Genomic DNA, 57671 nt, shown 5'->3' with positions numbered 1-57671 from the left:
TGCCCTTGCGGGGTTCATGCGGCAGCAGGCCCCGGAAGCACGCGCGTCCATGGCACAGGTCCTCGCCTTGCAGATCAACATGCTCACCGATGTCATGCCAGGTGCCGACCCTGCCAAGCGGCGCCGGGCGGCAATTGGTAGCTGGTCCGCGATGGTCGGCGCCCTCATCCTCTCGCGGTCGATCGATGACCCCGCGCTGTCGGGCGAACTCTTGTCCGAGACCCGGGAATGGATCGGCGAAAAAACAATTCCCGGGAATGGTGAATGACATTGCGCCTCCCACTTGCCGGAGAGGGGCAGTGACCTGGGAGGTCCAGCGCTAGGTCTCGCATTGGGCGACGCACCCCGGTTCCGTGAACGATCTTGTAGCCCACCGCCTCGAAGCTGACAGCTGACTAATTGATCATTTGTCAGGCTCCTTCTCGCGAAGCCTGAACACGGGTGCGTCCTGAACCGTGGCTTGTGCAAAAGAGATCAAAGCCTTGATCACTGCTTATGGAACGCAGGTCAGCTCCGGGGTGTCGCTGGTTGGCGAAACCAGTCTTGCCCTGAAGGCGGAAGGCGATCGGCGACTTTGTCGTGGTGACCACCAATCCCTTCCAATTATTCGGATCCAAGCCGCAAATTCCGGTAGTTCTTAGTTTCCCAGGATCTTGCGACTGAACATCATTGGGACTGCTCGTTTGCTGAAGGTCGGCGTGTTCCGCGGATCATATGGCCATTCACCGCCAAACTGATACACCTCCACGTCGCGCTGGCCGTTAGTCCAGCAAAGAAAAAGCCCGACCGGTCACTGAAAAGTAACCAGCCGGGCAAAAAGCAGGGCCGGTTGGTTCAAAGCCCTGCGGGGAAATTGCAAGTGCGAAAAACAGGCACTCCAGTCGCGGCGTGCATAACTATCGAAATATCGCCAATGATCCGATGCTCCTGCTTCCTTTATCATCCCGGACCTGCAATCGGTTCTTGTTCTCAGTTGGAGGGCTGCCGCGATTGAATTTCGCACACGGGACAACGCGAGTCTTGAACGCTATAAACCTTCTGCGAAAAGTTCCAGCGCCGCGTATCGCCACACTCATGCTGGATTGCTGATCGTGTCGTCATTATCAGTCGCCCGGATTAGGAAACTTCGGTTATGATAAGGAATGCGGGTGCGCGTACGTGTAGAAAGGTTACCGGATGGTGCGAGTGAAGAAGGATGCGGGAGGTATACGGATCTGGCGTAGCAATGAGGTAGCTGGGGTTGAACTATTGCGCGCATCCGGAACGCAGCACCGCTTTCCGAAACACTTTCATGACGCGTATGCGATCCATCTGCATGAACGCGGGACGATGACCTTCCTCTGTGAAAAGCCGCACGAGACTCTTAGGCCCGGGAAGATAAATGTCCTTGCACCCGGTGTCGTTCACATGTGCTCGCCGGGCGATAAGGAGACGTTGAACTACCGTTGCCTGTTCGTATCTCCGGCGTTTCTGCAGTACGCGGTGCTTGATCCAGGAGAGACGCGCCTACCACCCCTTGAGCATTTGCAATGCCTTGGCGATATCCAGCTATTCCAAAACCTTGGCAACGCTCATCGCTCGCTCGAAATAGATGATGGTGGGTTTGAGGGAGAGACGCTGCTTACAAGCGGTCTTGCGGCCCTTGCTGCCTACTCAAGAGGGAAATGGCACGCGACGATCGATGCAGGAAACGAGCCGCGGCATGTCATAACCGTTCGTGAGTTTCTTGACGCCAACTACGACAAGCGCATTACCCTTTCTGAACTCGCGCGGCTGGTCGATTTGAATCCGGTCTACCTTGTGCGATCCTTCCGATCGTCGGTTGGATTGCCGCCACATGCCTACCAACGGCAATTGCGGCTAATCCAGGCTCGGCAATTGCTTCGGTCAGGCATTCCGCCGGCGGAGGTGGCTGGCGTTGTTGGCTTTGCGGATCAGAGTCATCTTTCGCGCTTGTTTAAGCAAACGACCGGAGTTACCCCCATTTCCTATGCGCGAGGTTTATAGCGTTCAAGACGGTTGAGCGTTCGTATGTTCTTCTGCTTTTGCGGCTTCTTTTGAGAGACCGCCCGCGGCCTAGGTGAGGCATGCGAAAATTAAAGCAATTGGAGGACAATTATGCCAGCGATAGAAAATCTCGGGTTGTTCGTCGGCTCCGCCTTGACACTACTTCTGATTCCAGGTCCTGCAGTTCTGTATATTTTTGCCCGATCGCTCGAGCAGGGCCGCCTCGCAGGCTTTGTTTCGATCCTGGGGATTCATGTTGCAACGCTCGTACATGTCATCATCGCAGCGCTGGGTTTGTCAGCGGTTTTAGCATCGTCGGCTCTGGCGTTTGGCGCCATCCAGTACGCGGGAGCGGCCTACTTGGTCTGGCTTGGGCTGAGGAGGATTTTGGGCCGGAGCCAGATTCCCGACGACAATGTCACAATCAATGCGAATGGTTATTGGCGCCTGCTGCGGGATGGGTTTGTCGTCAATCTGCTCAACCCTAAGACTGCCCTTTTCTTCCTGGCTTTCCTACCTCAATTTGTCGATGTAAGCCTCGGCCAAGTAGCGACGCAAATCGCTTTTCTCGGCTTGGTCTATACTCTGCTTGGTATTATGACCGATGGCGGCTATGCGCTTGCCGCTGGCTTTGGAGGCGATTACCTGAGGCGCAATCGGGACTTTCTCACAGCCGAACGCTATGTTAGTGGGTGCCTCTTGATCGGTCTTGGAATAACGGCTGTCTTTGCGGGAAATCAAGTCCATAGAACCTAGAGAGATCGAGTCAGTGTGAATAGATGGCGTGGTTGCCGCTCTACCCGTGGAGTTTCACTTCGCGATATGCGATCTCTTCTGGATTGCAGGGCGACTGACCAGTTCATCAGCAGCAATTATGCTCTTTTGGCTGGCCGCTACACGTGGCTTGCGACCACCGCTGTGTGGGCATACAGCGTGGAAACAAAACCGACCCGGCTGCGCTGTTCAAGTGCACGACACAAGAGGATATGACCATGGCAACATCCCGACGACCGTCCAATCCCAAAGTCGCAGCCGAGGCGCTGTTCAAACCGGCAACGAAGGTCGCAGCGCCGGCCGTTGAGCGGCCTGCAATCCCTAACACCAAGGAACTTGTATCATTGAAGATCGACAGCGATGTCCTCGCGCATTTTCAGGCAGACGGTCCTGGCTGGCAAGAGCGCATCAACGATACCTTGCGAGCAGCAATGAATGTGTCCAATTAAGCTCTTAATGGGATATTGTGCGACGACCCGGTAGTTGAATGCTTATGGGATCCGTCAAGTGTTCCATGCTTGAAACTAAGAAGTCCAGTCTTCCACTCGTAATCCGGGTAGGCGATCAAATTCACGACGATTATTGGTAACCATAACCAATCCGCGCGAGCGCGCGTGCCCCGCAATCAACTGATCATATGGACCGATCGGAGTGCCACTGCGCGCCAGTTCGGCTCGCAATTGACCCGTATGGCTTGCTGCTAATTCATCGTATGGGAGCACCTCGAGGCGCGCCGCGAAGCCCTCCACAACAGAAAGGTTCTTTTCTGGACTGGCTGACTTTTCCGCTCCGTAAATCAATTCCATTAGGCTGACCGAGCTGATGCAAAGCTGATCATGTGAGCGATTGAATGCATCGCGCACTTGCTGAGGTCGATTCTTGATCGTAAAAATGCAGATGTTGGTATCCAGCATATACTTTAGCATTAGAATGCATCGCGCTCCTGCGGAGCAGCCTGGTCACGCTCAATCATAAAGTCGGATGTCACCTCCGCCCCTTCAAACCAACTGTCCCAGATCTCACCGGCGGGTGCGATGATGCGAGTGCGTCCCACCGCAACGATATCGACACGCTTTACGTCATCAGGCAAAGCGACCGCCTTTGGCAAACGTATTGCCTGGCTCCGATTGCTCTGGAATACTGCACCTTGCTCCATCTACATCCCTCCGGATTGCATCAATAACTGCGTAGCCTATATCGTTCTTCGCTTGGGATATGTCAATGGGATATACATTGTAGGTCTGCTTAGGCACCTGCGATCAGCATTGCAACCAGTCGTCTTTGCCTTGAACCATACGAACCGCTGACCCGGTAGTTTATGACTTGGCGGCCGGTTCGGGCCTGGCGCCAAGTCTTTATGGTTTCCTTCAGCCAGCCTGGGTCTGGTTTACCGACACGGAAGTGAGACCGTGTTTTTTCCGCATCAGATCCGACGCCCGCTCACCGATGACAACACAGGGCGCCATCGTGTTGCCGATGGTGATCCGGGGCATGATCGACGAATCTGCGATGCGAAGTCCCTCAATGCCGTAGACTTTGAGCTCATTGTCGACCACGGACATGCTGTCACGTCCCATCTTGGCGGTGCCAGATTGATGCCAATAGGTGACGGCCGAGCGTCGGATGAATTCGATCATGCCTGATTTGTCGCGTGGGCCCGGCGCGCTCTCGTGTGACACGAGTGGCGTGAAACCGTCACTGTTCCCGAGATCGCGACATAACTCGACTGCCGCCAGAGCCGCCGCCATGTCTTCCGGTTCGCTGAGCGAATTCGGCTCGATCAAGACGGGATCATCAACGTCGGGACCAGAGAGCCGTAGCCAACCGCGGCTTTTCGGCTGGGCAAGACCGTTGAACATCGTCCATCCGTGCTCCGGCGTTTCGAGACCCGTTTCGGCCGGAGAAGGCACTGCGAATTCCAGTTGGCACTGAAGAATGTCCGGGCTGGACAGACGCGCGTCACTCTTCCAGTAGATATTTGCCTCGCAACCGCTACCACCGATTGCTTCTGGCTTCCGGTAGGCCCAGGTGCATCCGAACGCGATATGGTCTTGATGATTGCGACCGACGCCCGGCAGATGTTGCACGACGGGAATGCCATGCGATCGCAGCTCGTCTTCCGGGCCGATACCGGACTGCATCAGGATCTTCGGCGTATTGATCGCTCCAAGGGACAGCACCGTTTCGCAATACGCCATGAACTGGCGCCGCTGACCGTCGATCACAGCTTCGACTCCCCTCACCCGCTTGCCGTCGAGGATGAGACGCGTGACTAGCGCATCGGTGATAACGGTCAGGTTCGGGCGCGCCAGCAGCGGACGGACATAGGAGCCGAAGACAGACTCCCGCTTGCCATCCCGGATGCGAAGTTCAGTGATGGATGCGCCTCCGGACGATTCCATCATCTCGCCGTTGGTTGAATCAAAGATTAGAACGCCCACGGCCGACGAAGCGCTCAGCAAGGCTTGCGCTATCGGCTGGGGAGACAACGGCTGCGCCACATGGACGGGCCCGCCCGTTCCGCGACGAAGTACGTCCCTGGCGCCCTGCCAGTCTTCTATCCGGCGATAGTAGCCGAGGACGGACTCATAGCCCCACGCGTCATCGCCTGCCTCGGCGGCGAAGTGGTCCCAATCCGCCTTGTGACCTCTTGCCCATACCATGACATTGATGCTCGAACCGCCGCCGAGCCCTTTGCCCATGCTTAAGGGAAGCCGCCGGCCATCCAGACCCGCCGTCGGCTGACCGACGAAGCCCCAGTCCCGGCTCGATCCAAGGTTGAGCGGCCATTGTGCAGGATTCGATACGGTTTCAGATTGATCATCGCCACCTGCCTCGAGCAGGAGAACGCTGGCGTTAACATCCTCCGCCAGTCGCGCCGCGACAACCGAGCCGCTGGACCCGGCGCCGCAGACGATGAAGTCAAAGACATCGCAGACGGCATTATGCGAAAAAGATGAATTAGCGGGTACATTCTTGTCATTGATAGGCAGTTTCACGTGGGGACCTCCGTGAATTGGTTCAGTTAGATTTTTTGGCATCCGGGTCGCGAGAGACGAGGAGATGGCAACGCATACCGATCGCGTATCTCTCGCTCTCACAGCAAGTCGCTTCGGCCGCGCGAGCGGCTTAGCGCGCTTGTACCGGCGCTATCGAGACAGTTGTTGACAGTCCCGATAGCCCGAAATCGATCATTTCGTCTTCGCAGAGGCCGCCTTTGCGGCCTGATCGATGGTATCGGCGATGACCGCCGGCTGCGTCATGAACAGGGCGTGGCTTGCCGATACCTTGGTGATCTTGGCACCGATGCGCTCGGCCATATGGATCAGCATGGCCTGGTCGAAGGCCTTGTCCTCGGTGGCAATGACGGCCCAGCTGGGCTTGCTGCGCCAAGCGGCGTTTTCGAGCTTCGTCGCGAACGCCGACATATTGATCGGAACCTGCGCGTCCCTCATGAAGGCAACATCGGCGTCGCTGACGTCATGCGCAAACCCTGCCTTGAACTTTTCCGGGCTGACGTAGCCAAAGCCATCTTTCGTGGTCTCGATGACGAACTCGGATGCCGGCGCAAATCCTTCGTATTGCTGGGCCGTTGACTCGCCGGCATCCGGGGAGAGCGCAGAGACATAGACGAGGCCCGCAACCTTGGCATCGATGCCGGCTTCCGTGATGACCGTACCACCCCAGGAATGTCCGACGAGGATGACCGGGCCATCCTGCCGTTCCAGCGCACGCTTGGTGGCGGCGACATCATCTGCCAGAGAGGTCAGAGGGTTCTGGACGATGGTGACGCGATAGCCGCGCTTCGTCAGATTGTCGTAGACACCCTTCCAGCCAGAACCGTCGGCAAACGCACCGTGAACCAGGACGACGTTTTTAACGGATTGGCCCTGCGGCAACACCTCAGCAGCCTGAGCCGGCAAAGCGGTCGAAAGGGAAGTTGCTGCTGCGATTGCAGACAGAGCGGTGATGAACTTGCGTGTCATGGCTTTCTCCTCTTCTTAATTGCGATAAGTGTTATCGCGATATCTATTTAGTTTCATATCTTGTCATGTGCGTCAACATCTTTCTTATCGCGATACTGGTTTTCGTGATAAGTTCGATTATATGGAGGTCGACAGGAGTTTAGAATGACCCAAGGCCATAACGATCCCCCGCCCCTACGCAACCAGCTCTGCTATGCGATTTACACAGCCGGCATCGCGATCCAACGCGCATACAAACCCTTGCTTGACGAGCTTGGACTGACCTATCCGCAATATCTCGTCCTGAACGTTCTCTGGGCGAAGGACGAGCAGACGGTGGTGTCGATTGCCGACCAACTTGCTCTTGAATCCAGTACGCTGACACCGCTGTTAAAACGCCTGGAGGCCGCCGGGCTCGTGCGTCGGACGCGCAACGCTAACAACGAGCGTCAGGTTCTCGTGGCTTTGACAGATCAGGGCCGTGCCTTGCAGCACAAGGCAGGCTGCCTCAGCGATACCCTGCTTGCAGCCTCGACCCAGACACCGCCGGAACTCGCTGCCTTGAACCGCGATGTTCGGCACCTGCGTGATGCGATCTACTCCCGGATCGGCGGGGGGGGCGCACCCGCCCGACCTGAATTGCCGGTAGATGGCCAATGCTAAGCGGTCGGAACCGTCCCGCCGTCTATCACATGCTCGGTCCCGGTGATGGATGCTGCTCGATCAGATGCCAGGAAAGCGATGAGATCGGCGACTTCTTCCGGCTTTGCCGGTCGTCCGAGCGGTATGCCGCCGAGCGAGTTCATGATCACCTGCACTGCTGCATCGTAATCGATACCAGCTTCCTTGGCGATACGCAGGGCAAGACCGTTGGCACCCGGATCGGCGATCCAGCCGGGAGAGACACGCACCACTCGCACGCCCTTTGGAGAAACCTCCTTGGAGATGCTCTTGCTGTAGGTGTTAAGTGCTCCTTTGGCCGAAGCGTAGCCAGTGGTCGCCTCAGGTAGCGGAAGGTTTCTCTGAATTGAGGTGACGTGGATGACGACACCGCTCCCCTGCGCGATCATTCCGGGAATGAGAGCGCGATCCAATCTGACGGCCGGGAAGAAGTTGAGGTTGAACTCTCTCTCCCATTCATCTTCGGTGAGCGCGGCGAAGCCGCCTGACGGGGCCGAAGAGCCGCCCAGCATGTTCACAAGGATATCGAGGCCGCCGAGGTCTCTCTGCACCGCGTCGACCACGGTCTTAACCCCGGCCGTGGTGGTCAGGTCGGCTTCGACGAATGCCGCTCTGGAGAAGTCGGCAGGCTTCTTACGAGCGGTGGTCAGTACACGTGCTCCAAGCTCTTTGAACAGCGCTACGGTTGCGGCTCCGGCACCCGAGGTGCCGCCGGTGATCAGGGCGCGACGACCCTGCAAGGTGAGGAACTGTGTCATACGGTGATCTCCAGTTCAGCGACCTTGTCGTTCGCGAGAGCGAACAAGAAGCGCAGATCAATGGGGCTACCCGGGAAGTCGCCAACAGCATGGGCGGTGACCTGGGTTTTCCCGTTTTCGATGGCAATCAAGAAGGGTTCTACCGTGTAGCTGTATTGCTGAGCTTCATCAGCCATCCAGGCGCGGATGGCATCACGGCCTCGGTGCATGTGGCCTTTATCTTTAACGATGCCGTCTTCGGTGAATGTGGCAGCGATAGCATCCGGGCTGCCTGTGCGGTCGGCCTCGAAATACGCTTCGATGGCCTTTGGTAGATTGATTGTCATTGGTTCCTCCAATCCTGATCCAGCCTCTGCCAGCTGAGGGCGCGGCCCCCTTAAGAGGTCGATGACGGTAATGTAAGACAACTTGGTTGACACGATAACTAGGATAAAAGAGGATGAGGGATTGCGAAAAGAGGGATAATGACGCGCTCTGTACTTGTCGATCTGGACGCCGTTCTCAGCATCGCGCGCCTTGGCTCGTTTCGGGCTGCCGCGCTCGAGCTCGGCATGTCCACCACAGCATTAAGCAATGCCGTTGCAAAGCTTGAGCAGCGTCTCGGCGTTCGCCTGTTCAACCGCACAACGCGTAGCGTCTCGCTCACCGACGCGGGAAAAACCTTTGCCGAGCGGGTTGGACCGGCAATGATGGACATCCACGATGCTATGCTCACCGTCCAATCTCTTCAGGAAACTCCAGCAGGCACATTGCGCATCAATGCCTTCGCGACGGCAGCCCGAGAGGTGATGGAACCGCTCATATTGTCGTTCATGCAGCGCTACCCTCAGGTGCATATCGATCTGGTCACGGAGGGACGAATCGTTGACATCGTTGCGGCGGGCTTCGACCTGGGCTTGAGGCCGGCCGATCTGGTGCCGACCGACATGATCGCTGTGCCACTCGGTACCAATCGAAGTAATGCCGTTGTCGCATCACCAGACTTCTTGCGCATTCATGGCACGCCAACCGCACCATCCGACCTGTACCGGTTTCGCTGCATCCGCGTGCGTATGCCCAACAACGCCTTGTTTCGGTGGAAATTTGAGAAGGATGGGAACGCTGTCCAGATCGATGTGCAAGGCTCGATCACCCTCGACGAGTCAAGCTTGGTCAGGATAGCCGCTCAGAATGGGGTTGGACTCGGATACGTCATGGAAGCGGATGTGCGCGACGACATAGCGGCGGGCAAACTGGTGCGCGTTCTCGAGGACTGGACACCCTCACTGGCCCCGCTCGCATTGTATTATCCTGGCCGGAAAAATCCGCCGGCTGCCTTCAGTGCGTTCATTCAGGCTGCCCGCGATTTTGCACATGGGGGATAGCCTCGGAATATCGTGCCACCCTGCGCGAGACGGGTGGCGGTACAAAGAATGCGTTACCGGGGCGCGTGCCACCAATTCAATTTTGCGAGCGGCGGAAAACTTTCCTGGATCCTTGGTGCCCCCCCGCCCACTGTGCAGGAGCCTGGCGTGCATCTCACGGATAAGACGCAACGACATGGGCAACGTTTCCAGCCGCTCTAAACCATACATCATAGCGTCAACATAGTTGGATACTTCACGGATATCATCAACCGGCTGCCCGGCTTGAGCTTTGGTCCAGGCGGCGTAGGCGCCGAGTACGATAACTATGCGCCATTAGAAGTGACACGCCCGTTACATCCCTTGTTAAAGCTCGCCCCCTGTTCCCGCTCGCCCTCGGCACTGGTGCCGAAAGAAACGGAATGAGCATGATCAAACACGACCTTTCATCACGACATTTTCAGCGAAAAATTTCGGAATTCTGCGAGCTTCGCATCGCTCCAATCGCATCCAGGCGAGTGTTGGAGAATATACGGCCTTATCTGGCCAGTTTGATCATCTATCGGAAATCGCCCCGCTTCTGAATGGCCATATCGACTGGACGATGATCAGTCAGGCCTGCGGGATCGAAGCCGAGTTGACGGCAGAACTGAAAAAGCAGCTCCGGCCAGGCCTGGATGCAATCATCCGCTGGCTCGGCGCACCACCAGTGGCCGAAGAACGACGGCCGCCAAAACCGACAGTTAGCTCGGGCAAAATGGCGCCCGCCAGGAAGGCAGCTTCCGCACGCTCCGCCCGACAGCCACCACGCGCGGCGCTACGGAGACTCGAAGCTACGCAAAGTTCCCTATTTAAGACTACCGCGAGCACCTGCACAGGTGCTCGCCACTCTATCTTCAATTGTTACCGACTATGCTTCTGTCAAGGCCGCAGCAACGTCGCGGCCGGCCTCGTAAAACTCTTACGCCCGCGCTTGAAACCCATAGCAGGTTCGCGCAGCCCGCCGAAGACCTCGGTCTCATCCTCGCCTTCCATGACGACGATATCGGCTATCGCCCCGACGGCCAGCCCGTAACCTTCGATCCGCATCAACCGGGCTGCATCCTCTGAGACAAGATCCAGACAGGCTGCAAAATCCTCCGGCCCGAGATGCATGACATTGGCGTAGAGATTGGCCATGCGCAGCAGCGAACAGTCGCCGAAGGGTGTGAACGGGTTGAGAATATTGTTGCTGGCGATGGATGCGGTGACGCCCCGATCCCTCAGTATATGCACGGGTGCAATACCTCGAACGGCGCGAAAGCCGGCTTCCCGGCCGTTCAGATAGAGATCGGTCGACGGCAGCGCCGTCACCCCGACGCCCGCCTGGCGCAACCGCGAAACCCGACGTTCGAATGCTGCCTCGTCCATTGCCGCAAGCTTGGTAGCGTGGCCGACAGTCACCCTGCCCCGCCAATCGGCCCCCTCCGTCCGCTCGCAAATCTCCTCCAGATGCCCCCAGCTCGGATCGAGGTCGAAGTCCAGATGAAAATCCAGATCCACGTCATGCCGCGTGGCCATGGTGAAAAGCCGCGCCATTTGGCCGGACGGATCGCTGTCGGTATAGGGGCAGCCACCGAGAAGGTCCGCGCCCTCCCCAAGCGCCTGCTCCAGCAGGTCCTCCGTGCCAAGATCGTTGGTCAGGCCTTCTTGCGGGAAGACGCAGATGGAAAGATCGAGCGCGAAGGCATAATCCTGTCTCAACCGCTTTATCGCCTCGAAGCTGCGCAGACCCGCCCGCGGATCGACCTCCACATGGGTGCGCATATGCATCGTACCTTTGGCAATCGCCATCTCTATCGTCCGCGCCCCGCGGGCATAGACGTCGTCGACCGTATAGTCCCGCTTCAGACGGCCAACCGCGGCAATCGCCCCCTTCCGCCCCCCCCCGGCGTTGCCGCAACGGCAGAGCAGACAGGACTTGTCCAGAGGCACATGAGTGTCGACGAAGCCCGGCAGCCCCAGCCCCCCGCCAATCGGCTCATCCTCGCGGCCCGCCCCGGCGGCGATCCGGCCGATGGCGGCGATGCGGCCATCGATGATGCCTATATCCTGCAGCAGGGCACGCCCCCTCAGGCGCACGTCACGCAGCACGAGATCGAAGGATTCTTGAAATGACATATTGCGACCCGAGGGGAAATTTTTGTAACACTGACTGTATGCACTTTTGATACAAAATTCGCAACACCCGTGGAGATATCGATGCAAGAGACAACAGAACGCGACCTGCAGGCAGTAAAGGACTATCTCGCTGCCTCCATGGCGCCCGATCCGGTTCGCGCCGCGACCTATGTCGCTCCCGGCTTCACCTGCCGCTTCACCGGCAACCGGCTTTTTGACACGCCAAGCGGCCCGACCAGCTTCAATGCCTCCCGCTACAAATGGGTGAAAAAACGCATAGAGCGCTATGACGTCGTGCCGGGCGAAACCGAAACCATCATCTACAGCCTGGGCTATCTCCACGGCGAATGGCCGGACGGCACCCCTTTCGACAACAACCGCTATATCGACCGGTTCACAGTACGCGACGGCCTGATCATCGACACCGACGTCTGGAACGACAGCGCCGAATGGATACTCGACCCGTCCATCGCCCGCTGAATGACCGTTGAAGGGGCCATCAGGCCTTTTCAGTCTGCATAGGGCGCCAGGATATCCATCAAGTCGCGTGGCTTGGCGCCCGAGCTTTGCAGCAATGCCCGCGAGGCAACCGCCTCCAGATGTTCGCCCATCATCGCCTCCGCCTTTTCCGCCGGCCCGGTGCGGATCGCCTCGATCAATTCGAGATGTTCGCTGACTGCGCAGTCGGAGGAATGTGGTCGTCCGAAGACGGCAAGCGACAGGCCTGCGCGATAGCAGATTTCCGTGACATAGCGGATCAGGATCGGCTTGCCGGTCATCTCCGCCAGAAGCACATGAAACTCGGTGGCGAGCCGGATCGAAGCACCTTCAGGCCCGTGCCGCGCGCCGTGCTCGGCCTCCACGATTGCTTTCAGCTGCTTCGCCTGCGCATCCGTCAGCTTGCCCGCGAGACGCCTCACCACCTGCTTTTCCAGATCAAGACGGATGTCGAAAATATCCCGCGCATCCTCGAAGGACGGCGTGGCGACCACAGCGATGCGGTTGCGCCGCAGATCGACAAGACCTTCCGCCGCAAGCTGGCCGAGCGCATGGCGGGCAATAGTGCGACTGACACCGAACCGCTCACCGAGCGAATCCTCCGGCAGCCGGTCACCCGGGTGCAGCGCCCGCTCGATGATGGCACGGCGCAAGCCCGTACAGATCGCCGCGACGCGATCCCCTTCACTTCTTGCCGAACCCTTGCTGCCCGCCATCACCGACCCTCTTCTTCCGGTCAATCGATAAGCGAGGCGACGGCAAAGATCAACTCGGCACGCTGCCGCATTTAAATGCAAATGAAATCGAAAATGCACAAAACAATTGCATACAGTTATTGCATTCACTTTTACAGATAATGAATCCATCCTGGAACGCAACAATTCCGCACTTCTAGAAACTGGCACGCTCATTGCATGCACTTTTCGGAAACGCTTTCAATGGTGATCTGATGCTGACTGTTCCTCAACCGACGACATACGCCCCTCCCGCCGTGGAGCTCTCCCAGGCAGCCGTCTGCTTCGGCCGGCAGGAAAAAGCCGTCGTTGCGCTGCAGGAGACCAGTCTGCGCATTGCCGATGGGGAATTCGTGGCACTCGTCGGCCCGTCCGGCTGTGGCAAGTCGACGATCATGCGGCTCGCCGCCGGCCTGCTGCAGCCGACCAGGGGCGCGGTCATCGTCGGCGGCCGCGAAGTCGACGCCAAGGCGCTGCGCATCGGCATGGCTTTCCAGAACCCTACCATGCTCCCCTGGCTGACGATCGAGCGCAATGTCATGTTGCCGCTCAAGATCGTAAAGCCGTTCCGTTCCGAATACCGGGCGAAGAAGAACGGTGACTACCGCGATCGGGTGCGTGCGCTGCTTACCGATGTCGGGCTCGACAAATTTGCCAACCACTACCCGTGGCAGCTTTCCGGCGGCATGCTCCAGCGCGCCAATCTCTGCCGCGCGCTCGTCCACGAGCCGAACCTGCTCCTGCTCGACGAACCTTTTGGCGCGCTCGATCAATTTACCCGCGAAGAACTATGGGGCACGATGCAGTCGCTCTGGATGAAGCGCAAGCCGACCGTCCTGCTCATCACTCATGACCTGAAGGAAGCGGGCTTCCTCGCTTCACGTATCTGCGTCATGAGCGCAAGGCCCGGTCGCATCATTGATGACAGCACGGTCGATTTCCACCGCCCCCGCACCATTGAGATGACGTTCGAGCACGATTTCGTCGCGCTCAACCAGCGCCTGCGTGAACTCATCATCAATGCCCGCTCCGACACCGCAATCCAGGGAGCCTGATCCATGAGCTATGCATTGCGCCGCCGCTTCTGGGCAGCCGCCCTCATCGTCGCCTTCTTTGGCCTGTGGGAAATCCTATGCCTCGTACTGCAGGTGTCCGATCTCGTCCTGCCTCGTCCGAGTCAGGTCTTCGATACGCTCATCGACCGCTTGCCCATCCTCATGCCGCATATCATCCAGACGCTCTGGACGACGATGGTCGGCTTTGTCCTCGGCGTAGCCGTCGGCGTCGTCATCGGCGCTGCGATCGGCGTGTCGCGCACGGCCTATGATACGGCCTATCCGCTGCTGATCGGTTTCTCGTCGATCCCCAAGGTCGCGGTGGTGCCGATCTTCGTTCTGTGGTTCGGCTCCGGCTCGGTGCCTGCAATCCTGACCGCGCTCGCCATGTGCTTCTTCCCGATCGTCGTCAACATCGCCACCGGCCTTGCGACAACCGAGCCGGAACTGGAGGATGTCCTGAAATCGCTGGGCGCCAGCAAACTCGACATCCTGTGGAATGTCGGCCTGCCACGCACCATGCCCTTCTTTTTCGCCTCGCTGAAGATTGCCGTCACCTTCGCTTTCGTCGGTTCCGTCCTGTCGGAAACCGTCGCCTCGAACCGCGGCATCGGCAATGTCATGATGTCGGCCTCGTCCAATTTCGATGTGCCGCTGGTCTTTGCCGGCCTCTTCATCCTCGCCCTTCTGGGTGTGCTTCTCTACGTCGCCTTCTCGCTCATCGAGGTGCGCGTCACGGGCTGGGCCGTCCGCGGCCAGGATTTCACTGCCGCCTGAATATCTACTTAAAACAAATGGAGCCAGACATGCTGAAGAAACTGATCTCGACTCTTGCGCTTGGCCTTTGCCTCGGCGGTGTCGCCCGGGCTGACACGGATATCAAGTTCACCCTCGGCTGGAAGACGCAAGGCTCGGACGCCCCCTTCCTGCTCGCCATGCAGAAGGGCTACTTCAAGGACGAAGGCCTCAATGTCACGATCGACCAGGGCGAGGGTTCGGCCGCCACGGTCACCCGCATCATGTCGGGCGCCTACGATGCCGGCTTCGGCGATATCAATGCCATCATCCAGAATGCCGCCACCCGGCCGAACGAAGTGCCGGTCATGGTCTACCAGCTCTGGAGCAAGCCGCCCTTCGCCATCGTCAGCAAGAAGGAAAGCAACATCACCAAGCCGGCCGATCTGGAAGGCAAGAAGCTCGGCGGCGCACAGGGCACGCCCACCACCCGCCTCGTCAACGTGCTCGGTTCGATCAACAAGGTCGACATGACCAAGGTCGCAATCGAGAACATGGGCCCCAACCTGCAGGAGCCGATGCTGATCAAGGGTGATATCGACGGCGCGCTCGTCTTCAATATCACCAGTTGGTTCAACCTCATCAACAACCGCCAGGACCCGGCAAAGGACTATAACTGGCTATCCTTCGGCGATTATGGCCTGGATCTCTATGCCAACGGCATGATGGTGTCGCAGAAACTCGTCAAGGAAAACCCGAAGGCCGTGGAAGGACTGGTGCGCGCGGTCAACAAGGCCACCAGGGAAATCGCCGGCAATTCCAGGGCAGGCATCGAGGCCATCATGGCCTATGACAATCTCGCCAAGGAAGAGCTCGAATTGGCGCGCATGAAATTCTCCTACGAGAACCTGATCATCTCGCCTGAAGTCGACAGGCTCGGTCTCGGCGATGTCGATGACGCCCGCCTGGCCCGCTCGATCGATATCGTTGCCGAAGGCTACCAGCTACCGTCGAAGCCGAAGCCGGAGAATGTCTTCTCGCGTCAGTTCCTGCCGTCGTTGGCCGAGCGCAAGCTCGTCTACAAGGTCGATTGATTGACGGAAACACGCCTCCCTGGCCGGAAATGTCCGGCCAGGCTATGAAGAGAGGAAATTTCATGTCGCTAAATGTGCCGCTAGCAGCCCGGCCGGGAATGGTCACCAGCCCGCATCCCCTGGCAAGCGAAGCCGGCGCAGCGGTGCTGAGGCGCGGCGGCAACGCCATCGAGGCCGCCGTTGCGATCGCCGCGACACTTGCGGTGGTGATGCCGCATTTTTGCGGTCTGGGCGGCGATGCTGTATGGCTGGTTGCAGACAGACAAGGCCTCCGCCGGTCGTTTCTCGGGATAGGTCAGGCCGCGGCGGTCCTTCCTGATTATCATACGCCGGTCCCGTTGCGTGGCTCCGCTTCCATGATCACAACCGCCTGCGCGGTGGATAGCTGGGGGCATGCCCTGACATTTGGGCAGCAGCATTGGCAAGGGCGCGAACAGCTTTCAGATCTCCTGACGCCGGCTATCGCTTTTGCGGAAAACGGCTACCGGCCGAGTCACTCGCAAGATTTCTGGCTCGAATTCAGACGCGCCGAGATAGCCGGCTGGCCGGGTTTCGCGGCCGCATTTGATCATCCCGGGAGCAGGGGTATTTTCACGCAAAGTTCACTCGCTCGGACGCTTCGCCATGTCGCCGAGCATGGCCACCGTTCCTTCTATGAGGGAGAGTTGGCGGCACGCTTCGGAGAGGCGATGGCTTCGCTAGGGTCGCCGATCACTGCCACCGACTTGCGGCTTACCCGCACCCGCGATGCCGAACCCGTGTCGCAGGACTATCGCGGCGTAACACTGCTCGCGCCGCCCCCGCCAACGCAGGGGGTTTCCACACTCGCAATCCTTGGCATTTTGTCCCGGCTGGATCTGGCGGCACTGCCGCCGTCAAGCGCAGCGCGATACCATCTCTTGGTTGAAGCCGTGAAACAGGCGTTCCTCGATCGCGAACACATCGCCGACCCGGATTTTGTTGACGACAATACCCCCGGCCTTCTTGACCCGATGCGACTTGAGAAGAAAGCCCGGGCCATCGACCGCGAGCGGGCCCTCGAGTGGCCGCATCCTTACCAGCATGGCGACACGGTCTTCTTTGCGGCAACCGACGAGCAAGGACGCTGTGCAAGCGTGCTTCAGAGTACCTATTTCGACTGGGGCAGCGGCGTGGTCGTAGGCGATAGCGGAATCATCTGGCAGAACCGTGGTGCGGCGTTTTCAGTTGCGTCCGGCCATCCGAACGCCATCCGGCCAGGAAAGCGCCCGTTCTACACCCTGAACCCCGGCATCGCATTCAAGGATGGAGTGCCCCATATGCTTTACGGAACGCAAGGGGCTGATGGCCAGCCGCAGACATTGTCGCTGCTGCTCACCGGCCTGCTCGACTACGGCATGACGCCCACACAGGCTCTGGCCCAGCCTCGTTTTCTGCTTGGGCGCACCTTTTCCGACGTCCACAACAGCCTGAAGGTCGAGCAGTCGCTTGGCGGAAACATCATCGCGCAACTCGCTGCGCTCGGCCATGACGTTATATCGCTGCCGGCACTTTCGCCAATTTTCGGCCAAGCGGGAATCATCTGCATGCGCGATGATGGACGGATCATCGGGTCCCACGATCCGCGTGGGGAGGGTGTCGCTATTTGTGTTTCCACAAATTGAAAATCGGCAACGCGGTTTCCATGATGGTGCAACAATTCACAACATGGAGTCTTCCCAGACCTCAAAGAGTATCAAATGGTTTTCCGGCCATCGGCGCGATTTTCGTGAGGTGCGCGAGAACGCTGGCGATTGATGCAAAACTACCTGAGCCAATCACGATGCGACGCTTTCCGCCTGCAATAACTTTTGCAACGTCGCGGACGGATTGCCTGTCTGTGCGTCTGCGCAACGCCGTCAACTGTTCAATCTGGCGGTTGAGTGCCGCGTCGGATGGCCGGTCGGCTCCGCTTTCCTGTTGATGAACAACGCTGACCTCGGGTGCCGGCAGCTTGCTCATGAATCGGGTTCGGATTTCCTGTCGCATGGTGATGTCTCTTGACACTTCGATCTCCCCCTCAAGCGGAGCGTCGTTGCGCGCACCGTCAGCCTGAGACACGTCACCGCCGGCTGGGGACGAGCCGGCCGTGTTCTTCGCCGAAGCCGACTGGATAAAGAGGTCCGGTCGCGCAATGCCGTGCCGTTGGACAAGACGCTCCACTACAAGGTCGGCCGCCTGTCGCGTTTAGAAAACTGCCGTGGTCGTAACCCTGTCGTCGGCCATCGGTCAGCCTTCAGTTTGCTTGAGTACATGATCAAACGCCTGAAGAAGCGGGTAGTTTCGCTTTGGAGGTCCCAAACACGGCTAGCACTTGGATGCAGCTCCAAAAACTGATATGTTCCCGTTTCGTTTCCACCAGTGACACGCAAGCGCCATGGATCTCACCACCGTCTCAACCGTCAGGAAAATCATCCATGTGGATATGGATGCCTTCTACGCGTCGGTCGAGCAGCGCGACAATCCGGAGCTTCGTGGCAAACCCCTGGCTGTTGGCGGAGCGGCTGCCCGCGGCGTCGTTGCAGCAGCAAGCTACGAGGCGCGGGAGTTCGGCGTGCGCTCGGCCATGCCGTCGGTCACGGCGGCTCGAAAATGTCCGGATCTGATCTTCGTTAAGCCCAGGTTTGAAGTCTATCGCGCCGTCTCGCAGCAGATCCGTGAGATTTTTGCAGAGTACACGCCGATCATCGAACCCTTGTCGCTCGACGAGGCCTATCTCGACGTGACCGAGAATCTCAAAGACATGCCTATTGCCACTAACATCGCGCTGGAAATCCGCGCCAGGATCAAGGCGGTCACGGGACTGAACGCTTCGGCTGGTATTTCCTATAACAAATTCCTCGCCAAGATGGCGTCGGATTTGAACAAGCCAAACGGCCAGGCAGTCATCACGCCAAAGAACGGTCCGGCGTTCGTCGAGCAGCTCGCCGTCAAGAAATTCCATGGCGTCGGCCCGGCTACGGCGGAAAAGATGCAACGGCTTGGTATCGAGACTGGCACGGATTTGAAGGCAAAGTCCTTACAGTTTCTGGTGGAGCATTTTGGGAAATCGGGCCCGTACTTCTATGGTATTGCCCGGGGCATCGATGACCGGCGGGTTCGGCCGGACCGGGTGCGTAAGTCGGTCGGTGCTGAAGATACATTTACCGCCGACATCAGCGATCTTGATCTCGCAACCAGCGAGCTCCGGCCGCTTGCCGAAAAGGTCTGGGCCTACTGCGAGGCCAAGGGCTTCAGCGGCAAGACGGTGACCGTGAAAATCAAATACTCCGACTTCACCCAGGCGACGCGGAGCAGGACGTCTGCTCTCCCCTATTCGGGCATCAAAGACATTTTCGATGCGGCCAACGCCTTGCTGGCTGGTGTCTATCCGTTCAAGCGCCCGGTCCGGCTCCTTGGTGTAACACTGTCGTCGCTCACCAATGAAAAGGAAGCCGAAGGCGAGGAACAATCGCAGCTCGGCTTGGGTTTGTAGTCAAAGGAACCTGGAACGAATCCAGCAGCGGAAGCCGAAATTCCAAGTTGTGGCAGATGTCGCTCGGGTGGAGCGACATCTGCCATTTCTTCAAGCTCCGACCGGAATCGGGTTATCGATGATCCGTCGATTGAATGCTTCGAAAAGGCCGTGCTCCTTCGCTCCTGGATTGTCATATAGATGGCATCGACGATTGCTTCGGGGGTCGTCTGTGGCGAGCGCGACGAGGGTTTGCTCGATAAAATCGGGAAGTGGCATGACGCGTGGGTCACCGCTTTTGTAGATCAGATCGGTGTCCACCCACGGCGGTGCGATTTCCTGCACCCGAACGCTGGTGTCGCGCAGTTGAAAACTGCTGCGACAGAGCAAAGGAATGAAGCGCTGCTTTGGTCGCCGAGTAGATCGCGTTACCTTTTCGGGCTTCCTCTCTGAGAATGAACGTAGCCCTCTTCATGAATGGCTTTTTATCTATCTCCCTCAGCGTGGTGCGTCACTCCATCTGCGCGCTCCCCAGTAACGCGACACCGAACATTGATGGCGATCAGCGGCAGGTGAACCCACCGTCGACAGGCAGCGAAACGCCAGTAATCATTGAGGCTGCGTCGCTAAGCAAAAAGACGATGGGTGCGGCGATTTCCGCTTCGCTGGCCCAGCGGCCAAGCGGCATCTGCTTCAGGAAAGGCTCGGCCACATGCGGCTGGCTCCAGTGGCCAGACGAGATCGGCGTCATGACGACGGTTGGATTGACGCTGTTGACGCGGATATTATAGCGGCCGAGCTCCAGCGCCGAGCAGCGGGTAATGTTGTCAAGAGCTGCTTTGGACGAGCCGTAGGAAATGTGGCCCGGCAACGCCACAAGGGCTGCCTGGCTGGACACGTTGACGATGGCGCCGCCCTTGCCGAGCCTCACCATGGACTGGCTGGCATATTTCGTCACCAGCAGCGCACCACGCGCATTAATGGTGATGACCTTGTCGAAAATGGCGATATCCGTGTCCATCGGCGTGGCGATCTCACCGCCGAAACCGCCGCAATTGACGACCCCCCATAGATCCAGCCCCTCCAGCGCGGCGCGGATTTCTTCGTCGCGGGCGAGATCGAACGCCAGTGTGCGGCAACCGGTTTCTTTCGCGATGGCCGCGAGCGCCTCTTGCGAACGCCCTGCCGCGATGACATCGGCATTGGCGCGCACGAGATGGCGAACCGTTTCCCCGCCAATACCGCCGCTTCCGCCCGTCACAAGGATCGTTCTGCCCTGAAAATCCGTCATTTCCTGTCTTCCTCCCTCATGGCGCCGAAGATTCCGCGCCCTTCACAACGTTTCAATTGATCCGCACCGCTTCAGTCTCCTGCGCGATCTTCATATCCCGGGACACTCTCTGCCCGTTCGCATCGAACAGATGGCAAGCGGCGGCCGGGAACGACACGGCTACGCGGTCGCCCGCGCGCGCCATGCGGCCAAGACTGTCTCTTATGGTGATCGTTTCCTCGCCCTCGCGGACATGGATGAAAGTATCGCTGCCGAGCAGTTCGACCATCGTCGCTTTCATCGGACAGGACTGTCCGCCCTGCCCGTCGCCGATTGCAATATGTTCGGGGCGGATGCCGAGGGTAACGGTGTCGCCAGATTCAAGCGGCCTTGAAACCGCAATGTCTAGGGAGGGGCCGGTCGCGAGAGACACGGTGGCGATGCCTTCTGCGACGGCGACAACGCGCGCTTTCAGAAGGTTCATGGCGGGCGAACCGATGAAACCCGCGACGAAAAGATTGGCGGGACGCTGGTAGAGCGCAAGCGGTGAGCCGATCTGCTCGATACGGCCGCCATTCATGACGACGATCTTGTCGGCAAGCGTCATCGCCTCCACCTGGTCGTGCGTGACATAGATCATCGTGCAGCCAAGTTCCGCCTTCAGCCGCGCGATTTCCACCCGCATGCCGACGCGCAGAGCCGCATCGAGGTTGGAAAGCGGTTCATCGAGCAGGAACAGCTTCGGCTTGCGCGTCATCGCGCGGCCGATGGCGACACGCTGGCGCTGACCGCCGGACAATTCGCGCGGCTTGCGTTTCAGATAGCTCGAAAGCTTGAGTTTGCCGGTCGCCCGGGCCACCCGCTCCCCGATTTCAGCCGCTGGCGTCCGGGCGATTTCCAGCCCGAACCCGATATTGCGGGCAACATTCATATGAGGATAAAGCGCATAGGACTGGAAAACCATGGCGACGCCGCGTTCGGGCGGCTCGGCATCACTCATATCCGCGCCATCCACCAGCACGCGGCCCGAACTGATCGGCTCCAGCCCGGCGATGATGCGCAGCAGCGTGGATTTTCCGCAGCCCGACGGGCCGACCAGCACGCAGAATTCGCCATCCTCTATAGTCAGCGACAACTCGGGAATGACCGTCAGGCTGCCGAAGGCCTTTGTGATTTTGTCGATCGAAAGCATCGCCATGGGTCTAGCCTTTCACCGCGCCGGCAGTCAGGCCGCGCACGAAGGCGCGCTGCACCAGCACATAAAGAAGAATGAGGGGAAGCGCGATCAGCGTCAGCACCGCAAACAGCGCGCCGGGATTGGCCATGTAGAGGCCGGAATATTGCATCGGTACGATGGTGAGCGTCTTCATCTCGCTTTTCGTCAGCACGATCAGCGCCAGGAAAAATTCGTTCCAGGTGACGATGAACTGCCAGATGGTGACGAAAACCAGCGCCGGGCGCACCAGCGGCAGCGCCACATGCCAGTAGGTCTGCCAGGCGTTGCAGCCATCCACCTTGGCCGCCTCGAACAGTTCACGCGGCGCGTCTTCCATGAAGGATTTCAGGATGACCATGGCGAAGGGCACGCCGAGGGCGGCATAGGGCAATATGAGGCCGATATAGGTGTTCACCCAGCCGAAATTCTTCAGGAGAATGGCAAGCGGCAACACCATCGAGGCGAGCGGCACCATCAGCGTGGTCAGAAGCGTGGTGTAGAGGAACAGCGTGCCTTTGAGCCGAAGGATGGCGATGGAGAAGGCAAAAAGCGACGATACGGCGACCACGATCACCACCGTCGCGACGGTCACGATCAGGCTGTTCAGGAAGATGCCGCCGAGCGGATTGTCGCGGATGACCGTGATGAAATTGTCGAAGGTCACCGGCCATGTGAAGAGCGCGGCGTCAAAAGCCTGCGCCGGCGTTCTCAGACCAACGGACAGCATATAGACCTGCGGGACCATCCAGATGCCGAGCACGATGAACAGCACCGCATGAATGAGAAGGCCGCGTGCGCGGTTGCGGGCAAAAGCCGTCATGACCGATCCTTTCCGGCGGGCGTCAGCCGCGCGCCCAGCGCCACGATCTGCAGCAGCGAAAGGCCAAGCGCCACGACAAGAACAATCACGGAAAGCGCAGCACCGCTGCCGGTATCGCCCAGCACAAAGCTCTGCTTGAAGATGAAGGTGCCGAAAACCTCGCTTGCCCGGTTCGGGCCGCCCCCGGTCATCAGATGCACGATGGGAAAGGTCTGAAGGGTGCCGATGACGCCGAGAAGCAGCAACGACTTCGTGGCGGGCGCCAGCATGGGAACCACGACATGGGCGGCGAGTTTCAAACCCTTCGCGCCATCGATGCGCGCCGCATCCAGCACTTCAGACGGCATGTTGGCGATGCCGGCGATATACATCAGCATGGAAAACCCGGTCCACTGCCAGATATTGACGACGATGAGGGCATAGATCGCCGTTTTGGGATCGCCGATCGGCGAGGTCGACATGACGATGCCGGCATATTTCAGATATTCCTGCGCGATGCCGTAATAGGGCGCGTAAATCTGTACCCAGACAAGGCTGACCACCGAAACGGAAGTGACGACGGGCAGGAAGAACATGGTGCGGAAGAAACCGCGCAGCCGGTCCGTATGCCGTTCGATGAACCAGGCGAGCACCCCGCCCACCAGCATCTGGACCGGAATGGTGATGACACCCCAGAGCGCCATGTTGCGCACGACGGTCCAGAAGGTGGGGTCACCAATAACCGTGGCGTAATTCGAAAATCCCGCAAAGCTGCGCGCCTCGCCGGAAGCCGCATAGAAGCTCTGTCCCGTCACCCAAAGGATTGGATAGGCAATGAAAACGACGAACAGCAGAACGGCAGGAAGGGCGAAGACATAGAGCATGGACGTCCTCGAAACTTTGCTGCGTTCAATGATAACAGGCGTAGCGCCGGCCCTTAAAACTTCTGCACGCATGGGTTCTCACCGATTGATAATCACGCCGCCATCAAACGAAACGGCATCGAAAGGTGTTGAAGCGCACCTGGGAGGTCTTGTCGTGGTCGATGCGCTTCAACCCGCCGGGCGCATTTGGCAGCGCCCGGCATCTTGAGGCCGCCTGTCACTTGGACGCGAGCGCTTTTTTGGTCGCCTCGTCCACCTTGGCCAGCGCGGCCTCGGCTTCGATGCTGCCGGCGGCGACGCCCGCCAGGGCGTTGTCCAGCGCCTCGGCCACGGCCGGCGAAGAAAAGCGCTGGTTTTCAGCCTTGGGCAGATCTGCCATGAACCGCGCCGACAATTGCTTGACGTGGTCGGTAATATCGCCCTTCGGCGTATGGCCTTCGAAGGCCGGCAGATCGTTCAGGTCGTTCAGCGCCTCCTGCAGACCAACACCGTTGGTCAGCTCGGCAAGGAAGGTCCATGCGGCGTCATTCTTGCCGCCATTTTTCGTCAGGCCGTAACCGATGTCGATGCCGCCGACAGGCGGGCTTGCCTTGTTGCCCTCCTTGACGGGTGGCATGTAGAAAAAGTCGAACCCGTCCATGTTCTGTACATAGTCGGAGAGCGGCGGCGGGAACTTGCTTTCCTGCATCCACCAGGAGCCAAGCGCCATCATGCCCACCTTGCCCTGTGCGAAGAGCTGCGCGCCGGTCGGATAGGCATGCGCGCCAAGCGCGCCCTGCTGGAAGATGCCGTCATCAAAGAGGCCCTTCCACGCCTTCATGGCGGCCACCAGCTCCGGGGCGGTCCACGGCGTTTCACCCGCCTGCGCCTTGTCGACGATGCCGGGGGAAAACTGGTTGGCGAGCATCAGGAAGACGTTTTCGTTCTGCCAGCCGTCCGCAGCCCCCTGAAACATCGGGATGAGGCCGTTATCGCTTAGCGCCTTGGCGGCAGCCTTCAGTTCCGCATAGGTCTTCGGCACAGCGATATTGTGTTTTTCGAAGAGCTTACGGTTGTACCAGATGCAGAGAACCTGCGATTCCTGGGGAATGATGTAGAAATTCTTGTCGCCGGCGGGATTGCCCATCAACATCTGTTTGCGGTTGACGGGGAAAATCTTCTCCTCCCACGTTGCACCCCATTGTTTGGCGGCGCGGTCGTTTACGGGCTCGAGATTATCGCGATATTGCTGCGTGAGGGACCCCGGCTGCAGGCCGATGATGTCAGGCAAACTCCCGGATGCCGCCGCCGCCTTCAGCGCCGTGATATATTCCGGAGAATAATTGTAATAGGTGTAGTTCACCTTCACGTCGGGATGGGCCTTCTCGAAGGCCGCGATCGACTTCTTCATGGTGCTTTGCACGAACCATGACCATACGGTCACTTCTTTCTGCGCAGCACTCGCGACAGCAGCGGACAGAACGGCAGTCAGAACTGTCGTTGCAAGAAACAACGTCTTCCTCATCATATTCCTCCCTTTATTGTTTAAAGACGCATTGTTTAAAGATGCCGGCGGACCCGCCGCCCTATTTTGTCGCGGCCCTCCCAAGAGCCGCGTTCACTCGAAATGCCAGCAGCTATCAGGCTGCCTTGGCCGCCGCCGCTTTCAGCACATCCTCGGTAATGACGCGGTCGTCAGCGAGCGGGCGTACCGGGGAAAGCCCCAGTGTCTGCAGCTCGCCATGATAGGCGCGAACCGCCTCTTCCGGCTTCAGGGCGCCGTCGGCAACCGCGCGCATCAGCACGATCAGATTGAGCGGTGCTTCAGCCAGATTGATCTTGCGCCCGAACAGCGCGAGCCGCGCGCCGTAACGCTCCGACTGCGCCACCAGCTCAAACGTATCGCGGGTGGTGCCCGCTCCGCCACCAAGAACGCCGACGATCAGCTCGGAATCGAACGAGGCGAGTTCCTCCAGCGCCTTCGGCCCGTTATAGGGCATCTTGAGAAACAGCGGTCGCTCGGCACGCGGCACGCTCGCCAGCGACTTGATGATGTGGTCATTGACAAACTCGCCGGTCTGCTCGCGCGTAAGACCGATATCGACATTCGGGTTGAAGACCTCATAGAAATATTTGAAATTGTGCTTCGACGCTTCGGCGCGGAACTCGGCGAAAGCTTTCAGCGTGCATATGTCGCGGTCGAGATCGTTGGTGAAGCACACCGAATAAAGGCAGAGATCGGTGCCCGAGGTCGGATAGTTGGCGATGGCGCGGGCAAGGCCCGTATCGCGGAACGGGACGGATGGCGACTGTGTATAGGTGCCATGCCGCACGCCACCCCAGCACATGCTTTCGAGATTGCCGCGAATGGCCGGTTTCACCTCGCTGCCGGAAAACGCGCCGCGCTCGTCCAGCAGATCGAGATTGGACTGCGACACCAGCATGATGTCGACCACATTCTGGTCGATGATCTCCTCGATCTGGGTGATGAATTCCTGGCGGGTGCGACGCCGTGGCGGCTTGACGGAATAATCGAAACCGGTGGCGGAGACACCCGCGCCGACATCGCTGTCCTTCGCATCGGCAATGATAAAATCAGTCGGTTTGTAACGCCCTGCGCGAATATTCGCCAGTTTTCTGTCGAGTCTCGTGACCATCGTAGCCCTCAATGAATGTTGGAGTTCGGCTGCCAGCGCTTCGATTGCGACCGCAGACTTGCATTTATAAACGGCCACTTCTCATATTCTGTCAATAGCTATCTTTTTCTATCTAAACAAAGGCAGTTCACCCCATATTCTTGAACGAAGGATGAAGTCCAAAATTTCCAAAATTCGAATTTTATAAAAATAAATCAATATTTTAAATCTCCATGCAGACGTCTTCCAGCGCATTTTCATACCACATCAACAAAACATCGGGGCCACAACAAACATCCCTCACACAATTGAAATGTCTTTATTTTTTTAGGAATTGGTAGTCAAAACGCCATTCAAGACGTTCGCATGCGCAAAACATGTGCTGCGCCGCTTTAAAAATGCGCTGCATTGCGCAAATTCTGGCAAAATAGCATTTTCAGCGCAAAATCTCGTTGACGATTTGAGAGATAATGGTAGCAATTGACATCATTGCCGCGTGAGGAGGAGATACTCGGCTATGGGTGACGTTTTTACAGGCGACTGGGGGGAGCGTTATGTCGCGCTTGCAGATCCGCGCTCCGGCCCGATTGGAACATCGGCGCTTTCGCGGGCGGGGCTGTTTTTGTGCGGCATGTCCACCTGTGTCGATGCACGGGTCGACATGCACAATATGCAGCCGCTTCTTAATGCTCCAGCCGAAACGCCGGCGGGTCAATTCGCCGCCATGTTGCTGGCGCGCGCCGCAAAGGGTATCGGCGGCGAAGTACGCGCCGACTGGGGGGACGGCCCGCAATGGCTGCGCGACCATCTGGATGTTCGCTACGCGCTGGGCGGCACCGGTCCACAGGCAGCCTGGGTGCTTTCGCGGCTCGGCGTCGCGTCTCTTGTGGCACTGGAGGACCGCCACGAGCAGCAGCTTCGCCAGATCCCGCCGGGCGTTTTATTGGCCGAGGGCAATGCGCTCAAAACTGCGGCGGAAGTGACGCCGACAGAACTGCATATCCCTGAAATATTCATTTTCGAATTCACGGCGGGCAAGCCTATCGGTGCGCTTATCCCCAATCGTTCGACACGCATCATCGTACGTTTCTGTGATCGCGGTATCCAGCATGATGCGGCATTCGAGGCGGTATCACGAAAGCGCGCCTCCACCGCCGCTGCCGGCCTTCTGTCCGGCCTTAACGATGAAGCAGCCGAAAATGTCGGCGCCGCCGCCCGCCATGTCTTTGCGCTCAGCCGCGACTGGATGGATGCGGGCTTAAAGACGGTGCATTTCGAGCTTGCCGGTTATGCTTCGCAGGACGCCGTAAGCGAGCTGCTCGATCAGGCCAGGGGCGCAATCAATTCGCTCGGCATGAGCCATTCGGAACTGCTGGCAATGGATAGCGCCGCCCAGCATCCGATGGAGGCGCTGATCGCTCTTGGAGACCGGCTGGATATAGACCGCGTCTGCGTGCATGCCGACACCTGGGCCGCCGCTGTGACACGCAATGACCCCGACGAGGAGGAACTGGCGCTGATGGCCGGATGCGCCATTGCCAGCGCCCGGGCCGCCAATGGGGAGCCGGCAAACGCGATCCGTACCGATGCGCTGGCGCAGTTCCACGCGTTGCCCTTCGACAATCGCGTGCGGAAAGGCCGCTGGACCTTTGTTGCCTGCGCCTCGCCTTATGTTGAAAAGCCCGCCACCACGCTCGGCCTCGGCGACAGTTTCACGGCCGGGTGCCTTCTCGTTCTCGGCAATCCCGGCGTCGCGACCGTACCTGCCCTCAAACAGGCCTGAAGGAAAATACGATGTTTCTCGAACGATTTCGTCTGGATGGAAAAACCGCCTTCATCACCGGCGGCGGGCGCGGCATCGGCCTTGCGACGGCGCAAGCGCTGGCGGAAGCAGGCGCGCATGTCATCATTTCCGACATGAATGCCGAGGTGCTGGAGACGAGTCTGTCAGAACTGAAGGCACAAGGCCATGCGGCGGACGCCATGCAACTGGATGTCACGGATGCGAAAGCCGTAGCCGAGGCCGCGCGGGCCGCCAACGACCGCTTCGGCGCCGTCGACATCCTGATCGCCAATGCCGGCATCGCCTGGCCGGACACACCGGGCGAAGAGATGAGCGACGAGGTTTGGCTGAAGGTGGTGGATGTCGATCTCAACGGCGCTTACTGGTCATGCCGTGAATTCGCCCGGCCGATGCTGGCGCGCGGACGCGGTTCCATCGTTACCCTCGGTTCGATGTCCGGATTGATTTCCAACAAGCCGCAGCGGCAGGTGCATTACAACACGGCCAAGGCCGCCGTTCACCACATGACGCGCTGCCTCGCAGGCGAATGGGCTGAGCGCGGCGTTCGGGTCAATTGCGTTGCACCCACCTATGTCGACACCGTCATGTCGCGTGGCGGCTTTTCAGATGAAACCCTGATGCCGGTCTGGATGGAGATGACGCCGATGAAGCGCGTCGCAAGGCCCGATGAGATTGCCGCGCCGATCCTGTTTCTGGCGTCGGACGCCGCCAGCGCCATGACGGGCACAATCGTTGCGGTGGATTGCGGATACACGATTTGGTAGAGCTTGACGGACATTGGAGAGAATCGGCGCGTTTTTGCGGGCCGAAAACCGGGTGATTGCATGGAGTCTTCGAGCAAGCGTGTTGATATGGTTCCCGCCAAAAGACGGGCGCTCATTCTGGAGCACCTGCGCATCAATGGCGCGGCGGGCATTCAGGAGCTCGCGGATACGATCGGCGGATCGCAATCGACCGTGCGGCGTGATCTCGAGCATCTGGTGGAAAAAGGCTATCTCGAGCGCACCCACGGCGGTGCGCATCTGTTGCAGCCGATGCGTGCGACCTTCGAACGGGAGATGACGGTCAATGCGGCGCTTCAGCACGCGGAAAAAGTTGCGATCGGCCGCGAGGCGGCGGAGCGGCTGAGTGCCGGCGACAGCGTCATCTTCGACAGCTCCTCGACGGTCATGGAGGCGGTGCGGGCCGCCGCCGAACGCGACCTTCCGTTGACGGTGGTGACCAACAGCCTGCAGATCGCCGATTTCGCCGCCGACATCAAATCCTGGCGCACCATCCTGCCGGGCGGCACGGTGCGGCCGGGGCACCGCCACCTGGCAGGCGAGCCGGGAGAAAGCTTCATCAAAACGCTGCATGCCGATATCTGCATGACGGGGGCTTCGGCGGTTACCGGCACGCTGCTGACGGAAACTTCGCTGGAAGTGGCTTCGCTCAAGCGCGCCATGATCGCCGCGGCCCGCAGGACCGTGCTTCTGGTCGACAGCTCGAAATTCGCGGCGCCCGGGTTCTGCACGCTTTCGGATATTTCGCAGATAGATGAGGTCATCACCGATAACGGCATTTCGCAGGATGCGATGACCTCGCTCAAAGCTACGGAGTGCAAGGTGACGCTGGTTTCGCCCGCCGCCCCTGCGCCATTGACCTGACGAACCGCCATTGCCATCGCTAAATTCACTGTGCCGGCTCGGTGTTCGTCGACTCCGGTTGCGAATGTGCATTTTGACGTGCGGCAAACAGGTGAAGCGAGCGCATGGCTCGCCGGAGCACCTCGTCCGCCGCAAGCCGGCGATATTCGGCATAAAGCGTCTCGTATTTTTCGAAATGGCGCAGGTTCGGCACAAATTCGCGTAGGCTGCGCGCACCGAGCCTTTCCGCGCCCTCGGCAAAAGAGCCAACAAGCCCGGTCGCCACCGCCGCATGGATTGCCGCGCCGAGCGCCGTCGGGTTCTCCACATCAGGAACCTCGACCGTACGTCCGAACACATCCGCCATCGTCTGCACCAGAAACGGGTTGCTGCGGGCCAGACCGCTCGTCATCACGATACGGCTGATCGGCACGCCGCCCGCTATCGCCATGTCCAGAATCGATCGCGTGCCGAAACACAGCGCCTCGATCAGCGCCCGGTAAATTCCGGCCGAGGTCGATTTCAGGCTGAGGCCCACCAGCAATCCCGACAGCATGGAGTCGGCCAGCGGAATGCGGTTTCCCGCAAACCAGTCGAGCGCCAGAACACCGCCCTCGCCCGGACTGACCGCCTGCGCCGCCTCATTATGCAGGGCGAAGTTGCGGGAAAGATCTTCATCGCGCGGAAAGGTTTTCACATACCAGGCCAGCATATCGCCGAACGCCGCCTGCCCCGCCTCGTAACACCACAAATCCGGCAGGGCAGCACCGAAGGCCGCCCCGTCGAGCCCCGGCGGCAGACCGCGTCCCTCGCCGTCCAGAATGAGAAAACCGGCAGAGGTTCCGAGCGCGCCGACAAAAACACCGGGACCGACGGCGCCGACCGCAGGCAGAACGACATGGCTGTCGATAACCGAAACCGCAACGATGGCGTCGCCTTTAATTCCGGTGCGGCGACGCCATTCCGGCGTCAGGGAACCGGCCGGGCTACCGACCTGAAGCGGTTTCGAAAGGCGCTCCGCAAGTCCCGGCACCACGTCTTCCGGATAGCCGGTTTCCCGCGAAAATTGCGCCTTGTAGGCGGCGAAATCGAGGCTTCGCGCCTCATTGCCGGTAAGCTGCCAGACCAGCCAGTCCCCGGCCTCGATGAAGCGCCCGGTTTCGGCCCACAATGCGGGTGCTTCAGCGCGCATTTGCGCCGCCTTGGCAAGCATCCATTCGCCGGAAAGCTTCCCGCCGAAGTTTCCAAGGTAATCACCGCCCAAAGCATTGATCGCATCGGCATCAGCCTGCGCCGAATGTTTCCAGAGCTTCACATAGGCATGCGGTTCATCCGGATAAAGCGCTGAAAGCGCCGTACCGTCGGCGCGTGCGGGCATGGGGGAAGACGCGGTGAAATCGATACCTATTCCCGCAACATTGCGACCGTTACCGAGCGCCGACAGAATGATCTCGGCGGCTTCCGTGTAATCGTCTGCGACCTGGAGCACGAAATTGGCGGGCAGGCTTCGACCGCGCAGCGAATGCGTCAGAATGCCGTTGCGATACGGATGGACATGGTGGCCTTCCTGCGCGCCGGTGCGGGCATTGACGAGAATGCCGCGCGCCGATTCCGAGCCGAAATCCATGCCGATCATATAGGTATCGGCCATGATCTCACGCCCCCCGGCGACTGCTGCAAATATGGTGTGGGCATCATTCAGGGGCATGGGATCTCGCAATTGGGTAGAACTGAAACACTGCCGTTCTTCACGCTGCCATTCTTCACGTTGTCGGGCTGGCAGCGGCATGGGCGCGCCGGCCCGGCGGATCGAGATCGGCAGCAGCCATGGCGCCGGTCATGATCGCCACGGCATCCGACATGGTGATGTCTCGCGGATTGATGACGGCCGCCCGCCTACCGAGCCTGTGGATGTGGATACGGTCGGCGATTTCAAACACATGCGGCATGTTGTGGCTGATAAGCACGATCGACAGGCCCTTGTCGCGAATGCCGAGGATCATGTCGAGAACCTTGCGGGATTCCTTGACACCAAGAGCTGCGGTCGGCTCGTCGAGAATGACGACGCGCCCACCGAACGCGCAGGCACGGGCAACGGCAATGCCCTGCCGCTGCCCGCCGGACAGCGTTTCGACGCTCTGGTGAATGTCCTGCACTGTCATCAAACCGAGGTTCGACAGGTGTCGCCGCGCTTCGGTCGCCATGCGGGGGCGGTCCAGCAGACGAAAGACCGATCCGCCGATGCCGGACACACGCATTTCGCGCCCGAGGAAAAGATTGTCCGCGATGGAAAGTGCCGGCGAAAGGGCAAGGTTCTGAAACACCGTTTCGATACCGGCGGAGCGCGCATCCATCGGCGTTCTGAAATCGACACGTTTGCCCTCCAGCCGGACTTCGCCGCTGTCGGGGATAATCGCGCCGGCAAGCGCCTTGATGAGCGTGGATTTTCCGGCGCCATTGTCTCCGATCACGGCAAGAATTTCGCCGCGACTCAATTCGAAGTCCGCCCCGTTGAGGGCAACGACATTGCCGTACCGTTTGGTCAGCCCGCGACCTTCGAGCGCAAGTTCGCCTGTCATGCCGAAACTCTCCGGAGCCACTGGTCGACGCCGACGGCCGCCACGATCAGAATGCCGACAGCGAATTCCTGCCACAGCGCATCGAGGCCCGCGAGTGCGAGACCGTTTCTAAAGACCCCCACGATCAGCGCGCCGATCAGGGTGCCAATGATGGTGCCGCGTCCGCCGAACAGCGAAGTTCCGCCGATCACCGTCGCGGTGATCGAATCCAGATTGGCAGTCGATCCGGAGGTCGGGCTGATTGCGCCGACCCGGCCGATCAACGCCCAGGCGCCGATGGCGGAGATGAGACCCGCGCAGGCATATACCGCCAGCAACACGCGGCGCGTATCGATGCCCGCAAGCGTCGCCGCATCCGGGTCATCCCCGGTCGCATAGACATGGCGGCCGAAGGCGGTGCGGTTCAGCACGTACCAGGCGAGAGCGGCAAGAGCGAGCATCAGCACGGTTCCGAGCGTAATGCGAGCGCCGCCGAACTGGATTGCAGCCCCCATCCATTGCAGGATCGGTGCAACCTCCGCCACCTCCTGGCTACGGATGGTCTGGCTGCCGGAATACCAGAGGTTCAGCGCCCCGAAGACGCTCCAGCTCCCGAGGGTGACGATGAAAGGCGGAAGACGCACATATGTTATGAGAAACCCGTTGATGAGGCCGCAACCCAGCCCGCCGCCGAGCCCGATAAGGAAGGCGAGTTCTGGTGGCAACCCGGCTGTAATGGCAAGGCGGCCCATGAGCGTCGAGGTCAATACCATGATGGCGCCGACCGACAGGTCGATGCCTGCCGTCAGGATCACCAGCGTCTGGGCGATGCCGATAATGCCGATGATGGTGACCTGTTGAAGAATGAGCGAAAGATTGAAAGGCTGAAAGAACCGTGAGCCAACGATGATGGAAAACACCCCAACGCTGGCTGCAAGAACAATGAACGGCACCACCGTTGGATTGCCGTGCAGGAAACGTTGCAGCCTCCGAAGCGGGCTCGTGTCCTGATCCTCGAACACGGCATGAGATGTTTCTTTTCCTATCGAACCGGCCTCAAAGCCTGCCGGACCAGTCGAAGCATGTTTGCTGGGTTCAGTCATCGAGATACACCCTTCGCAGGTCTACGGCTTCAACCCGGACACAGGACCGGCTGCCGGAAAATGCGATGCACGGATTAAACACGTTGGAGCGCCTTTTTCACATCCGCAGGGAAGTGCGGCATTCTGTTACGGCAAATTTTTAAAAGCGTGGCCAGACGGTGTTTATTCGGAAACTGACCTGGCCAGGAGTGACGCCCCGCGGCTTAGAGAGGACGGGGCGTCAAAGGCTAGTCAGCCCCAGCAGGCCTTCAGCGCTTCATCGGAAGTGATCGAGTCAACGCCGGCAACCGGCTTGTCAGTGACGAGCGTGACGCCGGTGTTGAAGAACGGCAGGCCGGGGCTGGCCTCAGGCTTCTTGCCGGACTTCACATATTCGACGATCGCATCGACTCCAAGCGACGCCATCTTGAGCGGATATTGCATCGACGTTGCGCCGATCACGCCCGCCTTCACGTTTTTTACGCCAGGGCAACCACCATCCACCGAGGTGATTATGACGGAGTCCTGCTTGCCGGTCGCCTTCAACGCTTCATAAGCGCCGGCCGCGGTCGGCTCGTTGATGGTGTAGACCACATTCAGATCGCTGTCTTTCTGGAGAAGCGTTTCCATGCCGGTGCGGCCGCCCTCTTCAGATCCCTGCCCCCACTGGTGGCCGACGATGCGCTTGTCGTCTTCATCCAGATAACGCGTCACGTCCTTGGGATCGATGCCGAAACCCTTCATGAAGCCCTGATCGCGGGCGACATCCACCGTCGGCTGGTTTTCAAGCGCATCGATAAAGGCGACCTTGGCCTTGGAAGCATCGCCGACCGTTTTGGCGGCCCAGGAGCCGATCAGTTCACCCGCTTTGAAATTGTCGGTCGCAAAGGTCGCATCGGCGGCATCGGCGGGTTCCAACGGCGTATCGAGCGCGATGACGAGGATACCCGCCTTACGGGCCTGCTCCACCACCGGCACCACCGCCTTGGTGTCGCTCGCCACCATCAGAATGCCTTTTGCACCGGCAGAGATCAGGTTTTCGACGGCAGCTACCTGGCTTTCATTATCGCCGTCGAACTTGCCGGCGAAACTCTGGATCTTCACACCACCCAGTTCCTTGGCCTTCAAGGTTGCGCCTTCGCGGATCTTGGCAAAAAACGGATTGGCTTCGGTTTTTGTGATAACGCCGATAAGGATGTCTTCAGCCTGTGCGTTCAAGGGAATGAAGGCAAGGCTTACCCCCAAGGCGAGCGCTGCGGCGCCCAGGCGTCCGGACATGGCAAAACTGCCCGCAGAAGCGGGTTTTTCAAAAAACTTCATTTGAAATCCTCCCAGATTACCAAGCGCTCCCTCCCATCCGGAGGACGCAATCAGTCTTGGCGCGATTATTACTGACCACAATTATGCATACTGTCAACATTATCTAGTTACCATTTTGTATTTTTTTATACATATATCGGGAGCAATATCGGAAATTTCGGATTATAAGGGGATTTTCTACCAAATGTTGGTAAGCAGTCTCGTCAGGCACGCGGCCGCATGCCAGACACTCAAAGACGCTGTGAGGAACGGGAACCGGCAATGGCAAGCACAACCTCCGGACAAGGATCTACCCCTCGCGAATGGCAGGGCGATCTCAACGCGATCAAGGCAAGCGCCGCGCTGCTGTCGCTCGTCGGTTCGGGTCGCGCCCGTTCGCGGAGTGCGCTGACCGAACTTTCCGGTCTCTCGCGGGCGACCGTACACCAGAAACTCGCAGGCCTGATCGATGCGGGGTTGATCCGCGAGACGGAGGAAACGCTTCCGAGTGGCGGACGCCCGACGCGGGCCCTTGATCTCAACCGCGATTTTGCTGTCGTCCTCTCCGTCGACATCGGCGAGCAGCATATCCGCGTCGCCGTCACCGACCTGCAGCCGCGCATCCTCACGGAAATCGCGGAAACGTTCGATATTCTGCGCGGCCCTGCTGTGGTTCTGAACTGGATCGAAGAGCAGTTCGAGGCACTTTTATCGAGGATTGGCAAAACAACCGGCGACGTGCTGGGCATCGGCATAGGCCTGCCCGCTCCTGTAGACTACGCCAACGGCCGGGTCGTCGGTCCTTCCGTGATGGTCGGATGGGACAATTTCGAAATCAGGCAACATCTTGAAGAAAGATTCGGCGTTCCAGTCTACGCCGAAAACGACGTGAACCTTCTGGCGTTGAGCGACCATCGGCAGCGACGGACAAACATCAGCGAGATGGTTTTTGTCAAGGTCGGGACGGGCATCGGCAGCGGCATCATTACGGAAGGCCGCCTTTATCGTGGCGCGCAAGGTGCCGCAGGCGATATCGGCCATATCCAGTTCGCGCGCGAACCCGCACCACTCTGCCGCTGCGGCAAGATCGGCTGCGTCGAGGCACGCGCGGCCGGATGGGCAATCGCACGCGAATTGCGGAGAGAGGGCATCGAGGCGCACACCGCCCGTGACGTGACCCGACTGGTGGAGCTTGGCCAACCGCTTGCCATCCACCTCGTCAGGGAATCCGGTCGCATTCTCGGCGAGGTCATGACGAGCCTCGTGAGCATCCTCAACCCGCAGATGATCGTCATCGGCGGCACACTTGCGATCGTCAACGACCACCTTCTGGCCGGCATACGCGAGCTGGTCTACAAACGCTCGCTTCCACTGGCAACCAGAGAACTGGAGCTGGTGATCTCGCCCCCGGATCCGGACGCAGGCGTCATGGGCGCCGCTATTCTCGTGGTCGAGGAACAGATGAAGGCAAAAAACGTCGAAACGGTGATTTTGCGCCATAGTGCGCACCCGGCGCTTAAGTGAACGAGAAAGCGTGCGTTGTCACGCGTCTCACCTGATTTCTAGCGGTCTCGCCGCCAGATAAGCCCTGCCAGAACGAGCATCATAACGTCTGCCATCGGCGCTGCCGCCCAGATGCCTGTTTTCCCCCAGATCAAGGGAAGTGTCAGGGTCAGTGGAATGGCGAACAGATAGGTTCGGCCCAGCGAGAGGATCGCGGTCTGACGCACCTTCCCAACGGCTTATACATAGCTCGCGGCCATCAGGACAGGACCGAAGGCGAAGTAGGCGGCAACATAGACTGGAACAATCCTGGCCACTTCCAGCGCCACCGTGGCATCACTCACGAAGAGCCATCCAAGGCCATCGCGCGCCAGGCTCAGGGTCAACTGAGTAAGGAGGCCATAAACCGCACTGACACAAATGGCCAAACGCAATGTATCCGACGCCCGATCGGCTTGTCCTGCCCCAATGGTGTTGCCGACAATCGCCTGTAGGGCGAGGCTCATGCCCATAAGGGGCAGAAACGCGAAAGTCATGATACGCATGACGACGCCATATGCGGTCACCATGGTTTCCTGATTGCCAAGATTCAGGCGATGCAATGAGAATAGAACCGCCGCAGAACTCAGGGAGAGACCGATGAAGTTCATGCTTCTCGGTATTCCCAGGGCCAGCATCTCACCCCAACTTCGACCAATCCGAAAACCGACAACTGGCAAAATGCCCTTGCCCGCCATGCGATAGCCAATGATGAGCAAAAGCGCAATTAGCTGTGCCAGCGCAGTTCCGCCAGCAGAACCAGCGGCTCCGAACTGGAAATAGCCTATCAGCAATGCATTGAGAGCAATATTCGCAAGCGTCAGAATTACACCGGCCATGGCCATGAACGCCACGCGCCCCTCGGTGCGGAGCGCGTCCGAATGAACGGTCAGCAGAAACATGACCGGCGCTGCGACAAAGGAGACCGCCAGAAAGCGCCACCCCGTATCGGCGAGGTGCTGGTTGCCACCTGCCATCCAGATAACGATCGCGCCGCCACCGAGGAAAAACAGGGCGATCGTGACCACACCAAGCACGACAGCCAGACCCTGTGCTGAAGCGAGGACCTCACAAGCCTCTGACATGTCATGCGCGCCAAGACGGCGCCCGAGCACGCTGGCCATGCCGGAACCGACAATAGCTGACGCCGCTACCAGTAGCATGGAGAAAGGAAAGACCAGCGTTACCGCACCAAGCGCTTCGGGCCCGACAAAGGCACCCAGTAGCATAGCATCGGCGACGATCAGCATCCCATTGACCATGGTCACAAGGATGATCGGCAGGCTGGTTCGAATAAAAACGGAAGAAATCGATCCACGCAGGAACGAATTGGTCGGCACGGAGACCGAACGGTTTTGCTCACTCATCTCAACATTCCAAAATGGGCAAGTCGGATTTTCTGAGTGGGCGCTTGCATTGCCACCGCACCAACTACCCAAAAGGGGATATTGCGATCAGCTTGAACGAGCAGGAGTTCACCAATGACAGGGCGTCATACAAGCGGCAGGCCTCCTGAAGCCGGGAGATTTATATGACTGCATCGCTACGCGGTCAAGCAAAACCCAGTCGCCCTCATCCTGTTGGCTGAGGGACGACATTTACCCAGAACCGTCAGTTCAGGCTCCACTTCGAGCTGGGCAGCAGGTAGCATAAGTCCGACGGCAGCTTCGGGGGCATCTCGGTGTTCGTCAGAACGGCTGGAAAGAAGGAGCGTTCTTGTCACAAGATTTGTCGCTCCATGGCCAAAGCACCCAGCTTCCAAGCTAAGTTGGGAAGCCGTCACGCTACCTCAAGGTGTGAGGGTTCCATTCCCTGCGCGATAAGCGGCGCAGAAGACTTCGAATGCGGGTGGGAAGTGTTAAGTCGCCGAGCCACGATATCGTGGTTGAGCCACAGGACGGGACCAGAGGGTTCGGAAGATTCGCCAAAAATTAGCTGCCCGGTTGCCTTCACAACGAGACCGCTCAGGAGGTCGCTGATCATCACCTTGCCATCCCGATGCATCTGGGTGATCTCGTTTGACGTGCCAATGGTCAGATCGGCCTGTGCCTGACTGTTTGCCATGGGCCAAGCCGAAAAGACATAGAACGGGCGCATGACCTCGCTGGCCTGCATGGCGGCGATCTTCCGGAAAACATCCTTCATCGTTAAGCCATCGGCCAGAAGCTGCTGGCAGGCCTGCCACTGTTCGTCTGCCCATTGGCCACCGTTTTCTTTCTTCAACGCAAGCAGCAGCGGTATGAGGGGCAGCTCGATACCCGTGAACACATCGGACGAGTTGGTCCGGATTTCGGGACAGTTATAGACAGTTGCCTTGATCCCTGTCGCCCAGGCTTCCTCTGCAATGCCTTCGAGCCGCATCTTCGCATATCCCTGGGTGTAGTTGGTATAGGTCTGCCAACGATAGCTCCCATCGATCAGGACCGCCGATCCATGATAACCATAGGCCGTATATCGCACTTGTCCGCCCGAAGCTTCGACGCGCTCGCGGATCGCCGTGCTGAAATCAATGAGATGGCGAAAGGTGTTTGCGGAGACATCGTCAAAATTCTGTAGAATGAGCTTTCCCATGTCACTGTCGAGCAGGGCCTGCGAAGACATGTGGCGGGCGCCAGTTCCCTTGTAGATTCGATTGGCGACGACCAGGAATACCTTCGCCTTCGGAATGCCCCCAGCGATTGTATGGGCGAAGAAAACATTGCGGCCAGCGCTAATCATTCCGTCTAGAACGGTCATGACCCTTGAAAGCGACTCCGTAAAACGCGCAGTAGCGATGTCGCGGCATTGCCCGACATAGTCCCAGTCGAGCTTGTCGTGTTCCCAGCTCTCCAGCGTCATCTTTGCCAGGAGATCGGTGGGAGTTGGACCGTCTGCGGGCGCATCGAGATCGAAACCCGCCATAAGAGGTATGTTGATAATCCTGCCGCCCAGCTGGGCCTCCGCCGAAGACAGTTCCTCGGCGTCAAGCGGCCGGAGCGCGTTGTTCTCGTCGCGCCGCCCGACGGTGATCCCCACAATCTCCATTCCAGCCCGTCTGGCTTCGTCAAGCAAGCCGGTGGCGTATCCGCGGCCGAATAGTTCGCCGAACAATACGAAAACATCGCCCTTACGGAAGACCGTGTTTTCGGAAAGACTATTCAGTGCAACCGGATTTTCCATACTGTCAACTCTTTGCCTCGCGTATCGTAGAGCAACGGCTCACACGACCTGTGATAAAGACATGACCGCATAGTCGCCGGATGGGAACTCATTTTCGGTGACCGTTCATTTCAAAACGTGAAATCAATCCCCTGTTGTTCTTACACTGCAGCGAAATGCCAAAGCCGTTGGAGACAGGCGCACCGATACCAAAACGAATTACTTCGAAACGCTCGTCTACGGATGCTTGAGAGGCTATCGGCGTTTCCTGAGGCGCAAAGCAACCCTATTTTTTTGTCCCGGGAGGCGGCTTGCATCGAGACTCATGCAATTTACAAAGTTCTTGGTACAAATCGAACTGGCGACACTGCTGTTAACGGAGGCTCCGTTTCCAACGATATGTCGACCCTTCGACATGATGGACATGCGGCGAAACAGCCACCATAGTGTCGAAAAAAGCGGCGCACCAGACCGACGCTCAATAGCGGGGCGAACCAACGGACAGGGGCGAAATGCCGGTGAAGGCCGAACCTTTGCGGGAACGAAGGAACAGTCCGGACAACGTTCCGCCTTGGTCGATATGGGTTCAGCCTGCGTGCTGGCTCGGTTTGATATCCTACTTGCATGAACTGGTTGTCCCTCTCTGGAGGATAAGGCTAATGAAAATGAGATTTCTCGGTGAGGCTGTTCTCGCCTTGATGCTTTCCACCGCGATCGCCTCCGCCCAGCAGGCGTCCGACACGGTTGCACCCGAGAAGGCGACTGATGTTGCGACTGCCAGACGTGTCGAGTCGAAGAGCTTCATGGTGGCGGCGGCCAATCCGCTGGCGGCCGAGGCGGGGCGCGACGTGATCGCCGCAGGCGGTAACGCTATCGATGCGATGGTGGCGGTACAGGCCGTGCTGGGCCTCGTTGAACCGCAAAGTTCTGGTCTCGGCGGCGGTGCGTTCCTGGTCTATTACCACGCGAAAAGCGGCAAGCTGACGACGTTTGACGGCCGGGAGACGGCGCCGACGGAAGCCACGCCAAAGCTCTTCCTGGATGACAAAGGTCAGCCGCTTAAATTCATGGATGCAGTAATTGGCGGCCGTTCCGTTGGCACGCCGGGAACGGTGCGACTCCTGGAGGAAGCCCACAAACGCTATGGAACGGCGGAATGGGCAAGCCTGCTGAAGCCCGCTGAAAAGCTGGCGACGGAAGGTTTCAAAGTGTCGCCGCGTCTTGCCTCCCTGATCGCATCCGAGGGTGATCGGTTGAAAAAATATAAAGAGGCCCGGTCATATTTCTTCGACACCTCCGGGGCCGCATTGCAGACCGGGGCCTGGTTGAAGAACCCGGCTTATGCCGAGACGCTTGCGGCGCTCGCCAAAGGTGGCGCAGATGCCTTTTACAAGGGGAGAATCGCCGAGGCGATCGTCAAGACCGTGCGCGAGGCGGCCGACAATCCCGGCGTGCTGTCGCTTTCCGATCTTTCCAACTATCGCGTCATCGAGCGCGAGCCGGTCTGCTTCATCTATCGTGCTCTCGACGTTTGCGGCATGGGACCGCCGTCTTCGGGCGGCATCGCCATCGGCCAGATGCTCGGCATGGCGGAGAATTTCGATCTCAAGTCCCTAGGGCCGAAAAACGTCGAAAGCTGGCGCATTATCGGCGATGCGCAGCGTCTCGCCTTCGCCGATCGCGAGCGCTATATCGCTGATACCGATTTCGTGCCGGTGCCGATCAAGGGCCTGCTGGACAAGACCTATCTGGCCGAGAGGGCAAAGCTGCTCGACGGCGACAAGGCGTTGGCCAAAGATGCCGTCAAGGCCGGCGAGCCGCAATGGGACCACGCGCAACTTTTCGGCCGGGACGCCGCGCTCGAATTGCCCTCCACAAGCCATTTTGTCATCGTCGACAAGGATGGCAACGTGGTCTCGATGACGACGACGATCGAAAACGGCTTCGGCTCGCGTCTGATGACGAACGGCTTCCTGCTCAATAACGAGTTGACGGACTTTTCCTTCAAGACTCATGACGGTGGCCTGCCGGTCGCCAACCGCGTCGAGCCCGGCAAACGGCCGCGCTCCTCCATGGCCCCAACAATCGTGATGAAGGATGGAAGGCCGCTGCTCGCCATTGGTTCGCCGGGCGGCAGCCAGATCATCGGTTATGTGGCGCAGGCACTGATCGCCTATATTGACTGGAGCATGCCGGTTGAGGCGATCGTCGCCCAGCCGCATCTCATCAACCGCTTCGGCACCTACGACATCGAGGCCGGCACCAGCGCGGAAGATCTGGTCGGGCCGCTGAAGGCGCTGGGCTACGAGGTGAAACCGGGTGAGATGAACTCGGGTTTGCATGCTATCGAGATGACCGCGCAGGGCTTGGCCGGCAGCGCCGATCCACGACGCGAGGGAGCAGTTTTAGGGGAATGAACGCCCCGCCCGCGGAAAGGGCATGAGCGCGAGGCCTTTCCTTAGACGACTTGAATCAGCCTCTCCAGGAACAATTAAGCTAAGTCGCTTTCCTTCATACTGCTATGGCGGGTCCTCTGCAGCTTTGCGCCAATAACAGCCATAGGCGTCTTATCACGCGAGCGCTGTGGCCTCACCAATATCTGGACCGGAAATGGAGAGGCGCCCTGTCCAATCGATAGTCCAAAGCGGATTGACCATTGATCCACTGGAGTCGGCTGGATGCCTTGTACAAATGCATGGGATCGTCACAAGCGTCGGGGTGAAGCAGCTTTTAGCCCACAAACGATTTACCCTTTCGTCTCGCTTACGTAATATCCCTTTTTTAAACGCGCGGGCCTGGTTCTCCGCAAGGTTTCTAAGGCCCATGGGAGATACTCCGTGAAACGACGCCTAGGCATACTGCTCTCATTCTGGCTCGCGCTGCCCACATTCGCTGGCGCCGAAGAAAACGCCGCCCCGCAACATCCCGTGACGATTACCGACATTGCCGGTCGGCGCGTAGAGGTCAACGTTCCCGTTCAGCACATGCTGCTAGGAGAAGGGCGCCAACTCTATCTGATCGCTTCGCTCGACAAGGAAAACCCGTTTCAACGTATCGTCGCCTGGCGCAACGATCTGATCGAAGCTGATCCCGCGACCTACAGACAATATCTCGACAAATTCCCGGCGCTCGCGCAATTGCCCACCTTCAAGGGCCATGAAGGCAGTCTCATCGATATAGAATCCGCCGTCGTCCAGAAACCGGATGTCGTCCTTCTCAATCTTGAAGCGAAACAGGCAAACGAGGAAGCACAATACGTCGAGAAGCTGGCGTCCCTTGATATTCCGGTGCTCTATGTCGATTTCCGCCATTCGCCCCTGAAAAACACCGATCCGACAATCCGGATTCTGGGTGAGATTATGGGGCGAGAAGAAAGAGCGGAAGAAATCATTTCATTCAGGAAGGAGGCAATGGCGCGGGTCGAAAGCGTTCTCGACCGGGTCAAGCCAGTTCGTTCCAAAGTGTTTATCGAGCGCATCGGTGGATATTCCGAGGATTGCTGCCTGACTTTTGGCGCCGAGAATTTTGGAAAATACGTTGAGCTAGCCGGCGGCGATAACATCGGAAGCGAATTCCTGCCATCGACCTTTGGGCAACTCAGCCCTGAACAGGTGGTCGTGTCCAACCCCGATCAGGTGATCGTCACAAGTGCGGACTGGCAGGCTTACGCGCCCGCAGGTCGCTGGATTCCTTTGGGGCCGGGCGCCAACCTCGAACAGGCCCGCAAAAAACTGGAATGGTATCCCGCACGCCATGCCTACACTGGTACAAATGCACAGATAAAGAACAACTTTCATGGCATCTGGCACCAGTTCTATAACAGCCCCTATGAGTTTGTCGCCATCCAATGGATTGCCAAATGGCTTCATCCGGACCTCTTTGCGGACCTTGATCCCGACGAGACATTCGCTGAATACCACAGACGGTTTCTGCCGATCGACTACAAACCCGGCTATGCCGTCAGCTTCGATGCCTCCGCAAAGTAATGCCCATTCGCGTGGTGGCGCCGGCCCCAGCATTTGTGATGGTATGAAGACCGGTTCCATCTGCCATCAAGAACATGGCGTCGTCGGTCCCGACTTGGCGATCTCAAAAATCAGTTGTCATCGATAGCTTGAACGTGCGCGGCGCGCCCTGTGCGATCGTACTGTAACTTGCCACGCCTGACCAATAATCCTTGTCGAAGACGTTTTCGACGGAAGCACGGAATGTTACCGGCCTGTTCTCGATTTCCGTCTTGTAACGCGCGCCTAAATCCAGCCGCGTCCAGGACGGGATTTTCAGGCTATTGGTCGTATTGATATACTGCTCTCCAGTGTGGATCACATTGGCTGAGAGGGTGAAGCCCTCGAGAAACGACGTATCCCACTCCACGCCAATATTCGCCTGAACGGAGGGAACACCAATAGGCTTGTTTCCGAGGGTCTGGGAACTCGATGTTTTCGTCAGCGCGCCATCAATTAGCGTCAATCCACCGAGCAAGCGGATATCATCCGTGACCTCTCCAAAGACGTTAAACTCAAGTCCGCGATTGCGTTGTTCGCCTCCTGCCGAAAACAGAAGCCCTGCCCCGGTCAATTCCAACTGACCAAACGGCTTTTCGATCTGGAATGCGCTAACCGTCATTCCAACATGGCCAAGATCGATCTTCGTGCCGATCTCGTATTGGGTCGTCCGATAGGGAGCAAGCGTTTCACCGGAGTTGACTGCAGTGATAGGCGCCGTGTCGCCAATGCTGAGCCCCTCGGCATAGTTTGCGTAGAAGGATACGGCATCCCAGGGACGGACGACGACACCCACCAACGGCGTGACTGCGTCCTCATCCGATGAAGAGGAAACCATGCCCGTGACCGTATTGAAGTTTTTCGAGTCGATCTGCTGAAAGCGGCCACCAACGGTCAGTTGCAGTCGTTCGTCCAGCATCGACAAGGTGTCGGACAGCGCAATGCCAGAGAGCGTGCTTTCCGACACTTTCGGCACCGAGCCCGGATTCGCCACAAACTGCTCAACCCGGCTCACCGGATCGTACATGTTGCTGAGATCGGTCGTTCCAGACACGATGGCACGGTCGAGGCTCTGCCTCAGATGGCTCGCCTGCAGGGTAACCGCATGAGAAACAGGACCGGTATCGAACTTCGCCCTCAGGCCGGTCTCCGCTGTTAGCCTGTCGACATCGAAGACGCCATTTTGCGGCAGGGTGCTGATGTCGCCGGCGGAGTTGAGAATGGTAGGCAGGCCGAACAGGCGATGGACATAGGAGGTGCCGCCGCCTGCTGCACCGAACCAGGTGACATCGTCGGTCAGATCATATTCGAATCGTCCAAGAACCGAGCGGTCCGTGCTTTTCGACCACTCCCATGGCTGCTGTACGTTCAGCGATCCGTCGGGCGCAGGCGGGATTGCTGCAAGACGACTGCCTGGGTAGAACGGACGCGATAACGCATCGTATTTTTCATGCTGTCCAATGATATCGAGCGTGGCTCTGAGGTTTTCTCCCTCGTAGTCCAGGGCCAGCGAACCAACAAAGAAATCTCGGCTCTGATCGTCGATTTGCGTGTCACCGCCGTGAACACTGCCATTGGCCCGGACACCGAACTGACGCTCATCGCCGAAACGGCGGGACAGGTCGACATGAACGCCGCCCTGCATCTTTGAAGCATAATCAGTGGTGATCCGTGTCAGGTCTTCATCCAGAGCCCGTTTCGGCACGATATTGATGGTGCCCCCGACGGCGCTGTTGGGTGAAATGCCATAGAGGAATGCTGTTGGACCCTTCAACACCTCAATGCGTTCCGCATATTCCGTGAAAACGCGGTAGGCCGGCGCAATACCGTAAACGCCGTCAAAGGCCATCTCGCCGAAATTGCCTTCGCCGATCGGAAATCCCCTGATATAGAAGGAGTCCAGCATTCCGCCGGACGAATGGGTGTTTCGGACCGATGGATCATTATCCATCACTTCACCAACGGTCTGCGCGCCCTGATCCTCAATCTTCTGCGACGTATAGGCCGTTGCACTAAAGGGAGTGTCCATAAAATCCCGGTCGCCGAGTATGCCAAGTCGCATACCTTTTGCGACTTGCCCACCGGCATAATGATCCGGCAATGTTCCGATCGAGGAGGTTTTCTCTCTGTCGCCTGAAATGACGATTGGTTTGAGTTGCATCGTATCTTCGGCGGAAGCTGGCTCGCTGGCCACAACCGCCAGTACTATCGCGCATCCCGTGCGAACATTCATAACAAGCCCCCGACAAAATTGACGACCGCAGGCTTTCGCTGATTCGAGGCCTCACGCTTTGATCAAGCCGAATAGATAACATGATAAAAAGAGTCAATTTTGATTCTGCGTCGGGCAAAGATCGGCCTTGTTCGAGATCAATTCATCGAACGGTCATTACCAATGGAAGCGACCGGCCAAAGAATCATTTGGGGGTCATTTATCTGGATAGCGTAAAGCAGTTGATAGGATTCGAACTGCCGACCATTACTCCGCGAAGTCAACCACGCGTCCCTGCGGACCTCGAAAAGGCAAATTATTGGCGCCCTGTGCCTGTTTTCAGCCGCGCCATGGGTCCACGACAACAACGCCGGTTTCCTGGAAATCTTGAATGTTGCGTGTGACGACAACTAGACCGTGCACGATCGCCGTGGCAGCGATGAGTGCATCAGCTTCATTGCGGCGGTCCGGAATATGCAAGTGGGCGCATCTTGTCGCAACTGCTTCATCGATGGAGATGATGCGATCAGCAAACCCTGGGCGAACTCGGCTATCCATCCAGGCTCGTAAGCGAGAGCCCTGCTCAATGTCACGCCGCTGGATGCTGAATATCCCGCGCTCAAGCTCCAAAATTGTTATGGCGGAAATATAAAAATCACGGGAATCCCGCGCACTTAACCAAGCCGTCACGTTCAGATCAGCTTTACCGTCGCCCACTTTACGGAGCTCGGAGACTACGTTTGTGTCGAGCAGATATTTCAAGACAGATCAACTTCGCGAGTAGCAATGACCGATCGAGACGGATTCAAATCGATACTCGACAATCCAGGCATTGACAGCGCATCTACGAGATTGTGACGTTTGCCTGTCAAGCGCTCAAACTCACCGTACGTCATCAGTACATGCGACGGTCTGCCGCGATCAGTGATAACGACGGGTCCTGCTTCAGCAGCTTTTTTAGCTCTGCCGACATCGTGATTTAATTCGCGGCTGGTCAAGCTGGTAGTAGCCATATGCGCCTCCGTGTAGGAACATACCTACATATAGCGCCCTCGTTTTCATTACGCAATGCCCTGCTACAGATCAATTTTGCTTCCTCTACTGAGAGGACGTTAAGCAATCAGGGTAGCCACTCAGATGACTGGCTGATCCACATCGCCCATGCAGATGCAAACCAAGCCCCGCATCTGCGTGGGCCCTGCCGGACGTCTCCACCTTGAAAAGAAACGAACCGCCTCCCCCTTACTCTGCTGTCTAAGTCACTGATTCATATAATTTTTGTTGGATAGAATCGTTTTTTGGAGCATCCGCTGCTTCTGGTTCCGTCATTAGTTGCCGGCTTAGATGGCTTAGCGCGCAAATTGTTGTATGTGATTTGTTCCTACTCAAAGCCATGCCAATCTCACCGAAACAATCAGCTTTCTACCAAACCATCCCTCTAGAAATATTGTAATCTTCGTGCTACATATCGGCCTAATCTGTAGTGCGAAGGTGGCAAATGCCGACACCTCACAATCCTTCGGCCGCTGTGCGGCGCGCGCTGCGCAAACTGGGCGCAGACATCCACGACGCACGTCGACGTCGCCGCCTACCTATGGCGGTAGTAGCCGAACGTGCCTTCACCTCACGCTCAACGCTTCAAAAGATCGAGGCCGGGGACACCAATGTCAGCATCGGCATCTATGCAGGCGTCCTCCAGGCACTCGGCCTACTAGATGGGCTGAGCCAAGTCGCCGACATCAGTAACGACAGCGTCGGCCAGGCTCTGGCCAGTGCGGAGTTGCCCAAGCACGCTCACCCAAAGCGATCGCCGGGATCGTCACGCGATGGCTGATTTTGAAATTCATCTCGACCTCCACGGCCGCACACGTCCAATCGGTTTGGCGCGGAGCAATCGCGTCCGTGGTGCCGAAACGATCATGTTTGAGTATGACCGTGCCTGGCTTGAGGACCCCGACCGCTTCTCGCTGGAGCCCGCTCTAGCTCTGAGCCGGGGAGCGTTTGCCCCACTCGCGGGCCTTGCAACATTTGGCTCTATTGGCGACTCAGCACCCGATACCTGGGGCCGACGGCTCATGCAACGCTCGGAAAGGCGCTTGGCTGAGCGCAATGGGCGGGCCGTTCGCACGCTTGCCGAAAGCGACTATCTGCTTGGCGTCGCCGACGAGACACGGCTCGGCGCGCTCCGGTTCCGCTGGGTAGGCGACGAGGAATTCCAGGCGCCAATCCGTGCCGGCGTTCCCGCCCTCATCGAGCTCGGCCGCCTGCTGCAGATCACCGAACGTATTCTGCGCGATGAGGAAACCGACGAAGACCTTCAACTCATCTTCGCGCCTGGCTCCTCGCTTGGCGGAGCGCGTCCGAAGGCTTCTGTTATCGATCAACATGGCCATCTCTCGATCGCCAAGTTTCCTAAGGAAACCGACGACTACAGCATTGAGACATGGGAAGAGGTCGCTCTGCAACTGGCTGAACAAGCCGGCATTGTCACGCCCCGCCACGAGCTCATCGACGTCGCCGGCAATAAGGTCATGCTCTCGCGTCGCTTCGACCGCGATGGTGCTGTCCGGATCCCCTTCCTGTCCGCGATGGCGATGATGGGCGCAAAGGACGGCGAGCGTGGAAGCTATCCGGAGATCGTAGACGCCTTGGCCGAACACGGCGCGCAGGGAAAGACCGATGCGCACGCGCTTTATCGCCGCGTCGCCTTCAATGTGCTGATTTCCAACGTTGATGACCACCTGAGAAATCACGGCTTTCTGTGGCTCGGTAAAGCTGGCTGGTCGTTATCCCCTGCGTATGATCTCAATCCAGTGCCTACTGACGTCAAGGCGCGCGTCCTGACGACCAACATAGATCTTGATGAAGGCACTTGCTCCCTTGATCTGCTGGAAGAAGCTGCCGAGTTTTTCGCCCTCACACTCGCCCAGGCCCGTGCGATCATTAAGGAAGTCGCGAGTGCCACCGCAACATGGCGCGAGACTGCGAAGGCGGTCGGTGCGCGATCAGCCGAGATCAACCGTATGGCCAGTGCATTCGAGCATGATGATTTGCAACGAGCGCTAGCCCTATGACGAAAACCTTCCTACACAGTTTCGCTCCGTCCCCGGCCAGCCCGATCACCGGCGCGACCGTCGACCTCGATGTCGCGGACATCGAGGTCGCTGGCATTCGCGAAGTGTTTCAGGGGTCAGAACAAGATGGGGTGGTTGCCGCCCCATATAGCGCCGGGCCCCCCGGCAGGTCCTGCACGCGTTAGACTTGTGGCGTGGAAAATCCCTCTGCCTGCCTGGTTTCGCCCCTTCCGATCCTCCCCTTGAGCCATACAAGCGCGTCATCCAGGAAAGTGAACACCACAGGAATGACCAGAAGGCTTAGGAAGGTGGAGGTAATCAATCCGCCTATGACAACGATACCCATGGGTTGACGAAAGCTTGAATCGCCAGAGACGAGACTAAGCGCCGCCGGCAGCATGCCTCCGGCCATGGCGATGGTCGTCATGATAATGGGACGTACTCGCTTGTGGCAGGCATCGATAAGGGCATTGTAGCGAGACATCCCAGCCCGGCGCGCCTCGATAGCGTACTCCACGAGGAGGATCGAGTTTTTCGATACAATCCCCATCAGCAAGATCAAACCGATAACAGCTGGCATAGAAAAGCTTGTCCCTGTCAGTACCAATGGCAACAGTGCGCCGCCAAGCGCCAGCGGCAGCGCCATCAAGATCGTGACGGGTTGCAGGAAATCGTGAAACAGCAAGACCAGAACGGCATAGATGCAGAAAATGCCGATTGCCATGGAGGTGCCGAAACTGCTGAACAATTCGCTCTGCCGTTTCAACTCGCCCTGCTCAACGAATTTCACACCCTGCGGCAGGTTTTTATAGCTGGGCAACTGTGCGGCCTCTGCGGTTACTTCGGAGAGGCTTCTGCCATTCAGCTCTACTGACAGCGAGACGTTGCGCGATCGGTCAAGTCGGTCGATCTGGCTGGGGCTGGAGCCGATTGAGATATCGGCGATAGCTCCGAGCGCTACCTTGCTGTCCTTACCCTCGACCGGGACGAGTGAGATCGCGTCAAGCGACTGACGGCTCGCGCTGTCAAGCATGACGCGAATGGCGATCTGGCGTTCGGGCAGATTAAGCTTCGACAAAGCTGCATCATAGGCACCCGCCGTCGCCACTCGAATAGCCTCGGCAATGGCCTTGGACGTAACACCAAGAGAGGCCGCTTGCGCAAGATCGGGTTTGATGGTGACCTCCGGCGTCTGCATGGCCGCGGAAGAGGTGACATTGCCGATGCCTGGAAGCGTGCGCAGATCAGCCTCGAGGCTCGCTGCCGCCTTATCAAGAAGATCAGAGTCGTCGCCTGCAAGCGTCAGCGTGAGTTTTGTCCCGTTGCCTCCAGAGCCTATTTCCAGACGAACGCCTGGCAACTGTTCCAAGGCTTTTCGCAAATCATTTTCGATCTGTGACTGCTTTATGTCCCGGTCGTCAATCGGCGTCAGATTGACGACGAGCGTGGCGCTGTTGGTGCTTGAGTTCGACGTGCTGTTCATCCCGCCCGTAGAGGCTGTGCCGGTTGCCTGAAACACCGAGGTGACGTGGTTTACGCCTGCGATGATCTCAGACGCTTTTCGGGCAGCCTCGTCAGTCGCTTCAATTGTCGATCCATATGGCGTGGTGAGGGTAATTTGCGTTTGGCTGTCGTCAGAGGCCGGGAAAAAGCCCGTCGACAAATGAGACAACAGCAGGATCGTAAATGCCAGAAACCCGACCGTCCCAAGCACTGGAATCCAGCGGCGGCGTAATGCACCCTTTACCAGCCAGAGGTAACCGCGCATCAGGCGACCGTCCTCTTCGTGCTTCTTGCCACTGGCCTTCATCATATACGCCGCCATCATTGGCGTTACCAACCGCGCGACCAGAAGCGAGGCTAGAACAGCAACCGACGCCGTAATACCGAACTGCTTGAAGATGATGCCGGGAATACCGCCCATGAAAGCGGTTGGGAGGAAAACCGCGACCAAGGTAAACGTGGTGGCAATAACAGCCAGGCCGATTTCGTCAGCTGCCTCCATCGCCGCCTCGAAGGGGCTTTTACCCATGTTGAGATGTCGCTCGATATTTTCTATCTCGACAATGGCGTCATCCACGAGAATCCCGACCACGAGTGAAATCGCCAGCAGTGTAATCGTGTTCAACGTATAGCCAAGCAGATACATCACAAGGAAAGTCGGTATGATCGACAGCGGCAGGGCAACAGCCGCGAGAAGCGTCGCACGCCAGTCGCGCAGAAACAGCCACACGACGAAAACGGCGATGAGCGCGCCCTCATAGACCATGTGCATCGAGGATTCGTAGTTTTGCTCGGTGGGTACGATGGTGTTGTAGGCTTCTTCGATTGTCACGCCCGGATTGGCCGCGGCAAATACCTTCATCGCGTCGCGAACTTTCTCGGTGACCGCCGTATCCGAATATCCTTTTGAACGCTTGATCTGAGCGGCAATCACGGGTTTGCCATTCAGGTAGGCAAGTGAGGTAAGATCGTTGTGGGTATCTGTCACCGTTCCGAGTTCGTCCAGTCGAACCCAACTCCCGGCAGGCAGAGGTATGGGCAATGATCGGAGCTGTTCTACACTGTTTGCCGTTGCCAGCGTCCGGACAGACTGACTTTCGCCGCCAATTCTGCCCTTGCCACCAGACAAATCGGACTGCACCGCTTCGACCTGGCTGTTAACATCATTCGCGGTCAAACCAAGGCCATCGAGGAGATTTGCGTTGAGCTCTACCCTCACTTCTCTATCGACCCCGCCAAGGCGACCGACTTCACCAACACCGTCCACAGCCATCAGCGCGCGCGACAGATCGTTGTCGATGAACCAAGAAAGCTCTGCAGAATCCAATTTGTCTGAATGTACGACGTAGGTGATGAGCGGCGAGGCGTTCAACGACTGTTTCGAAACGGTCGGTGCGTTCATTTCTTCCGGCAGGTCGTTCTTTGCCTGGTCGACAGCACTCTTGACCTCATCCAGTGCTTCCTGGGTGTCCTTTCCAACCTGGAAGGCAACAGAGATGCTAACAGAACCATCCGTGATCGTTGTTGTGACGGAGTCCAGCTTGGAAAGGCCCGTCAGTTCATCCTCGATCTTGCGAGCCACTTCCGTTTCGAGCTGAGACGCCGCCGCCCCATCCAGTGAAGCACTGATCTCGATCGTTGGAAGGTCCATATCGGGGAAATTCTGGACGTCGAGGCGATTGAAGGCCCACAGACCACAGGCGGTCAACAGGACGAAAAGCAGAACGGGCGGGACGGGATTGCGGATGGACCATGAGGAAAAATTCACTTTGCTTCCTCCTTTTTGGCAATCGTGGCGCCGTCGGACACTCGCACAACTGAGCCATCTGCGAGGAAAGCACCACCTGCTGTGACGACTTTGTCCGCCTTTTCGATACCAGAAACAATCTCGACACGGTCGCCCTGTCGGCGACCTGTCTCGACGCGCTTCCGCGCAACGGTCACCTTCTCAGCCTCATTCAAAATGAAGACATAGGAAAACCCGTCCCGGAGCGTGATGGCGGTCGCTGGCACTGTCAGCGCATCGGTGTGGTCGAACTCGAAGTAGCCGCTGGCGAGTATGCCGGTCTTCGGGGTTTGCGTTCCTGCCTCGGGCTGGAGGGTCACATAAACCGTGACCCTACCATTATTTGTCGACGTGGTGGGTGAAACCAACCTAACCTCGCCGCTAATATTGCCGTCAGGGGTCGGTATAACTGCTTTCGTTCCTTGCTTTACATCGGCCAACCGCTTTACCGGCAACTCCGCTTGCCATTCGACCCTGCTTTGCCGGATGAGCTTGAACAGTTCGTCACCGGCATTCGCGACGTTACCGAGAGATGCCGAACGCGCAGATATGATCCCGTCATCGACGGCGTAAACCTTTGTCCGGTCCAGTGTCAGTTGCGAAGATGCCAGCGCAGCTTTCGCAGAGAGGACGTCGGCTTTCGCCTTGCGCTCGCTGATCAGATACTCTGTCGTTTGCTGCTTCGACAACGCACCGGACCCCGTCAGTCCTCGGGCGCGATCCGCATCCGCAACCGCTTGATCGAGCGCCGCTTCCTGCTTTTCGACCGTCGCTTGCTGCTGTTCCAAATCCGTCTGCGCCGTATCAGCGGAGAACTGCACCAGCAGGTCTCCCTTTTTAACCAGCGCACCGATATCTGCTTTGACGTCGATGATTTTAAAGCCGCTAACCTCAGCGGCGATGACCGCTTCATCCCATGCGGCAAGTCGACCACTCGCGGTAATAGTCACCGGCCAGTTCAAGAGCTGAGGGTTGGAGACGCTCACTGTCAATGCTGCAGCTTGAGAGCCGGTCTGTGCGGAGTCTTCGCTACGGGCCGACTGCGGCAGGAAAGTTACGGCAAGGGCCATGGCGAGAGAGGTAAAAGCGGATCTACGCATCAGTGTGTTCCAGTCATAAGGGTATTCGAGGCGCCAGGCGAAGCGGACCAACCGCCTCCCAGGGACTTGTAGAGTGCGATCCAGTATCGGACCGCGTCGCGCCTGATTTCGATGAGGGTGATGGCGGCAGACTGTGCCGAGCGACGCGCCTCTTCCCGGTCGAGGATGCTGACGCCACCAGATTTCCAATTCTCATCGACCGAGCGGAAATAGCTTTGATAGTTATCAGCGGCCGTCTTGGCATCGCCGATACGCTTCAAAGCCGTGTTGACGCGAATGAGGGCTGTTTCCACGTCTGCGACAGCCGTCAAGACGCCGGACTTGTAACTTGCTACAGCAACATCGTAATCCGCCACTGCACTTCTGACGGCAGCCCTTTTGGTGCCGCCATCAAACAGCGGTATCGACAATGCAGGACCAAAGGACCACGGTATCGATCTGTCGGTTACGGTGGATTCGCTGATTGAAATGGATCCAGTCAAGCTGAGACTTGGATAAAGGTCGGCCTTTGCCGCGCCAACATCCGAAACCGTTGCTGCGACCTCTGCTTCCAGCGCATTGACGTCAGGCCGTTGCCTCAAAACCTCCGCCGGTACAGAGGCGATCCGCAACGATGAAGGCTGTGGAATGCTACTTTTCCCCTGGTCCAGCAATTTTCTGATCACCACTTCATCGGTAGCAGTCAGTTGGACCAGTGACTTGATGATGATTTCGCAGTCACCACGTTGGGCGGTCAAATTTGACGAGGATGTCGCCGCACTTGCGCGGGAGAGCGCCAAATCCGCAGTTGACGTGAAGCCGGACTGTGCTGACTTTTCAGTGGCGCGTAGTGTCTCTCTCTGCGACGCGAGCTCGTCGCGGTAAAGCTGTTCCAACTGGCGACACGCGCGATACTGGACGTAGTAATCACCGACCTCGGCTGCGACGGAAATCCGCGCGTCATGCCATGACCAGACTTTGCCTCGGGCTCTCGAAGCCGCAGCCTGTGTTTCTTTCTTGGTCTTGCCGAACAAATCAAGTTCCCAGGCCGCGTCGAAACCACCACTTTTGTTCGTTCCGGCTACAATCTTATTGAGGTCATCGCCTTTGTTGCCCCCGCGCGATGCAGAGGCAGACCCATCCAGCGACGGGAAGAGGCCCGCACGTGCGCTGTCGAGCGTCGCACGCGCCTTGTCGATATTGCCGACGGCTTCTTGAACGGTCGGATTTTCCCGTTCCGCCAGTGTTAGCAATTCCGTCAGCGAAGGATCTTTAAAGCTTGCCCACCACGCGACGAGATCAGTAGGGCGTCCTCCATGCGGGAGAGTCGCGTGCCAATAGGCTGACACGACGGAACTTGAAGGTTTGAGGGTGCCAAGGGCGGTACAACCGCTGAGTACCGCCAACGTCGCGAGGACGGAACCTGAAGAGAAGACTATACGCATGATCCGGGCTGCCTTTAAGCTGTCGGCTGCACTATAGGGATCGCGATGTTAATGTCGGTCAAGAACGTGTTAAGTTATGTAAAACTGCTGTATTTGCGGGCGTCATGCCTTAAAGAATTCAAGCATCGACGCGACGGATGCAAGACATGCCTAAGGTGCTTTTAATCGATGATGACATCGAGCTTACAAATCTGCTCTGCGAATACCTGACCGAAGAAGGCTTCGCGGTTGACACCACAGACGACGGCAGAACCGGTGTCGTTGTAGCAAAAACGACGTCACTCGATCTCATTGTCCTCGACATCATGATGCCCCGTATGAACGGCCTCGATGTGTTGCGGAAAATCCGGCAGGTTAGCGATGTCCCGGTTTTGATGTTGACGGCCCGCGGTGATGACATTGATCGTATTTCCGGGCTTAATCTTGGCGCGGACGATTATGTCGCCAAACCCTGTTCGCCGGGAGAACTGGCCGCTCGAATCCGCGCGATTCTTCGTCGATCTAGCCGAAGCGAACGGGATGGTGGGCTGGAGGTGCTGAAAACGGGCGCGCTGATGCTATATCCCTCAACCCGCAGAGCAGAGTGGTCCGGTACCCAGCTCGAACTGACCGGCACCGAGTTCAGTCTGCTCGAGGTGCTTGTGCGTTCTTCCGGCCAGTTGGTTTCCAAACAGGATATCTCATTGCGCGCCTTCGGCAAGCCGCTGACCGCATTTGATCGCCGCATCGATGTCCATATCAGCAGTATCCGCCAAAAGCTCGGAACCCGCGAAGACGGGCAGCCGTGGATTCAGGCTGTAAGAGGCCGCGGCTATCAGCTGTTAGAGGACTAGTGATGCATCGACTATTCTGGAAATTTTTCAGCGTGGTCTGGCTTGCCATGGCAGGGTCGATAGCACTGCTGTTTGCAATTAGCACCATGTTCCAATCCCCTTTTGAAGAAGAAGTCGCCAACCGCGAACACAGGCTTGTCCTGGAAACAACGGCCCAGGTCCTGCAATCTGGTGGCTTAGACGCTGCAATGAGGCTAGTGGAGGCCATGCAGCGTACCGGTCGCGCGTTATCCATCCGCATCAGTCCGGTTGGTTCAGCAATCGACTGTGTTGGCAAGGCGGAACGTGACTTAATTGTGAACGCGGTGAGAGACGGGAATTGCTACGAGGTCGAGATTGCTGGATCGCCTCAGGGTGTGCTTTCGAAAACCTGGCCGCGGACAGTGCCATGGCTGGCCGCACTCATGGCAGCCGCTGCTGCTGCTTACTGGCTCGCCCGGTACTTTATCACCCCTGTGGAGCAACTCCGATATGGGCTGCGAGCCATAGCAAATGGTCAACTCGATGTTCGAATAGCACATACAATTGGCAGCAAGCGCGACGAAGTCGCCTCTCTGGCGCACGACCTCGACACTACGGCAGCACGTCTTCAGGAACTCCAGATTGCACAGCAACAGTTGTTTCACGATGTCTCTCACGAGATACGCTCACCCCTGTCAAGATTACAGGCGGCTATCGGCGTCTTGCAACAAAACCCGGCGCGGTTGACCGCAATGATCGAGCGAATGGGACGAGAAGTCGAACGCTTAGATGAATTGGTCGGGGGAATTCTAACCCTGGCGAGACTTTCGGAACGAAACGCTCCGCGCTTTGATCGACAAACACTGGATGTTGTCGATCTCGTGAGGGAGATTGTCGAGGATGCGAGTTTCGAAGGTCAGTCACGCGATATTAGGGTTCAATATGAAGGTGTCGACACATTCGTTGCTTTCGTCAACGGTGAATTGATTTACCGGGCGCTAGAAAACGTGATCCGCAATGCAATTGCCTACACCAGAGACAAGACATCTGTTCTCGTCACTTCGGAAGTACACGGTCAGCAACTTTCACTCTCGATCCAAGATGCGGGACCTGGCGTACCGGACGCGGAACTGGACGCTATTTTCCAACCGTTCTCACAGAGCTCCACCGTCACGACGCGCTCAGGCTTTGGCCTCGGCCTCGCCATCACCCGCCGCGCTGCCGAATGGCATGGCGGCTGCGCAACAGCCAGCAATACGCCGTCAGGTGGACTACGCGTGGAAATCGTTATCCCTGCGAGTTCGCGAGATGCTAGGGCAGTGATTTAACCGCCCATCGTGGGTGTTGGATGGAAGCTGCTGTTCTCTTCCGCGTTCAAGATGGACTTTCGCCACCAAGCCTACAATTTATCCAACTTTACACGACGTTTACAGCGCTTAATGTCTGGCTCTCTATGGATGTTTGTGAGTTCACCTGCAGGGTATAGCCCTGTGCTGCCAGGTTCAGATATGGAAGGACCTGTGGATCATTGACGAGAATGTTGATAGCGAAGCTTTCACGATGGTTGGCGATGTCACGTTGTTCGCTTAATCCCCGACAAGGCGTTTGCCGATGAGCTTACGCAGTTGCGCCGGTCACGACTTTCCAATGCGCCATTGCGCGGATGCGATGAATGTGGGTGGCCAGGGCTGAGCGTTTCTGATGTGGCGGCACGAAGAGATTTCTGACTGCTGAGAAGACCGGGATAAAACGTTGCAAGCCGCCGACGGAACGGAAGCCCTGCATCATCCGCTCTCGTTTTCGAAGCGGCACGTGAGAATTCTCCGCGCGATTGTTCAGGTCCTTGTGTGATCGATGTTCGACGCCGGGCATTACATCCCGCCTTGCTGCTCCGTATGAGTGCAGTTTGTCGCTGACGATGCGCTTTGGCGAAAGGCCCTGCTTCTTCAGCAGCCTGACCAGCAATCGCTTGGCTGCCTTGGTATCGCGGCGGGCCTGGACGATCTCGTCGAGAACGTAGCCGTCCCGGTCAACGGCACGCCAAGGCCAATGTTTCCGGCCGCCGATGGAAATCGCCCCCTCGTCCAAATACCAGATATCCTGTTGTGACGGCTTCTTTCTGCGCAACTGCTTGGCATAAGCCGCCCCGAATTTATGGCCCCATCGCCGGATCGTTTCGTAAGATACGACAATGCCTCGCTCCAACAGCATTTCCTCGACCAACCGCAGACTCAATGGAAACCGGAAATACAGCCAAACGGCATGGGCGATGATCTGCGGCGGAAAGCGGTGGTTCTTGTAACTGATCGTCGTCGAGCTCATCCCGCCCAATTATCCGCCAACCGTTAAGCCGCAGACAACGTGACATCGCCGGTTGCGCTACCCGTAACCGCCCCGTCGGGTCTCTCACCGCAGACAATTCTCATACCGAAATGAAATACCCGGTCTCGGATATAATCGGGATATCCGTTTCATGCGCGCAGAATCTGGCAAAATATTGCCGCTTGCTTCCTTCCCATTTGATAACTTATGTTGGCAATGTTCTCAGGGCGGGGTGCAATTCCCCACCGGCGGTATCGGGATTTTTCCCGGAGCCCGCGAGCGCTTCCGGTCTCCAAAGCCGGAAGGTCAGCAGATCCGGTGAGAGGCCGGAGCCGACGGTATAG

Annotated in this window: 48 protein-coding genes, 3 pseudogenes and 1 riboswitch (1 of these 52 running past the window's edge); of the genes and pseudogenes, 22 read left to right on the top strand and 29 right to left on the bottom strand. The window is 58.2% G+C overall.

The genetic code is table 11. The features are described from left to right. The 4 genes from ASB65_RS26145 to ASB65_RS26130 all read left to right on the top strand — a co-directional run. Positions 1-268 carry the final stretch of a TetR/AcrR family transcriptional regulator gene (locus tag ASB65_RS26145; RefSeq protein WP_060725882.1) on the top strand. Its footprint begins 293 nt before the window's first position, so only the last 268 of its 561 coding nucleotides appear in the window; its start codon lies off the left edge, out of view; it ends in the stop codon at positions 266-268. A 908-nt stretch (positions 269-1176) separates the two neighbouring features. Further along, the gene (locus tag ASB65_RS26140; protein ID WP_060725881.1) at positions 1177-2007 is read left to right on the top strand and encodes a helix-turn-helix transcriptional regulator; all 831 of its coding nucleotides are present in this window, start codon (positions 1177-1179) and stop codon (positions 2005-2007) included. 111 nt (positions 2008-2118) lie between these two features. Next, positions 2119-2763, top strand: coding sequence for a LysE family translocator (locus ASB65_RS26135; RefSeq protein WP_060725880.1), 645 nt, complete (start codon positions 2119-2121; stop codon positions 2761-2763). A gap of 236 nt (positions 2764-2999) precedes the next feature. Continuing rightward, on the top strand, positions 3000-3230 hold the full coding sequence (locus tag ASB65_RS26130; RefSeq protein WP_060726006.1) for a BrnA antitoxin family protein: 231 nt from the start codon (positions 3000-3002) through the stop codon (positions 3228-3230). A 75-nt stretch (positions 3231-3305) separates the two neighbouring features. Here ASB65_RS26130 and vapC read toward each other — a convergent pair whose 3' ends face one another. From vapC to ASB65_RS26110, 4 genes are all read right to left on the bottom strand, one after another. Further along, positions 3306-3707 (bottom strand): type II toxin-antitoxin system tRNA(fMet)-specific endonuclease VapC, encoded by a 402-nt coding sequence (gene vapC, locus ASB65_RS26125; protein WP_060725879.1) that lies wholly within the window; start codon positions 3705-3707, stop codon positions 3306-3308. Beyond that, positions 3707-3937, bottom strand: a complete 231-nt coding sequence (vapB, locus tag ASB65_RS26120; protein WP_060725878.1) for a type II toxin-antitoxin system VapB family antitoxin — start codon at positions 3935-3937, stop codon at positions 3707-3709. Before vapB ends, vapC begins: the two co-directional genes overlap by 1 nt. Before the next feature lie 211 nt (positions 3938-4148). Beyond that, a complete protein-coding gene (locus tag ASB65_RS26115) occupies positions 4149-5780 on the bottom strand; it encodes a GMC family oxidoreductase (protein WP_060725877.1) in 1632 nt (543 codons plus the stop codon). A gap of 192 nt (positions 5781-5972) precedes the next feature. Continuing rightward, a complete protein-coding gene (locus ASB65_RS26110; protein WP_060725876.1) occupies positions 5973-6767 on the bottom strand; it encodes an alpha/beta fold hydrolase in 795 nt (264 codons plus the stop codon). A gap of 144 nt (positions 6768-6911) precedes the next feature. Between ASB65_RS26110 and ASB65_RS26105 the strand changes: the two genes are divergently transcribed. Beyond that, positions 6912-7409 carry a MarR family winged helix-turn-helix transcriptional regulator gene (locus ASB65_RS26105; protein WP_060725875.1) on the top strand — a complete coding sequence of 166 codons (498 nt, stop codon included), beginning with the start codon at positions 6912-6914 and terminating at the stop codon, positions 7407-7409. Here ASB65_RS26105 and ASB65_RS26100 read toward each other — a convergent pair. Continuing rightward, on the bottom strand, positions 7406-8185 hold the full coding sequence (locus tag ASB65_RS26100; protein ID WP_060725874.1) for an SDR family oxidoreductase: 780 nt from the start codon (positions 8183-8185) through the stop codon (positions 7406-7408). The two genes, ASB65_RS26105 and ASB65_RS26100, sit on opposite strands and share 4 nt — an antisense overlap. Further along, positions 8182-8511 carry a nuclear transport factor 2 family protein gene (locus ASB65_RS26095; protein WP_060725873.1) on the bottom strand — a complete coding sequence of 110 codons (330 nt, stop codon included), beginning with the start codon at positions 8509-8511 and terminating at the stop codon, positions 8182-8184. The genes ASB65_RS26100 and ASB65_RS26095 overlap by 4 nt, the downstream gene beginning before the upstream one ends. A 138-nt stretch (positions 8512-8649) precedes the next feature. Here ASB65_RS26095 and ASB65_RS26090 point away from each other — a divergent pair, with 138 nt between their 5' ends. Next, positions 8650-9549 (top strand): LysR family transcriptional regulator, encoded by a 900-nt coding sequence (locus tag ASB65_RS26090; protein WP_060725872.1) that lies wholly within the window; start codon positions 8650-8652, stop codon positions 9547-9549. A 79-nt stretch (positions 9550-9628) separates the two neighbouring features. Here ASB65_RS26090 and ASB65_RS29055 read toward each other — a convergent pair. Together ASB65_RS29055 and ASB65_RS26085 are read right to left on the bottom strand one after the other, a co-directional pair. Next, positions 9629-9825, bottom strand: a pseudogene (locus tag ASB65_RS29055) (Fic family protein); the annotation flags it as partial. A 624-nt stretch (positions 9826-10449) separates the two neighbouring features. Beyond that, positions 10450-11688, bottom strand: a complete 1239-nt coding sequence (locus ASB65_RS26085) for an amidohydrolase family protein (protein WP_060725871.1) — start codon at positions 11686-11688, stop codon at positions 10450-10452. An 81-nt stretch (positions 11689-11769) separates the two neighbouring features. On the opposite strand from ASB65_RS26085, the gene ASB65_RS26080 reads away from it, so the two are divergent. Continuing rightward, entirely contained in the window at positions 11770-12168 is a 399-nt protein-coding gene (locus ASB65_RS26080) for a hypothetical protein (RefSeq protein ID WP_060725870.1), read from the top strand. Positions 12169-12197: 29 nt separating this feature from the next. Here the strand turns inward: ASB65_RS26080 and ASB65_RS26075 are convergent, their stop codons facing one another. Continuing rightward, entirely contained in the window at positions 12198-12902 is a 705-nt protein-coding gene (locus ASB65_RS26075; protein WP_060725869.1) for a GntR family transcriptional regulator, read from the bottom strand. Positions 12903-13135: 233 nt separating this feature from the next. On the opposite strand from ASB65_RS26075, the gene ASB65_RS26070 reads away from it, so the two are divergent. The 4 genes from ASB65_RS26070 to ASB65_RS26055 all read left to right on the top strand — a co-directional run bounded on the left by ASB65_RS26070 (position 13136) and on the right by ASB65_RS26055 (position 17447). Continuing rightward, the gene (locus ASB65_RS26070; protein ID WP_060726005.1) at positions 13136-13975 is read left to right on the top strand and encodes an ABC transporter ATP-binding protein; all 840 of its coding nucleotides are present in this window, start codon (positions 13136-13138) and stop codon (positions 13973-13975) included. Positions 13976-13978: 3 nt separating this feature from the next. Next, entirely contained in the window at positions 13979-14752 is a 774-nt protein-coding gene (locus ASB65_RS26065; RefSeq protein ID WP_020008992.1) for an ABC transporter permease, read from the top strand. A gap of 29 nt (positions 14753-14781) precedes the next feature. Then, positions 14782-15804: an ABC transporter substrate-binding protein gene (locus ASB65_RS26060; RefSeq protein ID WP_060725868.1), complete on the top strand. Its 1023-nt coding sequence runs from the start codon at positions 14782-14784 to the stop codon at positions 15802-15804. A gap of 62 nt (positions 15805-15866) precedes the next feature. Continuing rightward, positions 15867-17447, top strand: coding sequence for a gamma-glutamyltransferase family protein (locus ASB65_RS26055; RefSeq protein ID WP_080868915.1), 1581 nt, complete (start codon positions 15867-15869; stop codon positions 17445-17447). Positions 17448-17802: 355 nt separating this feature from the next. Here the strand turns inward: ASB65_RS26055 and ASB65_RS26050 are convergent. Beyond that, positions 17803-18048: pseudogene (locus ASB65_RS26050) on the bottom strand (hypothetical protein); the annotation flags it as partial. Between the two features lie 151 nt (positions 18049-18199). On the opposite strand from ASB65_RS26050, the gene dinB reads away from it, so the two are divergent. Next, positions 18200-19297, top strand: a complete 1098-nt coding sequence (gene dinB, locus ASB65_RS26045; protein WP_060725867.1) for a DNA polymerase IV — start codon at positions 18200-18202, stop codon at positions 19295-19297. Positions 19298-19838: 541 nt separating this feature from the next. Here dinB and ASB65_RS26035 read toward each other — a convergent pair. From ASB65_RS26035 to ASB65_RS26010, 6 genes are all read right to left on the bottom strand, one after another. After that, positions 19839-20567 (bottom strand): SDR family oxidoreductase, encoded by a 729-nt coding sequence (locus ASB65_RS26035; protein ID WP_060725865.1) that lies wholly within the window; start codon positions 20565-20567, stop codon positions 19839-19841. Positions 20568-20619: 52 nt separating this feature from the next. Beyond that, a complete protein-coding gene (locus tag ASB65_RS26030; RefSeq protein WP_060725864.1) occupies positions 20620-21744 on the bottom strand; it encodes an ABC transporter ATP-binding protein in 1125 nt (374 codons plus the stop codon). A 4-nt stretch (positions 21745-21748) separates the two neighbouring features. Beyond that, the gene (locus ASB65_RS26025; RefSeq protein WP_060725863.1) at positions 21749-22582 is read right to left on the bottom strand and encodes a carbohydrate ABC transporter permease; all 834 of its coding nucleotides are present in this window, start codon (positions 22580-22582) and stop codon (positions 21749-21751) included. Beyond that, the gene (locus ASB65_RS26020) at positions 22579-23445 is read right to left on the bottom strand and encodes a carbohydrate ABC transporter permease (protein ID WP_060725862.1); all 867 of its coding nucleotides are present in this window, start codon (positions 23443-23445) and stop codon (positions 22579-22581) included. Before ASB65_RS26020 ends, ASB65_RS26025 begins: the two co-directional genes overlap by 4 nt. Positions 23446-23662: 217 nt before the next feature. Continuing rightward, entirely contained in the window at positions 23663-24949 is a 1287-nt protein-coding gene (locus ASB65_RS26015) for an ABC transporter substrate-binding protein (protein WP_060725861.1), read from the bottom strand. A gap of 115 nt (positions 24950-25064) precedes the next feature. Next, on the bottom strand, positions 25065-26081 hold the full coding sequence (locus tag ASB65_RS26010; protein ID WP_060725860.1) for a hypothetical protein: 1017 nt from the start codon (positions 26079-26081) through the stop codon (positions 25065-25067). Between the two features lie 496 nt (positions 26082-26577). Here ASB65_RS26010 and ASB65_RS26005 point away from each other — a divergent pair, with 496 nt between their 5' ends. Genes ASB65_RS26005 through ASB65_RS25995 form a run of 3 tightly spaced genes read left to right on the top strand, consistent with a single transcriptional unit; the run spans position 26578 to position 29510 of the window. Then, entirely contained in the window at positions 26578-27843 is a 1266-nt protein-coding gene (locus tag ASB65_RS26005; protein WP_060725859.1) for an ADP-dependent glucokinase/phosphofructokinase, read from the top strand. An 11-nt stretch (positions 27844-27854) separates the two neighbouring features. After that, positions 27855-28628 carry an SDR family NAD(P)-dependent oxidoreductase gene (locus ASB65_RS26000; RefSeq protein WP_060725858.1) on the top strand — a complete coding sequence of 258 codons (774 nt, stop codon included), beginning with the start codon at positions 27855-27857 and terminating at the stop codon, positions 28626-28628. 60 nt (positions 28629-28688) lie between these two features. Then, complete coding sequence (locus ASB65_RS25995) at positions 28689-29510, top strand: DeoR/GlpR family DNA-binding transcription regulator (RefSeq protein WP_003504407.1); 822 nt, start codon at positions 28689-28691, stop codon at positions 29508-29510. Between the two features lie 25 nt (positions 29511-29535). Here the strand turns inward: ASB65_RS25995 and ASB65_RS25990 are convergent, their stop codons facing one another. The 4 genes from ASB65_RS25990 to ASB65_RS25975 all read right to left on the bottom strand — a co-directional run bounded on the left by ASB65_RS25990 (position 29536) and on the right by ASB65_RS25975 (position 34407). After that, positions 29536-31197, bottom strand: a complete 1662-nt coding sequence (locus tag ASB65_RS25990; protein WP_245301402.1) for an FGGY-family carbohydrate kinase — start codon at positions 31195-31197, stop codon at positions 29536-29538. 55 nt (positions 31198-31252) lie between these two features. After that, positions 31253-32068, bottom strand: coding sequence for an ATP-binding cassette domain-containing protein (locus tag ASB65_RS25985; RefSeq protein WP_060725857.1), 816 nt, complete (start codon positions 32066-32068; stop codon positions 31253-31255). After that, complete coding sequence (locus ASB65_RS25980; RefSeq protein WP_060725856.1) at positions 32065-33150, bottom strand: ABC transporter permease; 1086 nt, start codon at positions 33148-33150, stop codon at positions 32065-32067. Before ASB65_RS25980 ends, ASB65_RS25985 begins: the two co-directional genes overlap by 4 nt. Before the next feature lie 231 nt (positions 33151-33381). Beyond that, a complete protein-coding gene (locus ASB65_RS25975) occupies positions 33382-34407 on the bottom strand; it encodes a substrate-binding domain-containing protein (protein ID WP_026363355.1) in 1026 nt (341 codons plus the stop codon). Positions 34408-34710: 303 nt separating this feature from the next. Here ASB65_RS25975 and ASB65_RS25970 point away from each other — a divergent pair, with 303 nt between their 5' ends. Further along, positions 34711-35952 carry an ROK family transcriptional regulator gene (locus tag ASB65_RS25970; protein WP_020008973.1) on the top strand — a complete coding sequence of 414 codons (1242 nt, stop codon included), beginning with the start codon at positions 34711-34713 and terminating at the stop codon, positions 35950-35952. Between the two features lie 218 nt (positions 35953-36170). Here ASB65_RS25970 and ASB65_RS25965 read toward each other — a convergent pair whose 3' ends face one another. Beyond that, positions 36171-37337: an MATE family efflux transporter gene (locus ASB65_RS25965; protein ID WP_236734528.1), complete on the bottom strand. Its 1167-nt coding sequence runs from the start codon at positions 37335-37337 to the stop codon at positions 36171-36173. A 412-nt stretch (positions 37338-37749) separates the two neighbouring features. Then, entirely contained in the window at positions 37750-39129 is a 1380-nt protein-coding gene (locus ASB65_RS25960) for an enoyl ACP reductase FabMG family protein (protein WP_060725855.1), read from the bottom strand. A gap of 638 nt (positions 39130-39767) precedes the next feature. Here ASB65_RS25960 and ggt point away from each other — a divergent pair. Then, positions 39768-41525: a gamma-glutamyltransferase gene (gene ggt / locus ASB65_RS25955; protein ID WP_060725854.1), complete on the top strand. Its 1758-nt coding sequence runs from the start codon at positions 39768-39770 to the stop codon at positions 41523-41525. A 420-nt stretch (positions 41526-41945) separates the two neighbouring features. After that, positions 41946-43094, top strand: a complete 1149-nt coding sequence (locus ASB65_RS25950) for an ABC transporter substrate-binding protein (protein ID WP_376905435.1) — start codon at positions 41946-41948, stop codon at positions 43092-43094. A gap of 103 nt (positions 43095-43197) precedes the next feature. Here the strand turns inward: ASB65_RS25950 and ASB65_RS25945 are convergent, their stop codons facing one another. From ASB65_RS25945 to ASB65_RS27895, 3 genes are all read right to left on the bottom strand, one after another. After that, positions 43198-45345 carry a TonB-dependent receptor gene (locus ASB65_RS25945; protein WP_060725853.1) on the bottom strand — a complete coding sequence of 716 codons (2148 nt, stop codon included), beginning with the start codon at positions 45343-45345 and terminating at the stop codon, positions 43198-43200. 318 nt (positions 45346-45663) lie between these two features. Then, positions 45664-46086, bottom strand: coding sequence for a type II toxin-antitoxin system VapC family toxin (locus ASB65_RS25940; protein WP_060725852.1), 423 nt, complete (start codon positions 46084-46086; stop codon positions 45664-45666). Next, positions 46083-46337, bottom strand: coding sequence for a type II toxin-antitoxin system Phd/YefM family antitoxin (locus ASB65_RS27895; RefSeq protein ID WP_080868757.1), 255 nt, complete (start codon positions 46335-46337; stop codon positions 46083-46085). The genes ASB65_RS25940 and ASB65_RS27895 overlap by 4 nt, the downstream gene beginning before the upstream one ends. A gap of 485 nt (positions 46338-46822) precedes the next feature. Between ASB65_RS27895 and ASB65_RS25935 the strand changes: the two genes are divergently transcribed. After that, positions 46823-47158, top strand: coding sequence for a helix-turn-helix domain-containing protein (locus tag ASB65_RS25935; protein ID WP_060725851.1), 336 nt, complete (start codon positions 46823-46825; stop codon positions 47156-47158). After that, on the top strand, positions 47151-48398 hold the full coding sequence (locus tag ASB65_RS25930) for a type II toxin-antitoxin system HipA family toxin (protein WP_060725850.1): 1248 nt from the start codon (positions 47151-47153) through the stop codon (positions 48396-48398). Before ASB65_RS25935 ends, ASB65_RS25930 begins: the two co-directional genes overlap by 8 nt. 181 nt (positions 48399-48579) lie before the next feature. On the opposite strand, the gene ASB65_RS25920 is transcribed toward ASB65_RS25930, so the two are convergent. The 3 genes from ASB65_RS25920 to ASB65_RS25910 are packed head-to-tail and all read right to left on the bottom strand — an operon-like array spanning position 48580 to position 54211. Next, positions 48580-51669 carry an efflux RND transporter permease subunit gene (locus ASB65_RS25920; RefSeq protein WP_060725848.1) on the bottom strand — a complete coding sequence of 1030 codons (3090 nt, stop codon included), beginning with the start codon at positions 51667-51669 and terminating at the stop codon, positions 48580-48582. Further along, on the bottom strand, positions 51666-52787 hold the full coding sequence (locus tag ASB65_RS25915) for an efflux RND transporter periplasmic adaptor subunit (RefSeq protein ID WP_060725847.1): 1122 nt from the start codon (positions 52785-52787) through the stop codon (positions 51666-51668). Before ASB65_RS25915 ends, ASB65_RS25920 begins: the two co-directional genes overlap by 4 nt. Beyond that, positions 52787-54211 carry an efflux transporter outer membrane subunit gene (locus tag ASB65_RS25910; RefSeq protein ID WP_060725846.1) on the bottom strand — a complete coding sequence of 475 codons (1425 nt, stop codon included), beginning with the start codon at positions 54209-54211 and terminating at the stop codon, positions 52787-52789. Before ASB65_RS25910 ends, ASB65_RS25915 begins: the two co-directional genes overlap by 1 nt. A 146-nt stretch (positions 54212-54357) precedes the next feature. On the opposite strand from ASB65_RS25910, the gene ASB65_RS25905 reads away from it, so the two are divergent. Next, positions 54358-55044, top strand: coding sequence for a response regulator (locus ASB65_RS25905; protein WP_060725845.1), 687 nt, complete (start codon positions 54358-54360; stop codon positions 55042-55044). Positions 55045-55046: 2 nt separating this feature from the next. Beyond that, a complete protein-coding gene (locus ASB65_RS25900) occupies positions 55047-56333 on the top strand; it encodes a sensor histidine kinase (RefSeq protein WP_060725844.1) in 1287 nt (428 codons plus the stop codon). 289 nt (positions 56334-56622) lie between these two features. Here the strand turns inward: ASB65_RS25900 and ASB65_RS25895 are convergent. Then, positions 56623-57373: pseudogene (locus tag ASB65_RS25895) on the bottom strand (IS6 family transposase). Between the two features lie 168 nt (positions 57374-57541). Then, positions 57542-57671, top strand: a riboswitch (FMN riboswitch). This riboswitch is flagged as partial in the annotation.

Source organism: Agrobacterium tumefaciens str. B6 (assembly GCF_001541315.1).
Classification (GTDB): domain Bacteria; phylum Pseudomonadota; class Alphaproteobacteria; order Rhizobiales; family Rhizobiaceae; genus Agrobacterium; species Agrobacterium radiobacter.
This window is presented reverse-complemented; position numbering and strand designations above follow the sequence as displayed.

What these genes read in the sequence shown, in the direction of transcription:
- vapC (WP_060725879.1), bottom strand. Translation starts at nt 3,707, where the DNA reads ATGCTAAAGTATATGCTGGATACCAACATCTGCATTTTTACGATCAAG.
- ASB65_RS25995 (WP_003504407.1), top strand. Translation starts at nt 28,689, where the DNA reads ATGGAGTCTTCGAGCAAGCGTGTTGATATGGTTCCCGCCAAAAGACGG.
- ASB65_RS26140 (WP_060725881.1), top strand. Translation starts at nt 1,177, where the DNA reads ATGGTGCGAGTGAAGAAGGATGCGGGAGGTATACGGATCTGGCGTAGC.
- ASB65_RS26085 (WP_060725871.1), bottom strand. Translation starts at nt 11,688, where the DNA reads ATGTCATTTCAAGAATCCTTCGATCTCGTGCTGCGTGACGTGCGCCTG.
- ASB65_RS25975 (WP_026363355.1), bottom strand. Translation starts at nt 34,407, where the DNA reads ATGTCCGGACGCCTGGGCGCCGCAGCGCTCGCCTTGGGGGTAAGCCTT.
- ASB65_RS25905 (WP_060725845.1), top strand. Translation starts at nt 54,358, where the DNA reads ATGCCTAAGGTGCTTTTAATCGATGATGACATCGAGCTTACAAATCTG.
- ASB65_RS25900 (WP_060725844.1), top strand. Translation starts at nt 55,047, where the DNA reads ATGCATCGACTATTCTGGAAATTTTTCAGCGTGGTCTGGCTTGCCATG.
- ASB65_RS26075 (WP_060725869.1), bottom strand. Translation starts at nt 12,902, where the DNA reads ATGGCGGGCAGCAAGGGTTCGGCAAGAAGTGAAGGGGATCGCGTCGCG.
- ASB65_RS25910 (WP_060725846.1), bottom strand. Translation starts at nt 54,211, where the DNA reads ATGCGTATAGTCTTCTCTTCAGGTTCCGTCCTCGCGACGTTGGCGGTA.
- ASB65_RS26010 (WP_060725860.1), bottom strand. Translation starts at nt 26,081, where the DNA reads ATGGTCACGAGACTCGACAGAAAACTGGCGAATATTCGCGCAGGGCGT.
- vapB (WP_060725878.1), bottom strand. Translation starts at nt 3,937, where the DNA reads ATGGAGCAAGGTGCAGTATTCCAGAGCAATCGGAGCCAGGCAATACGT.
- ASB65_RS26095 (WP_060725873.1), bottom strand. Translation starts at nt 8,511, where the DNA reads ATGACAATCAATCTACCAAAGGCCATCGAAGCGTATTTCGAGGCCGAC.
- ASB65_RS25945 (WP_060725853.1), bottom strand. Translation starts at nt 45,345, where the DNA reads ATGAATGTTCGCACGGGATGCGCGATAGTACTGGCGGTTGTGGCCAGC.
- ASB65_RS26025 (WP_060725863.1), bottom strand. Translation starts at nt 22,582, where the DNA reads ATGACGGCTTTTGCCCGCAACCGCGCACGCGGCCTTCTCATTCATGCG.
- ASB65_RS26100 (WP_060725874.1), bottom strand. Translation starts at nt 8,185, where the DNA reads ATGACACAGTTCCTCACCTTGCAGGGTCGTCGCGCCCTGATCACCGGC.
- ASB65_RS26015 (WP_060725861.1), bottom strand. Translation starts at nt 24,949, where the DNA reads ATGAGGAAGACGTTGTTTCTTGCAACGACAGTTCTGACTGCCGTTCTG.
- ASB65_RS26005 (WP_060725859.1), top strand. Translation starts at nt 26,578, where the DNA reads ATGGGTGACGTTTTTACAGGCGACTGGGGGGAGCGTTATGTCGCGCTT.
- ASB65_RS26030 (WP_060725864.1), bottom strand. Translation starts at nt 21,744, where the DNA reads ATGGCGATGCTTTCGATCGACAAAATCACAAAGGCCTTCGGCAGCCTG.
- ASB65_RS25915 (WP_060725847.1), bottom strand. Translation starts at nt 52,787, where the DNA reads ATGCGTAGATCCGCTTTTACCTCTCTCGCCATGGCCCTTGCCGTAACT.
- dinB (WP_060725867.1), top strand. Translation starts at nt 18,200, where the DNA reads ATGGATCTCACCACCGTCTCAACCGTCAGGAAAATCATCCATGTGGAT.
- ASB65_RS25935 (WP_060725851.1), top strand. Translation starts at nt 46,823, where the DNA reads ATGCCGACACCTCACAATCCTTCGGCCGCTGTGCGGCGCGCGCTGCGC.
- ASB65_RS26060 (WP_060725868.1), top strand. Translation starts at nt 14,782, where the DNA reads ATGCTGAAGAAACTGATCTCGACTCTTGCGCTTGGCCTTTGCCTCGGC.
- ASB65_RS26065 (WP_020008992.1), top strand. Translation starts at nt 13,979, where the DNA reads ATGAGCTATGCATTGCGCCGCCGCTTCTGGGCAGCCGCCCTCATCGTC.
- ASB65_RS25990 (WP_245301402.1), bottom strand. Translation starts at nt 31,197, where the DNA reads ATGCCCCTGAATGATGCCCACACCATATTTGCAGCAGTCGCCGGGGGG.
- ASB65_RS25980 (WP_060725856.1), bottom strand. Translation starts at nt 33,150, where the DNA reads ATGACTGAACCCAGCAAACATGCTTCGACTGGTCCGGCAGGCTTTGAG.
- ASB65_RS26130 (WP_060726006.1), top strand. Translation starts at nt 3,000, where the DNA reads ATGGCAACATCCCGACGACCGTCCAATCCCAAAGTCGCAGCCGAGGCG.
- ASB65_RS26110 (WP_060725876.1), bottom strand. Translation starts at nt 6,767, where the DNA reads ATGACACGCAAGTTCATCACCGCTCTGTCTGCAATCGCAGCAGCAACT.
- ASB65_RS26055 (WP_080868915.1), top strand. Translation starts at nt 15,867, where the DNA reads ATGTCGCTAAATGTGCCGCTAGCAGCCCGGCCGGGAATGGTCACCAGC.
- ASB65_RS25930 (WP_060725850.1), top strand. Translation starts at nt 47,151, where the DNA reads ATGGCTGATTTTGAAATTCATCTCGACCTCCACGGCCGCACACGTCCA.
- ASB65_RS26090 (WP_060725872.1), top strand. Translation starts at nt 8,650, where the DNA reads ATGACGCGCTCTGTACTTGTCGATCTGGACGCCGTTCTCAGCATCGCG.
- ASB65_RS26135 (WP_060725880.1), top strand. Translation starts at nt 2,119, where the DNA reads ATGCCAGCGATAGAAAATCTCGGGTTGTTCGTCGGCTCCGCCTTGACA.
- ASB65_RS27895 (WP_080868757.1), bottom strand. Translation starts at nt 46,337, where the DNA reads ATGGCTACTACCAGCTTGACCAGCCGCGAATTAAATCACGATGTCGGC.
- ASB65_RS25985 (WP_060725857.1), bottom strand. Translation starts at nt 32,068, where the DNA reads ATGACAGGCGAACTTGCGCTCGAAGGTCGCGGGCTGACCAAACGGTAC.
- ASB65_RS26000 (WP_060725858.1), top strand. Translation starts at nt 27,855, where the DNA reads ATGTTTCTCGAACGATTTCGTCTGGATGGAAAAACCGCCTTCATCACC.
- ASB65_RS25960 (WP_060725855.1), bottom strand. Translation starts at nt 39,129, where the DNA reads ATGGAAAATCCGGTTGCACTGAATAGTCTTTCCGAAAACACGGTCTTC.
- ASB65_RS25965 (WP_236734528.1), bottom strand. Translation starts at nt 37,337, where the DNA reads ATGAGTGAGCAAAACCGTTCGGTCTCCGTGCCGACCAATTCGTTCCTG.
- ASB65_RS25970 (WP_020008973.1), top strand. Translation starts at nt 34,711, where the DNA reads ATGGCAAGCACAACCTCCGGACAAGGATCTACCCCTCGCGAATGGCAG.
- ASB65_RS26070 (WP_060726005.1), top strand. Translation starts at nt 13,136, where the DNA reads ATGCTGACTGTTCCTCAACCGACGACATACGCCCCTCCCGCCGTGGAG.
- ASB65_RS26020 (WP_060725862.1), bottom strand. Translation starts at nt 23,445, where the DNA reads ATGCTCTATGTCTTCGCCCTTCCTGCCGTTCTGCTGTTCGTCGTTTTC.
- ASB65_RS26105 (WP_060725875.1), top strand. Translation starts at nt 6,912, where the DNA reads ATGACCCAAGGCCATAACGATCCCCCGCCCCTACGCAACCAGCTCTGC.
- ASB65_RS26035 (WP_060725865.1), bottom strand. Translation starts at nt 20,567, where the DNA reads ATGACGGATTTTCAGGGCAGAACGATCCTTGTGACGGGCGGAAGCGGC.
- ASB65_RS26080 (WP_060725870.1), top strand. Translation starts at nt 11,770, where the DNA reads ATGCAAGAGACAACAGAACGCGACCTGCAGGCAGTAAAGGACTATCTC.
- ggt (WP_060725854.1), top strand. Translation starts at nt 39,768, where the DNA reads ATGAAAATGAGATTTCTCGGTGAGGCTGTTCTCGCCTTGATGCTTTCC.